We start from the raw sequence: 56,655 nt of genomic DNA, 5'->3' as shown, positions 1-56,655 counted from the left end.
ACGTACGGATCACGCGCCGGTACGCGGCGGCGAGGGAACGGGCGTCCGGGCAGTCCCGCTCCAGCGTGCGCCCGCCCCCGCCGCCGAACGAGACGACGGGCTCACCGCCCGCGTCGCGCACGGCCCGCACAGCACGCTCGTCCCCGCCCCCGGTCAGCGGCCTGGTGCCGTCCCAGCGCGGCTCGCAGCGCCCCGCGCTGAGCACGAAGGCGAACGAGAAGCCGTCCACGCCCGTCGCCCTCATCAGCCCGGTCGGCTCCGGCGGATCGCCCCAGCCGAGCGAGAGGTACGGCACGACCTCAGGCCCGTGCCCCGGCGGGCCCTCCGAGGGCTGGGCCTGCGCGGCCCCCAGCGTTCCCACGGCCAGCAACAGCACCCCCACGCCCCGCGCACTCAGTGATCTCATGCGGCCATTCCCTCCCCCGCGGGCCCCGCGCCCGGTCTCAACACCCGGCACGCGCACGAGCGTTCACGCGTACCAGTGAGCGCATACGGCCCACACAGGCGAGCGCGTACGGCCAGACAAAAGCCGGACGGCCCCGGTGCTCCGGGACCGTCCGGCGTCGCTCCAAGTAAGCCGCCGTCAGCGGTTGTTCATCCCGCCCTTGGCCAGCACGGGCAGAACGCCCTTCAGTTTGTCCACGAGTGCGGAGGAGGGCAGCTTCGGCTGCCCGCCCTTCGGCCCGGTCTCGGCGTAGGCGGGCCCGGCCACCAGAACGAGTCCGACGAGCACAGCGGCGACGGCAAGGCTTCGGCGCATGGGGGTCTCCTAGAAGAATGCGACTACTCAGCCCCGGTAACGATGCCGGGCCCCCCGAAGGCACGCCGCACGGCGAAGGGCCCCCGAACGGTCTTCGGGGGCCCTTCGCGTCGCAGCTCACAAGCCTGGCGAGTGGTGGGCACAACTGGGATCGAACCAGTGACATCTTCCTTGTAAGGGAAGCGCTCTACCGCTGAGCTATGCGCCCGGGAAGTGGTGCGACGACAGATTACCTTGCCGGGCACGTGGCGGTGCAAACCCGGTCGTGAACGGGACAGGGTGCGAACTAACTAGCTCGTGTGTTCGTTGCTACCAAGTGGGAGAATGACCACGGGTCGGGGTCGATGTTGCGCACTACGGGAGAGGGTTTCGTGACGGCGATGAACGGCGGCGGTACCCGCCGCTGGGGCTGGGGCAGTGGCCGCGCGGAGACCCTGCGGGCTGACGCGCAGACCGCGAAGGACGCCGCCGCAGCAGCCTTCTACGAGCTGGACACGGCCCAGCGCGACCTGCGGATCTCCATAGAGACCATCAGCGCCGTCGACAACTCCCCGTCCGCGCGCAAGGCCGTCACCGATTTCGCCGACTTCGGGGCGCGCATCGACCACGCCAGCCACGACTACATCACCGCCGTCGACTCGCACGACCTCGACCGCGACGACCTTGACCCGGGCACGGCCGCACAGGCGCGCGCCGAGCTGGACAAGGCCCGGCAGGACCTGGAGCGCGTCAAGTCCGACCTCGACCGCTTCGGGCAGAGCCTGGGGCCGCTGCTGACGCAGGCGGAGAACCAGCTCGCGCGGCTGGCGCCCGCCGTGGAGCGGGCCAGACAGAGCCTGCTCGCGGCGAGCAACGCGCTGGACCAGGTACGCGGCTCCGGGCTCAAGGCCGACGATCTCGCCGCTCGCCTCGCGGCGCTCTCCCCCGAGCTGACCCGCCTCAACGAGGGCGCGGGCACGCACGGCGTGCAGGAGACCGTGCAGCGTGCCGACAAAGTCGTACGCGAGGCGGAGGCGATCCGCGGGGAGGCGGAGCGGCTCCCCGAGAAGGCCGCCGACATCGACAAGCGCCTCTCCTCGCTGCGGACACGTACGCAGGCGCTGCACACACGCGCAGGGCAGGTCGAGCCGGTGCTGAGCGAGCTGCGGCGCCGCTTCAGCGTGGCCTGCTGGCAGGACCTCCAGCAGGTGCCGCAGCAGGCGGAGCGCTCGGTACGGCAGGCGGAGGAGAAGCTGCGTGAGGGGCGTAAGGCGCGCGAGGAGCAGCGCTGGGCCGACGCGACCGCGCTGCTGTCGACCGTACGGGCGCTGCTGAACACCACCGACGAGGCCGTGAAGGCCGCCGGCGAGCGGCTGCAACGGCTCAACGAGGTGTCGTTCGACCACAGCAAGGAGGTCGAGCGCACCCGGTTCGCCATCCGTGACGCACAGCGTCTGGCGATGGCGGGGCGCAGCACCCCCGACCCCCGGCACGCGCGTCCTCTGGACAACGCCGTGGAACGGGTGGACCGCGCGGTGGCGTCCCTGACCGGGCGCCATCCCGACTACTGGCACCTGCTGACGGAGCTGGACGCCGTGAAGGAGACCGTCCAGCAGACGGTGGAGCAGATCCGGCAGGAGCGCGCGGGCGGGCACTGAGGGCCCGCCGTACACGGTCAGTGGCCGGTCCTGTGTCCACGGCCCCACAGCCCGTGGCGCTTGGTGCGCACACGGTCCCGGGCCCGTCGTACCGTTTGTGGTCCGGGGAGCGGGAGCGGATCCTGGGGAGAAGCGCTGGACGCCTCCAGACCCGTCCCGTAGACGAGGAGGCCGATCATGGCCGCCACGCGACCGCACCCGGCAGGCCGCCACCGCCGGCCCACCCGCCGCGACATCGTCACGGAACAGCTGCCCGTGGGCCACAAGCTGAGCCGCGTCTACCGCTTCGGCGCCGGGTTGGTGGGGGTCATCCTGGTGGTCTTCGGAATCCTGGGCCTGATCGACAGGATCGGGTTCTTCGACACCGGAGGGTCCCGGGTCGGGGGTTTGAACACGAACGGCGCGCTGAGTGTTCTGTCGATCGTCGTCGGCGGCCTGCTGTTCTACGGGATGGTGCGCGGCGGGAACTTCGCTTCGACGCTGAACATCCTCCTGGGCGGCCTCTTCGTTCTCAGTGGATTCGTCAACCTCGCACTACTGGAGACCCGTTACAACTTCCTGGCCTTCGAGATCCAGAACGTGGTGTTCAGTTTCGTGGTCGGGGTGCTGTTGCTGCTGTTCGGGATGTACGGGCGGGTGAGCGGAGGGCTGCCGCACGACAACCCCTACTGGCAGCACAGGCACCCCGAGCAGGACGAGAGGGAGCAGCGCGAGCTGGCGGCCCGGCGGGGCGACGAACTACGCCGCCGGGCCTCGCTGTTCGGCGGGCGGAAGTGAGGGCGCGGGTGGAGAGGACGCCTCTGTGAGGGGGCACCTGTGGAAGGAGCGCCCGTCAGGAGCCGCCCGTTCCGGGGTCAGCGCAGAGAGGAGAGCAGCTCGCGCAGGATGCTCTCACCCGCCACGACGCCCTGTTCCGGGACGGCCCGTACGTGCGGCGGGTTCCAGCCGCTCTCGGCCAGTTCGCCGTGCCCGGGGCGCCAGCCCCGGTCGGCGGCGTGCAACAGGTCGGCGTCGAGGAGCGAGTCGCCCGCTGCGTACGTATGGGCGGCGTCCGTGCGGCGTGCGACCTCGGCGACGGCCGCGCTCTTGGTGAGCGGACGCGGTACGGCGTAGATCTTGCGTCCCTGTAGTGAGACGTTCCAGCCGCGCGGGCCCGCCCAGTCGGCGAACTCCTTGACCCAGGTGTCGGGCAGCAGCTCCCGTAGCACGACGAGATAGGCGAACAGCCCGTCGGCGACGCGCTCCTTGAGGAGCCAGTCCGGGTGCGCCTGACGCACCATGTAGTCGCGAATCTCGGCCAGCGGCGCGCACTCGGTCAGCCGTTCGCTCACGGCGGCACGCCACTCGGGGTCGCTCTCGCCGTCGACGAGCAGGTGGCCGCCGTTGGCGCACACCGCGAAGCGCGGCGGCGGTCCTGGCAGGCTGACGCGCCGGTACTGCTCGGGGGTGCGGGTGGTGGCAGGCACGAAGTGCGTACGGGAGGCGAGGTCGGCCAGTAGACGGGCGGCCTCCTCCGTCATGAAGGAGAGCGGTTCGTGCGCGTACACCTCGACGCACAGCAGGCGTGGTGCCTCGGCGTCGGGCATGGTCAGGCCCAGCGCCGCGGTGGAGTAGATCAGCGTCCTGTCCAGGTCACTGGCGACGAGCGGGAGCCGGGGCCGCTGGGGCGGCTGGGGCTGGGGCTGTGGCTGGGACTTCAGCGGGTGCTTCAACGGGCCGCCTTTCCGTCGGCGCCCGTGGCGCCTCTCGTGTAGCGGGGATGGATCAGTCCGACACAGGTGTAGGGCAGGTCGTCCGTCTCCTCCACCGGGACGCCGCGCTGCTCGGCGAGCAGACGTACGTGATCGAGGTCGGCTCCGGCGCCGCGCCGGGCGAGGATGCGCCAGGGCACGCGGCGCAGCAGGACGCGGGTGGTCTCGCCGACGCCCGGTTTGACGAGGTTGACGTTCCCGATGCCGTATTCCTCGCTGATGCGTTCCACCGCGTGCCAGCCCTCCCAGGTGGGCGCGCGGTCGGCGCCCGCCAGTACGGCGGCGTCCCGGGTGACCGCGTCCCGTACTGCGTCGAACTGGGCCTCGACCGCCTCCAGGAAGAGGCCCGAGACGTCGTCACCCGCCAGCTCGCGGTAGAACTTCGCACCGTGGAAGTCGTCAGGGCCTACGAGGTCGGCGCGGAGCACCGTACGGGATATGAGTCCCGACACGGTCGAGTTGAGGCACGCGGAGGGGATCAGGAAGTCCTCCCTGGTGCCGTACGTGCGCACGCAGGAGCCGGGGTCGGCGAGCACCGCCAGCTCCGGTTCGAAGCCGGGGCTGCCCGCGAGGGCGTCGGCCAGTTCGCGGGTGATCGCGCCCTTGCCTGTCCAGCCGTCGACGAAGACGACGTCGGCGGGGTCGTGGTGTGCCGCGAGATAGCGCAGCGCTGTCGTGTCGATGCCCCGTCCGCGGACGATGGAGACGGCGTAGTGAGGCAGGTCCAGGCCGTGCGCGTAACGGGCCCAGCGGCGCATCAGGACGCCGACAGGGGTGCCGGCGCGCGCGAGCGAGGCGAGTACGGGGCGCGGGCCGCGCTCGGCGAGGACCGTCTCGGTGACGGTGCCCACGGCGCGCGCGATGCGGGCCGCCGAACCCTGGAGCGCGGTGTGGAAGAGCCGCTGGTACTCCGCGCTGGGCTGGAACTCGACGGGCAGCGACTCGGCGTAGTGGGCGCCTCCCGCCTGGATGGCCTCCTCACGCTCTTCGGTAGGCGCCTCCAGTTCGACGTCGGACAGGTCCTGGAGCAGCCAGGCGACGTCTTCGGCAGCGTACGAGGAGAAGGCGGGCCCGCCGAGCGGCCGGGGCAGCCCGGTGGCGGTGCGTGCGGGCGCGTCAGCGGGCACGTAGGAGGCCGGAACGTCGGCGGACACGCAGGCGGGCACGTAGGCCGGAACGACCGCTAGGAGCACGCGGGGCGCGCACCTCGACAGCTGGTCCAACAGGCCGCCGGGCGCGTGCAGTTCACCGGTGTCACCCTCGCTGTCCACGACGGCGACGACCGCGTCGAAGCCCTGCCCCGCGACGTTGTACGCGTACCGCTCGGCCGTACCGGCCCCCTCCCGCGGGGCGGGGCAGGGGACGTACGGCGCGTCGTGCGCGGGGAAGCGCAGGGCGCTGCGTATCGCGTAACCGGGGTCGTCCACCGCCAGGACGGGCGAACGTGTGGTGGTCGAGAAGCGGATCTCGGCCGCTCCCCTCGTGTGGCGCTCCAGCTCGTCCGCGAGGCGCAGGGGCGCGTACATCAGCTCTTCGCTGCCCAGAACGAGCACACGCGCGGCGGGCGTTGCGCCGCCGCCCGGGCCAGTGGCCGGTACTCGGTCCGGGGCCGGCGCCCCGCCCGGGGCCGACGCCTGACCCAGGCCCGTTGCCGAATCCTGGCCGGGGCCATAGTCATAGCCACGGCCCTGACTCGCGTCTCCGTCTCCGTCCGCGTCCAAGTCCAGCCCGGCCAGGACCCGTTCGGCCATGCCGGGGAGCGCCGCGTCCAGCCGTTCCTTGTCGCGGGGGCCGAAGCCGTGCCGGCCGCCGTCGGGCAGCCCTCCGGGCCAGCCGAGGTCCACGCGCCGTACAGGCGCCCGGTCGCCCGTCCCCCGCGCGGTGCCGGTGTCGCCGCCGTGTGCGGCGACCAGTTCGCGACCGCGTTCCAGCACGTCATCGGGGAGCCGCACCCCGCCCGATGCGAGGGCGAGCACGTCCACGCGCGCGCCGAGTTCGGCGGCGCACTTCTCCAGCGCCGCGGTGTCCTCCGGCGAGCGCATGTCCACGAGCCCGGCGATCACGTAGCGGTCGCGGGGCCGTATCGCGTGCAGGGCCGCGATGGTGTTGCGGGCCGTCCTGCCGGTGGAGAACTCGTCGTCGACGAGCACCAGCGGCCCGTCGCCGCGCAGCAGTTCGGGATCCTCGGGCAGCAGCAGATGGGAGGTGGCGTGGCTGTGCTCCTCCTCGAAGCCGCCGACGGGCGCGACCCCGGGCACGCGGCGCCTGGTGGAGTGGAGGTAGGGGACGGCGCCGATGCCGTCGGCGACGCTGTGGCCGAGCCCGGTCGCGGTCTCGGCGAAGCCGAGGACGACGGCGCGGTCGGCGTCCACGTCACCGAGCAGCGCGCGCACCCGGCGCCCGAGCCCGGTTCCCGCGCCGTACACGGCCGAGGGGAGCTGCGGTACGTGCTTGCCGAGCACCGTGGAGACCAGCAGATGTGCCCGCTTGGGGTTGCGCCGCAGCGCCAGTCCGAGCAGGTCACGCAGTCCTTCGCCACGCAGCGTGACCCCGAGCCGTTCGGTCACCCACTGTCCGGGCCAGACCTGGGCCCCGCTCCCCTCCCGCTCGACGCCTCCGTCCGGTACACCGTTCTGGTCCGGTCCTTCGCTCTGGTCCCGCCCGACGCCCTCGGCCGGTGCGCTGCCTGCCCTCACTTGACTCCCGCCGCCAGCAGTTCCACGAAGCTCACGCCCTCCCGTGCCACACCGAAGACCTCGCCGCGCAGCAACGTGCGTTCGGCCCAGGCCCGGTGAGGCTTCACCTCGTTCATCTTGTTCGTATAGGCGGAACGCACCACTCCGCCGCCACCGCGCTCAGGGCGCAGCACATCGGTCGCGTCGCAGAACTCCTCGTGGCTGACGACCGACAGCGCGTGCACGGGCGCGACGTGCGAGGGGTGGATGCAGGTCTTGCCCAACAGGCCGTTCGCGCGGTCGAGTTCGATCTCGCGCAGCAGGCCGTCCATGTCGTGTTCGATCAGGGCCGTTCTTACGTACTCGGCCCGCCCGCTGAGGAACGGGCTGCGTCGCAGCTGCGGCTTGAACATCCGTTCCTGCGGCCGGAAGTACTCCCACACGGGCCCGGTCACGGTGAACCCCGTCCCGTCGGCCCTTCCCAGCGCGTTCACCACATCGCCGATCACGGAGGCGACGATCTGTACGTCGTAGGCCGTCATCTCCGGGGTACGGCGCAGCCCGTAGGCGGAGCAGAAATCCGTCACGCCGAGGCGCAGCGCGAGCACCCGGTCGCGGTACTTGTCGACGGTCCTGATGACGCCGGCCAGGGTCGCGGCACGGGTCTCCTGGTGCAGCAGGCCGGGAGACTCCAGCACGGGCATCGCGAAGAGCCTGTGCCCGCAGTCGGCCTCCGTGGCCTCCAGCGCCTCCAGGAAGGGCACACCGCTGTCCTCGGTGAACTTCGGCAGCACGAAGCCGGAGAGCAACCGCGCCGCGGGCCCGAGCCTGCGCACCAGCTGCGGAATCTGCCGGGGCGCGCGCACCCGTACGAACAGCAGGGGCAGCTCGTCGTGGCGCTGCAGCGCCTCCAGCCGCCCGAGCTGCGCGACGAGGTTCTCCTCGGCCTCCGGGACCTCGGCGTCGGATATGGAGTCCTCCAGGCAGAGCACCATGGACACCACGCCGCTCGCGGCCTGCTTGAGTACGTCGTCCGCGAGTGCGGGGCGGGTCGCGGGGCTGTAGAGCGTGGCACCGAGTGCGGTGGCGAGCGTTCTCGCGGGAGATCCTGCGCCAAACTCGGCAGGCTCACGGTGAAAGAGCGCGCTTCGGCGCTCAGGCGTCAGATGCCTGAAATGCCGCATGAATGGATCCCCGTCTCGCACGTCAGCGTGTCGCTGTTCCCGCCGCGTCCCACGGCGCGGCCCCGCCGCAGGTTGCGGCCCGGCCGCTCATCGTACGTATGGGACTAGGTCAAGAGTTCCCCAAATGGACAGGACACACATCACCCCCGCTGTACGGACACCGCTCCGTGTCCGCCACCCTGTCCGTCCCCGCGCGCGTTCCACCTCCGTCCCCGCGTTGTCGCAGTCCGCAAACGGAGGGCAGGATGAGTACATGACGCACGCGATGACGAAGGGATCGAACATCCAGCTGGAGGCGACGGCCGTGCGTGCCGTACTCAGCTGGACGCCTGGTGCGGGTGTGCCGGATGTCGATGCCTCGGCTCTGCTGCTCGGCCACGACGGCCAGGTCAGGTCCGATGACGACTTCATCTTCTACAACCAGCCCAGGCATCCGTCGGGGCTGGTACGGCACCTCGCCAAGAAGCGCGAGCCCGAGGGCCTGCGTGACACGGTCGAGGCGGACCTGGCCACGCTGGACCCGTCGGTCGACCGCGTGCTGCTGGCTGCCTCTGCGGACGGCGGTACGTTCGCCGACGTACGGGAACTGCGCCTGCTGCTGCACGACGCGAGCGCGGACGCCCCGGACGGCGTAGCCGACGGCACCGGAAACGGAAGCCCGCTGGTGTGCTTCGACATCGAACCGGAGACCGGCTCCGAGACGGCGATGGTCTGCGGCGAGCTGTACCGCCGGGGCGACGGCTGGAAGTTCCGCGCGCTGGGCCAGGGCTACGACACCGGACTGATCGGCCTCGCGACGGAGTTCGGCATCTCGGTCGACGAGGGCGGGCCCAGCCAGGAGACCCCGCCGCACGGCTCCGACCCGGGAGCCGACCCGGACGCGACGCTCGTGCACGTGCCCGGTCCCGACACGGTCGGCGCGGACGACTACCGCCTGCGGCCCCCCGGGGCCACCGTTCCTCCCACGCCCCCGGAGCCCGGCATTCCGGACCCGGACCCCGTGCCGGAACCGCACCCCGAACCCCAGCCGAAGCCCGAGCCGCACCCGCACCCCGAACCGGTTCCGCCGGGACCTCCGGGGCCGACGCCAGGGCCGGGTCCCGGCCCTGATCCGGTGCCTCCCACGCCGGGGCCCGCACCGCGTCCCGACCCCATGCCGCCGCCCACACCGCCGGCGCCCGAGCCCCCGGCACCGAAGCCGGATCCGGCGGGAGTCGCCGCGGCGGCCCCCGGGCCGTTCGGCGGCACCGCGATGCCCCCACCGTTCGCTGCCCCTGACCAGCGGACGACCCACGCACACCCGCCGCACCAACCGGGCTACGGCTATCCCCAGCCACCGCTGCAGCCGCCCCAGCAGCCACCCGCCACCCAGCCCGCTTACGGCTACCCGCAGCCCGCCTACGGGTACCCGCAGCCTGACCCGTCGTTCGTGCTCCCGCCCCAGGGACCGCAGTTCCTCAGCCGCTGAGCACACGCACGCGAAAGGGCCCCCGGCGACAAACCGGGAGCCCTTCCACGCGCGGCCGGACCAGGCGCCTCGGACGCGGCGCGGCCCGGATCTGATCCGCCTCAGCCCGAGCTGGTCCGGTCCGGGAGCCGGTCCGGTCCGGGAGCTGTCCCGGTCCGCCTCAGACCTTGTTCGTCTTGTAGCCGCGGCCCCACTGGAGCCCCCAGCCGTACAGCCTGTCCAGCTCCGCCTGGAAACCGTAGACATAGCGCACCTCACGGCGCACCATCAGCTCCCCCTTGATGTTCTCCATCAGCAGCACCGCGCACGAACGCGCCTGCGGCGCACGCTCGTCGAGGCCGACCTCGACCCGGGGCCCGTTGCTGGGGAAGAGCGAGAGGATGGCGTGCGTACGGTCGAAGGCGGGGGTGCCGTCGTAGATGTAGACGAAGAACAGCAGGCGCTTGATCTCGTCCTTGTGGTCGAGGTTCACATAGATCGTCTCGCCGGACGGCGAACCGAATCTGTCGTCACCGCTGAGCTTCACGAACGGGGGCCCGTTCATGTCCCCCATGAAGTTGCCCAGCGGCTGCACGACGCCCTTGCTGCCGTCGACCAGCTCGTACATGCACGCGAGGTCCAGGTCGACGTTGACGACGCCCTGGGTGTGCGCCTGGACGACATCGGGCTTGAGCATCCTCAGCGGATGCCGCAGCGAACCGGTGCGCCGCGGCCTCCCGGTGAGGTCCGAACTGCGCATGCGCCATGACAGGTTGACGCGCATGCTGCCGCTGTCGGCGCTCTGCTTGGTCAGCGACAGTTCCGCGTTCCGTTTGGTCAGCTCCACCGCATACGTCGAAGGACCGCCGACCGTATCGAACTTGGGCCCGCGGCGTGCCATCCCCGCGCCGCGCCGCCAGTTCTCCCACAGGGAGACCATCACGCACCCCCACTAGTGCTCTCTGTGCTCTCCGTGCCGCTCCGCCTACCGCTGCGGGGCGGCTCCGGAACGGGCTGGAGCCTGGGCCCCGCCGTTTCCGGAACCGCCCCGCATGGAGCGTTCCTCATTCAGGAGACGGTCACACTCCGGATGTGACCTCTGATTTCTTGCCGCCGCCGTCGGCGCCTCCCCCGTCCTCACCTCCGTTGGCCTCGATGGCGCGGTTGCGGCGCACCGAGGACCAGAAGGAGGAGGCGATCAGCAGCACACCGACAAGGCCGGTGACGACCTCATTGATCTCGTACTTGATCGTGATGAGCAGGATCGCGGCAAGCGCACCGATCGCGTAGTGGGCGCCGTGCTCCAGGTAGACGTAGTCGTCCAGCGTCCCCTGGCGTACCAGGTAGACGGTGAGCGAACGGACGTACATCGCGCCGATGCCGAGACCGAGCGCCATCCAGAAGATGTGGTTGGTGATGGCGAAGGCACCGATGACACCGTCGAACGAGAAGGAGGCGTCGAGCACTTCGAGGTAGAGGAACATGAAGAAGGCGGCCTTGCCCGCCAATCCGACCGCGCTGGGATCCTTGCCCGCGCGCTTTGCGGCTTCCTCCGCTTCGTGTTCTCGTTCGTCTTCCTCTTCCAGCTTGTTCTCGAAGTGACTTGACAGGCCACCGACGATGAGATAAGTGATCAGTCCCGCGATGCCGGAGAGCATCACCGTGCCGGACTTGTCGGCGTGCATACCGCCGTGCTGGTGTGCGGCCGTGGCGATGGTCATCGCCGAGACGAGCAGCACGATGAGCGCGATGCAGACGGAGAGCCCGTCCACCCTGCCGAGCCGGGAGAGCGGACGCTCCAGCCAGGCGAGCCACTTGTGCTCACGCTCGTCGAAAATGAAGTCCAGGAAGATCATCAACAGGAACATGCCGCCATAGGCGGCGATGGCCGGATGCGCGTCCGTGACCAGTTGCTCATACCTGTCGGGGTTGTCCATCGCAAGCTGGACAGCATCGATCGGCCCCACCTTGGCAGTGATGGCGACGATGACGACCGGAAAGACCAGTCGCATACCGAATACCGCGATCAGAATGCCGATGGTGAGGAAGATCTTCTGCCAGAAGGCGTTCATCTTCTTCAGTACGCCGGCGTTGACGACCGCGTTGTCGAAGGACAACGAGATCTCCAGGATGGACAGGATCGCCACGAGGGCGAACGCCTCCCACCCCCAGAAGAACGCCGCTGCGGCCAGCCCTACGGCGGTGACGCCAAAGGACCAGCCAAAGGTTTTCAGGAGCACTGGCTTCCCAATCCGGTATCCGGTCTACGAATGTGGTCGAAAACGATGAGCGTGACACCTGCGACCCCGGAGGCGCCTAGGTGACATTGACGCCGAAGTCTAGGGCGATCCCCCGCAGTCCCGACGCGTACCCCTGGCCAACGGCACGGAACTTCCACTCTCCGCCGTAGCGGTAAAGCTCTCCGAAGATCATCGCAGTCTCGGAGGAAGCGTCCTCGGTCAGGTCGTAACGGGCCAGCTCCACGCCGTCCGCCTGGTTGATCACACGGATGTACGCGTCGGTGACCTGCCCGAAGGTCTGCTGACGCGTCTCGGCGTCATAGATCGAGACGGGGAAGACGATCTTGTCAACCTGCGCGGGGACCAGCGAGAGGTCCACCAGAACCGTCTCGTCGTCGCCTCCGGAGCCGCCTACCAGCTCATCGCCGGTGTGCTCGACGGAGCCCTCGGGGCTCTTGAGGTTGTTGTAGAAGATGAAGTACTCGTCACCGACGACGCGGCCATTGGTGCACAGCAGCGCGCTCGCGTCCAGATCGAAGTCGGCGCCGGTGGTGGATCGGGCCTTCCAGCCCAGGCCGACCTGGACCTGTGTGAGGTTGGGTGCGGCCTTCGAGAGGGAGACGTTGCCCCCCTTGGCGAGCGTCACGCTCATGTTCCTGATTCCTCTCCCCGGTTTGTGATGCCTCCAGTGTGTCGGCACCACCAGGCGCCGCACACCTCCTGGTTACGGAAGTCTGCGGCGCCCGTGACTGCCGGTCTCTGGAGCTGTCTGTCAGACGTTGACGCCGAAGTCCTGCGCGATGCCGCGCAGCCCCGAGGCGTAGCCCTGGCCGATGGCGCGGAACTTCCACTCCGCGCCGTGGCGGTACAGCTCGCCGAAGACCATCGCGGTCTCCGTCGACGCGTCTTCGCTGAGGTCGTAGCGCGCCAGCTCGTTGTTGTCCGCCTGGTTGACGACGCGGATGTAGGCGTTCCGCACCTGGCCGAAGCTCTGCTGGCGGCTCTCCGCCTCATAGATCGAGACGGGGAAGACGATCTTGTCCACGTCGGCGGGCACCCCGGCGAGGTTCACCTTGATGACCTCGTCGTCGCCCTCGCCCTCACCGGTGAGGTTGTCACCGGTGTGCTCGACGGAACCGTCGGGGCTCTTGAGGTTGTTGAAGAACACGAAGTTCTGGTCGTTGCCGACCTTGCCCTCCGCGTTGGTCAGCAGGGCGCTCGCGTCGAGGTCGAAATCGCTGCCTGTTGTGGTGCGCGCGTCCCAGCCAAGACCGACGATCACGGCGGTGAGGTTCGGCGCCTCCTTGGTCAGCGAGACATTGCCGCCCTTGTTGAGGCTGACTCCCACGAGTCCTCCCTGAAAAATTGTTCGTAAGGAGCACTGCGTGCCCCCCGTAAATGGATGCCGTCAGATCAACGAGTCGATCCTAGTGAGCGGTTCCCGCCCATACATCCCTCTTACAGGACGGGGTTCCACCTTTTGGTTAAGGGAGTGCGCTGTGCCCGGACCGTGTTCGAGTCCGGAGCGGAACCACGACGCGGAACATGGAGCGGAATCGCGATCGCGGAGCGGAATCACAGCGCCGCGAGCGCCTTGGTGTACTCGTTGAGATCACGGGCATCCGGAAGCCCGTTGACGACCGTCCAGCGCACGACGCCCTCCTTGTCGATGATGAAGGTGCCGCGCACGGCGCAGCCCTTCTCCTCGTCGAAGACCCCGTAGGCGCGCGACGCCTCGCCGTGCGGCCAGAAGTCCGAGAGCAGCGGGTACTCCAGGCCCTCCTGCTCGGCGAATACGCGCAGCGCGAACGGCGAGTCGTTGGAGACGGCCAGAAGCTGCACGTCGTCGTTGACGAACGCCGGCAGCTCGTCGCGCAGGGCGCACAGCTCACCCGTGCACACGCCGGTGAAGGCGAAGGGGTAGAAGAGCAGCACGACGTTCTTCCGGCCCTTGAAGTCCGACAGCCGCACGGTCTGGCCGTGCTGGTCCTTCAGCTCGATGTCCGGTGCCTGGGTGCCTGCCTCGATCGCCATGGCGATGGTCCCTTCGGTGGCTTAACAGAGTCGTTCCCACCCTATGCACCGAGCCCCCGACGGCTGTGGGCCGGTCGGGGGCTCGGAGGGAGTGCCGGAAACATGACCGGAAGCAACCGGGGATCAGCCGGGAACAAACCGGAAAGGCCGGGGAAGGGAGGGACTCAGCGCTTGCTGGAGGGTGCGCCCTTCGGTGTGACCAGGCGGCTGCCGGTCCAGTCCTTGGCCGCGTTGAAGCTCTTGGTCTGAGACAGGCCGGCGGTCTTCGCGGCCTCACCGATCTCACTGGGTTCGACGTAGCCGTCACGTCCGGTCTTCGGCGTCAGGAGCCAGACGGGTGCGCCCTCGTCGATCATCGTGGTCGCGTCCACCAGCGCGTCCGTCAGGTCGCCGTCCTCGTCGCGGAACCACAGCATCACGGCGTCGGCCACATCGCCGTAATCCTCGTCAGCAAGCTCCTGGCCGGTGATTTCCTCAATGGACTCGCGGAGCTCCTGGTCGACGTCGTCGTCGTAACCGATCTCCTGGACCACCTGCCCGGGCTGGAAACCCAGCCTTGCGGCGGGGTTGGTCCGCTCCTCCGCGTGGTCCGCGGTCGCGCTCACGGATTGCCTCCTGTCATGTTTCTCGAATATGGCTTGCGCCCCGCGCGTACGCGAGGCATGGGCCGTAGTCCACACGGGCGGGGCGGATCACGCAAGTACCCGGCCACCGATCCCGCCCAAACGTTGACGTGTCATCCCACAATGCCTGATCCACAGTGATTCGCACCACATTGAGTCCGTCGTGATCTTCCAGGTTTGCCCCGGCTGCGCCAGGGGAGCCGTACGGGTACATCGGGGCTCCGAACGGACGTTTGCGCACAGACGACGGACTCCGCCCCTCCTGAGCGTAAGGTTGCCGTTTGACCGCTTTCGCATGGATCGACTCGCTCTCAGGAAGCCCGCCCGGGGGCGCCTTGAGCACGCCTCGGGACGGCCTGGGTTACCTCTCGGTAGAGATGACGTAATCGCGGCAGCGGTACACGATGGAGGCGGCGCGGAACCCTGGGTAGCACGACCCACGGCGTGCGCTGCCCCCAGCAGCAGGGCACCCACAATCGACCGATACAGCGAAGGAACAGCGTGGCTTCCGGATCCGATCGCAACCCGATCATCATTGGCGGCCTTCCCAGCCAGGTCCCGGACTTCGATCCTGAAGAGACCCAGGAATGGCTCGACTCGCTCGACGCCGCCGTCGACGAGCGCGGACGGGAACGCGCCCGGTATCTCATGCTCCGGCTCATCGAGCGCGCCCGTGAGAAGCGCGTCGCGGTCCCGGAGATGCGCAGCACGGACTACGTGAACACCATCGCGACCAAGGACGAGCCGTTCTTCCCCGGCAACGAGGAGATCGAGCGCAAGGTCCTCAACGCGACCCGGTGGAACGCCGCGGTCATGGTGTCCCGCGCGCAGCGCCCCGGGATCGGTGTCGGCGGCCACATCGCGACCTTCGCCTCCTCCGCCTCGCTCTACGACGTGGGCTTCAACCACTTCTTCCGCGGCAAGGACGAGGGCCACGGCGGCGACCAGATCTTCTTCCAGGGCCACGCCTCCCCCGGCATCTATGCCCGCGCCTTCCTTCTGGACCGGCTCAGCGAGGCGCAGCTCGACGGCTTCCGCCAGGAGAAGAGCAAGGCGCCGCACGGCCTCTCCAGCTATCCGCACCCGCGGCTGATGCCCGACTTCTGGGAGTTCCCCACCGTCTCCATGGGCCTCGGCCCGATCGGCGCCATCCACCAGGCGAGGATGAACCGCTACATGGAGGCACGCGGTATCGCCGACACCTCCAAGTCGCGCGTGTGGGCCTTCCTGGGCGACGGCGAGATGGACGAGCCCGAGTCCCTCGGTCAGCTCTCCCTGGCGGCCCGCGAGGGGCTGGACAACCTCACCTTCGTCATCAACTGCAACCTTCAGCGCCTGGACGGGCCCGTACGGGGCAACGGCAAGGTCATCCAGGAGCTGGAGTCCTACTTCCGGGGCGCCGGCTGGAACGTGATCAAGCTGGTCTGGGACCGCTCCTGGGACCCGCTGCTCGCCCAGGACCGGGACGGCGTACTGGTCAACAAGCTGAATACGACGCCCGACGGGCAGTTCCAGACCTACGCGACCGAGTCCGGGGACTACATCCGCGAGCACTTCTTCGGCGGTGACCAGCGGCTGCGCAAGATGGTCGAGAGCATGACCGACGACCAGCTCCTCCACCTGGGCCGCGGCGGCCACGACCACCGCAAGGTCTATGCCGCGTACAAGGCAGCCGCCGAGCACGAGGGGCAGCCGACCGTCATCCTGGCGCAGACCATCAAGGGCTGGACGCTGGGCCCCAACTTCGAGGGCCGCAACGCCACCCACCAGATGAAGAAGCTCACGGTCGACGACCTCAAGGGCTTCCGCGACCGGCTGCACCTGCCGATCCCCGACAGCGAGCTGGAGTCGGGCCTGCCGCCCTACTACCACCCGGGCCGGGACTCGGAGGAGATCCAGTACATGCACGACCGGCGGCGCGAGTGCGGCGGCTACGTGCCCACACGCATCAACCGGTCCAAGCCGCTGAACCTCCCCGACGACAAGGCATACGCGGCGGTCAAGAAGGGCTCCGGGCAGCAGCAGATCGCCACCACGATGGCGTTCGTGCGGTTGCTGAAGGACCTCATGCGGGACAAGGAGATCGGTAAGCGCTTCGTGCCGATCGCGCCCGACGAGTACCGCACCTTCGGAATGGACTCCTTCTTCCCCTCGGCCAAGATCTACAACCCGCTCGGGCAGCTCTACGAATCCGTCGACCGCGAACTGCTCCTCGCCTACAAGGAGTCGCCCACCGGCCAGATGCTGCACGACGGCATCTCGGAGGCGGGCTGCACCGCCGCGGCGATCGCGGCGGGCTCGGCCTACGCAACGCACGGCGAACCGCTGATCCCGATCTATGTCTTCTACTCGATGTTCGGCTTCCAGCGCACCGGCGACCAGTTCTGGCAGATGGCCGACCAGATGTCGCGTGGCTTCATGCTCGGCGCGACAGCGGGCCGCACCACGCTCACCGGCGAGGGGCTCCAGCACGCCGACGGGCACTCGCACTTGCTCGCCTCGACCAACCCGGCGGCCGTCGCCTACGACCCGGCCTTCGGCTTCGAGATCGCGCACATCGTGCAGGACGGTCTGCGCAGGATGTACGGCTCCAGCCCCGAACACCCCCAGGGCGAGGACGTCTTCTACTACCTCACCGTCTACAACGAGCCCATCCAGCAGCCCGCCGAGCCCGAGAACGTCGACGTGGACGGCATCCTCAAGGGGCTCTACCGCTACCAGCCGGGCCAACAGGGCACCCACAGGGCGCAGATCCTCGCCTCCGGTGTGGCGCTGGCCTGGGCGGTGGAGGCACAGCGGATCCTGGCCGACGAGTGGGACGTCAGGGCCGATGTGTGGTCGGCGACCTCGTGGAACGAACTGCGCCGCGAGGCCGTGGGCGTGGAGGAGCACAATCTGCTCCACCCCGAGGAGGAGCAGCGCGTCCCCTATGTCACGCGCAAGCTCCAGAACGCCGAGGGCCCCAAGGTCGCCGTCTCCGACTGGATGCGCTCCGTGCCCGACCAGATCTCGCGCTGGGTGCCCGGCACCTACCAGTCGCTGGGCGCCGACGGCTTCGGCTTCGCGGACACCCGTGGCGCCGCGCGCCGTTACTTCCACATCGACGCGCAGTCCATCGTCCTGGGCGTGCTCACCGAGCTGGCCAGGGAAGGCAAGGTCGACCGCTCCGCGCTGAAGCAGGCCGTCGACCGTTACCAGCTCCTCGACGCCTCGGCTGCCCATCCGGGCGCCGCCGGCGGCGACGCGTAGAGCTTCTCCGGAGGCCCGGCCGATCACGGTGGTGACACCGGTCGCCGGGCCTCCTGGCGTTTTCACCGCTCCCACACCTTGAACGCCCGTGCCTTGTACGGGACTTCAGGTGTCCAGGAGCCGGAGGGGAAGGTGTCGAACTCTCCCGTCTCCGCGCACTCCTCGCTCTGATAGAGCGTGACAGGGCGGCCCGTGCGGTTGGCCATCGAGACCGCCGTACCGCCCCGGGGCAGTGGCTCGCAGCTTTCGATGTCGACGCCGCTCAGCTCGTACGCGCGCGAAGCGCCGCGGAAGTCGCCCCGCGGCCACAGGCACAGCTCGCCCGTCCCGCACTCCCCCAGCCGGGGCCGCGCCCCGCCGGACGCGCTCTGCTCCGCTCCCGCGGGCTGGGCCGTGGCCGCCAGCGCCGCGACCGCCAGGATTCCCGCAGCCATCCTCGGACCCCGTCCGGACATGCCTGTCATGGCCGATCACTTCCCCCCGATTGGACCGGGCTCGTTCGCCCGGCGTGTGATCAGCATGTCGGTGCCCGAGTCCGCCCGCCAAGAGCGAACGGCCCGGTTCACCAGGACAGGTGGCGGAGTTGTTCACAACTCGCTGGTAATCCACAGTCCTGGTGAACCGGGCCGTTCGGAGAGGACCCAGCCAGGCCGTACACGCGGTGCGCGTGGAACGCGCGCTGCGGTGCGGCCCCGCGTCAGATGTGCACGGACGGTCCCGCGTCGCTGCTGCCGCGGCTGGTGAAGGCCGCGGCGCCGGCCGCGATGACCGCGACGATGCCGGCGCAGACGAACGCCAGCCCCATGCCGGAGATGAAGGAGTCGTGCACGACGTGCGTGGTCGCCTGGATCACCTGGTCAGGGGTGCCCTTGGGCGCGGGCGGCGACATGCCGACCTCGGCCGCCTTCGCGAGTCCCGCCTCCTGCTTCGCGGGCAGCGGGGGCAGCTTGGCCTCGGCCCACTTGACCGGCAGTTCGCTGCCGACCCTGGAGGCCATGACGGCGCCCAGCACGGCCGTACCGAGGCTGCCGCCCACCTGCATGGCGGCCTGCTGGAGACCTCCCGCCACGCCCGCGTGCTGCAACGGGGCGTTGCCGACGATCACTTCGGTGGCGCCGACCATGACGGGGCCCAGACCGAGGCCGAGCAGCGCGAACCACAGCGAGGTGATTCCGGCGCCGCTGTCGGCCTGCAGCGAGGAGAGGCCGAACAGCGCGATGGCCGTCAGCACCATCGCGCTGACGAGCGGGATGCGCGGGCCGATCTTCGTGATGACCGTGCCGGCCAGTGGCGAGGCGACGATCATCATCGCTGTGAGCGGCAGCAGCCTGAGTCCGCTCTCGACGGGCGAGAGGCCGCCGACGTTCTGGAGGTAGAACGTGACGAAGAAGAGCCCGCCCATGAAGCCGAAGGCCATGAGCACCATCAGGATGGTGCCCGCGGTGAGCGGGATGGAGCGGAACATGCTCAGGGGCAGCAGCGGTTCCTTGACCTTCGTCTCCCACCAGCCGAAGGCGGCGAAAGCGAGCACGGCGACGAGGAGGAAGCCCAGCGTCTTGGGATCGCCCCACTGCCACTCGGGAGCCTTGATGATCGCCCACACGAGGCAGAACATCGCGACCGAGAGCAGCACAATGCCCAGGATGTCGAAGGAACGCGGCGCGTTCTCGGGCTTGCGGTTGAGCAGGATCACGAGCCCCGCGACGAGCGCGAGCGCGCCGACGGGGATGTTGATGAAGAAGACCGACTCCCAGCTCACGTGCTCGACGAGCAGTCCGCCGACGATCGGTCCCGCTGCGGTCGAGGCGCCGATGACGGCGCCCCAGATGCCGATGGCCGCGTTCAGCCGCTCGGCGGGGAAGGAGGCACGGAGCAGGCCCAGTGCGGCGGGCATCAGCAACGCGCCGCATATGCCTTGCAGTACACGGAAGGTGATGACGAGGGCGACGCTGCCGGAGAGCCCGATGGCGCCGGAAGCGGCTGCGAAGCCGACGACGCCCACAAGGAAGGTCTGCCGGTGGCCGAAGCGGTCACCGAGTTTGCCCGCGGTGATCAGGGAGACGGCGAGCGCGAGCAGATAGCCATTGGTGATCCACTGCACATCGGCGAGCGAGGCGCCGAGGTCCTTCTGGATCGCCGGGTTGGCGATGGCGACGATCGTGCCGTCCAGGGCAACCATCGCGACACCGAAGGCGACGGTCACGAGCGTCAGCCACGGGTGTCCTCGGACCCCCGCTCGGGGTCCCGTCCCCCCGGTGCCCTGGGGGCTTGCTGGGTCCGGCGCGTCAGGCGCGACGGTGTTGGTCTGGGAACTCATGGCGCGAGAGTAATGTCAGCGACTGACAATTGACAAACCGAATTATTCGCCGGTAAATGTCACTCAACGCCTGAGTGACGTGCTACGGCGAAGGAGTGGAGAGGTAGCCCAAATTGACGGGTCTGCGTGAGCGGAAGAAGCAGCGGACAAGGGACGCTCTTATCCGCGCAGCACACGAGCTCTTCATCACGCAGGGCTACGAGGCCACCACGGTCGACCAGATCGCCGAGGCCGTCGAGGTCTCACAGCGCACCTTTTTCCGGTACTTCACGAACAAGGAAGAAGTCGCGCTTTTCGTACAGGGAATGGTCACCGGCAGATTCCAGGAAGCCTTCCGCACGCGGCCGATCGACGAGCACCCCATGGAGTCCCTGCGGCACACCCTGGACGCCACCTGGGACGGCCTGAGCCTGGCCATCGGGGAGATCGTTCCGCTCGAACTGCACATGAAGATGTGGCAGGTCATCGAGATGACCCCAGCGCTCGTCACGGCGAATCTGCGGCTCTCCCTGGTGATGGAGGAGAAGCTCGCCATGGAGATCGCACGGCGCACCGGCGTGGACATCGACCGGGACCCTCGTCCGCGCGTCCTGGTTGCCGCCTTCGCCGGGGTGATGAGCGCCGCGGGACGGCAGGTCGGGCTGTGCGGCGACGCCTCCCTGGAGACCGCGCGGCGCGTCACCAACGCGTACGTCGACCACCTGGGTCCCGCGCTGAGCGCGGACTGGAGTCGGGATCACGGGAGTTGCACAGTGTGAGCAGCGCACACGCGTGCATCCTTTTTGACCCGAGTATCCGTGTCGAAACGTGAGATGACTCACGCGAATCCTGTGAATGCGAGGATGCCGGTCGCCATCTCCTAGGGTGGCGCCCCAGTGACTTACTTCTCCGCCCTTGGCAACCCCCTGTCCGGGTCCGGCTTCCCCTCGACGGGAGTCCCCGGCACCACCGCCTGGCGCGCACTGCTCGCCCTCGCGGTGGTCTTCGTCCTGCTGGCGACCACCGGCTGGACGGCGCTCCGCAAGCACGACATGGCGGCGGGGCCGCTCGCCGCGGCACAGGCGGCCTGGGAGAAGGGCTCCTTCGGGGGACATTCGCTGCCGGACGTCGACGCTCCGCCGAGGACCATCGCGCGCTTCTTCAGCGCGCTCGACTCCGCGCAACGGCGCACGCTCGCACAGCGACATCCGCTCGTTGTGGGCAACCTCGGCGGAGCGCCCGTAAAGCTGCGCTACAAGGCCAACCACAAGGCGCTGCTCCAGTCCCGCGACACCGAACGTCACCGCATGACCGACGACCGGCTGACCGACGAGGGCCGGCAGGAGGCGGGCCGCAGGATGCACCGCTTCGAGTCGATGCTGCAGCCAGGGCGGCAGATCCTCGCCTTCGATCCGACCGGGCGCGGCCGGGCAGCCGAGGTCTTCGGCGACCTGGACCAGGCCCAGCGCGTGTCCGTCGTCGTGCCCGGCGTCGACACGGACCTGCTCACCTTCGAGCGCAGCTCGCGCCCCTACTCGGCCCCCGTCGGGATGGCGCGCTCGCTCCAGAGGCAGCAGCACGCCACGGCGCCCTACGTACGGACGGCGACCGTCGCGTGGGCCGACTACACGGCGCCCGTCGGGCTCGGTGTGGACGCCGCCTCGGGCGGTCCCGCGCGCGACGGCGCCGACCGGCTGGACTCGTTCGTGCGGTCGCTGCCCGCCACCTCGCGCGGGTCTGCGCCCAAGGTGTCGCTCTTCTGCCACAGCTACGGGTCGGTCGTCTGCGGCGTGGGGGCCGGCCGGATGCCGCGTGCCGTCTCCGACATCGCCGTCGCGGGCAGCCCCGGTATGCGGGTGGACAACGCTCAGCAACTCGGTACGAACGCCCATGTGTGGGCGATGCGGGACCGCGACGACTGGATCGCCGACGTGCCCCACATGAACGTCGGCGGTCTTGGCCACGGCGCCGACCCGGTCGCCGGGGGATTCGGCTCGCGCCACCTCTCCGCTGCCGGGGCCAACGGACACACCGGCTACTTCGTGCCCCACACACAGAGCCTCGCCAACTTCGCCGCCATCGGAACGGGCTCCTACGGGGATGTCGGCTGTGTCACCTCCGACCCGGAGTGCTCCTCCGTCACCTGAGCCCTCTCCAAGCGGACCGCCACCACCGAATTACGCGCGTAGCGCGGCAGAGGGGGGACGTGCGGGCAAGCGCCGCATACGATGGCCCACATGGGTGACGTACTGGCTGGAATTCACTCCACCTGGGAGTTCGAATCGGACTCCGTGCTCATCCGCTTCGAACGGGGGATCCGCACGCCGAAGCTCTTCCATGTGCTCGGGGAGCGGCGTGTTCCGTACGAGGCGCTGAGCGCTGTCGAACTCTCCCCAGGAGGCAAACGCGGCACGGTCGTGCTCCGCGCGGTACCGCGTGACGGCGCCGATCCGCTGCTGGACGCGGCGGCCGGGCAGCTCAAGGAGGGCAGCGACCCGTACCGGCTCGTGGTACCCGCCGAGCGCGAGACGCTGGCCGACTACTACGCGACCGAGCTGCGCGCGCTGCTCGACGAGCAGGCGCACAGACCCGCGACGCACTACATGGTCGCGGCTCCGGCGGCCCCGCAGAGCTTCAAGGCGTACGACGGCAAGGCGTCCTTCGACGGCAAGGTCGTCGCCTTCCGCTGGTTCTGGACCGGCGCGTCGACGGCCAAGTGGAAAGCGGGCGACCAGTTCTTCTCCGTAGGGGAGCTGGAGAACGTCGAGTGGCGCTCTCCCGAGGGCCTCAGCGGCCACCTGCGGCTGCGCCCGCGGGGTGCGGAGACACTGGCGGAGGCCGACCAGGACCCGGCCTCCGTGGTGTTCGGACTCGGCTACGGGCCCGTCTACGAATCGCTGCCCTTCGCCGCCTCGGTCCTGGAGGCGGTGCGCGCTGCCGAACCCGTACCGGCGATGGAGAGTCCCGCGGCGCGTCCCTCGCACCCGACTCAGCAACAACAGCAACAACAGCAGTCGCAACAGCGCTCGGATCCTGCGGACGTCGCCGAGCGCATCCGGCACCTGGGCGACCTGCATGACGCGGGGCTGCTCACCGATGACGAGTTCACGACGAAGAAGGCCGAACTGCTGGCGGAGCTGTGAGTCGTACCGCGTAGGGGGTGGGCCCTACCACCGTAGGACGCGGCGACCTGTGCTTCTCCGTACGCTGAGCGCGCGATGACATCGACCAGACCTCCCTCGCCGGGCCCGGACCCGGACTCCGACTCGGGCTCCGATCCAGGGGCCGGCCGCCGTATGTGGCGCCAACGTACGCGGTTCGCGCGGCCCGCGCTGCGGGCACTGCGTGAGCCCACGCTGAGCGCCCGGGGCGGCCTGCGCTCGCTCGGCTCCGCGCTCAGCACGCCTGCTGCCTCCCATGAACCGCTCCTCAAGCGCGCGCCGGCGCGGTGGATCCAGCTGCTGCCCTACGTCCTGGCCTTCGGCTTCACCGCGACGCTGATCCCCGTCACCTCGCAGGTGCTCACCAACGACTACGGGCTGAACGGCGCGCTGTCCGGAGCGCTCGGCGTCGCGCAGTCGGCGCCGTTGCTGCTGGCCGTGACCCGGCCACTGGCCGCCTGGTGGATCATCTTCCCCGCCGACATCGTCGGAGCCCTGCTGCTGCTCGGCACCGAAGGGACCACACACCGCCCCTGGCCGTGGCCCGCGATGGTGATCGTCGGCTACTTGGTGCTGTGTCTGGCTCTCGCGCTAAGGGAGAGCCGCCGCACGCTCATGGCCGTATGGCTCGTCACGGTTGTCACCTCGCTCGCCCTCGGGTTCGTCTCCCAGGAGCGCAGCGAGGGCACCAATGTGCTGCTGATCGTGCTCAGCGGCGCGATGCTGCTTCTGGGGGCCACGCTGCGTGAGCGGGCCGAGGCGCAGCGGCGGCTGGCGGAGCAGGAGACCATCAGCGAGGCGGAACGCGCACAGCGCACCCTTCTGGAGGAGCGTGCCCGGATCGCACGGGAGCTGCACGACGTCGTCGCGCACCACATGTCGGTCATCACCGTCCAGGCCGACAGCGCGCCCTACAGGATCACCGGTATGCCCGATGCCGCACGGGAGGAGTTCGGCTCCATCGCCTCGGCCGCGCGCGAGTCCCTGGCCGAGATGCGGCGCCTCCTGGGCGTGCTGCGCAGCGAGGAGGCCAGGGGTGAGCGCGCACCGCAGCCGGGGCTGGAGCGGCTGGAGCAGCTCGCCGAGGCGACCGTGCGCGCGGGTGTGCCCGTCGAACTCTCCGTCGAGGTTCCGGTTACCGGGGGCGGGCCGGACGGGGCGGCCGGGGCGGCCGGGGAGGGGGACGGCACGGGCGAGGCACGCGAGGTGCCGCAGACCGTGACGCTCTCGGCCTACCGCATCGTGCAGGAGGCCCTCGTCAACGTCGTACGGCACGCTCCCGGTGCTCCCACGCGGGTGTCGGTCGCCGCCGGTGAGGAGGGGCTGACCGTCCTTGTCGTCAACGGTCCCTCGCCCGAACCGGGCGGCGCTCCACTGGAGACCACGGGCACGGGGCACGGGCTGGTCGGCATGCGGGAGCGGGTGCGGCTCGTCGGCGGCACGCTCGACACCGGGCCCCTGCCCGACGGAGGCTTCCGCGTCGCCGCGCGGATGCCGCTTCCCGCTACCGGCGGCGCCTCCGCACCCTCCGGCGGCTCCGCCGACGCCTCGGACCGTCCGTCCGGCGTGCCCTCCGACGCCGGGACCGGGACCGGAACCGATGGCGACGCGGGCGCCGGGACCGGAACCGATGGCGACGCGGGCGCCGGAGCCGGCAACGGGGCCACTACCGGCACTCACTCCCGCTCCCCCGGCCACCACGACCACTACGGCCACCACGACGACGAAAAGGAACCACCACCGGCATGAGCGGCACTGGCGCACCCGGCGCTTCCTCACAGGTGACCCGCGTGGTCATCGTCGACGACCAGGCCATGGTGCGCGCCGGTTTCGCCGCGCTCCTCGCGGCGCAGAGCGACATCGACGTCGTCGGGGAGGCAGCCGACGGCCTGCGGGGCGTCGAGACGTGCCGCAACACCCGCCCGGATGTTGTCCTCATGGACGTCAGGATGCCGGAGATGAACGGCCTGGAGGCCGCGCAGCAGCTGCTCGAACCGCCGCCCGGTGTCCTGCACCGGCCCAAGGTGCTGATGCTGACCACCTTCGACGTGGACGACTACGTGTACGAGGCGCTACGGGTGGGCGCGAGCGGCTTCCTCCTCAAGGACGCACCGCCGGCCGACCTGATCGCGGCCGTCCGCGTGGTCGCGGCGGGCGAGGCACTACTGGCGCCCTCGGTGACGCGGCGGCTGATCGCGGAGTTCGCCAAGCAGCAGCGTCCTCATGGGCGCAAGTCGCGCTCTTCCGCTCCCTCTTCACGGCTGAAGGGCCTCACCGACCGGGAGACCGAGGTGCTCGGACTCGTGGCGCGCGGCCTGTCGAACAGCGAGATCGCCGAATCCCTCTTCCTCGCGGAGCAGACGGTGAAGACCCATGTGAGCCGGATCTTCACCAAGCTGGACCTGAGGGACCGCGCGCAAGCCGTGATCTTCGCGTACGAGTCCGGGCTGATCGCACCCGGTGACCAGTAGTCGGCGGTCCGGCGGCAGTCCGCCGGCGTAGCGGCCGTCCTCCGACGCGGCAGCGGTCCGGCAGTTCGGTGACCAGTAGTCGGCAGTCGGGCAGTTCGGCGACCAGTAGTCGGCAGTCCGGCAGTTCAGCGACCAGTGGTCCGCCAGTCCGGCCCTGGCAGCTCAGCGTTCCGGTGGCCCGGTGGCCCGGTGGCCTGGCAAACCGGCGTCCAGTAGTCACGCGTACCAACCACGCGTCATTGAGCGGCAAGTAGCCGGCAGCGAGTAGTACACCCCCTACCCCGGTAGCACTCCCTGGTTGGCTCCGGGGAGTGACGCCGTGGCCGCAGTCGGCGCCGCAGTCTTCCTCCGTCGCACCGCCCGGACCTCCCGGGCGGTGCGGCAGAAGGAGGGAGACCGTCATGAAGCGCCGCCTCAAGCGCGCACTGCTCGCCGCCTCACTGGCCGCAGCCACCGTCGCGGGGACGACCGGCGTGACCGTGGCATCCGAGCAGACCCCGGTCACGGGGCCACCGCCCGGGGCAGCGGCATGGCGCGCCGACACCTCGCTGGGCCGCCCGCTGCCCGACCCCGCGACGGCCACACCCCGGCGGGTCGCCCGCTTCTTCCACGGCCTGAGCCCGGCCCAGCGGCGCTCCCTCGCACACCGTCACCCGCTGACCGTCGGCAACCTCGACGGGGCCCCTCCCGCGCTCCGCTACGAGGCCAACCGCCTCGGCCTGAAGGTCAGGCGCAGTGCCGAACTCGCCCGCGCCGCCGACCCGTCGCTCACGGCGCAGGACCACGAGCAGGCGCGCGCCAGGGCCGAGAGGTACTCCACGCTGCTGGCGCCCGGCCGTCACATCCTCGCCTTCGATCCGCGCGGACGCGGTCAGGTGGCCGAGGTCTACGGGGACCTGGCGCGTGCCGACCGCACGGCCGTGATCGTGCCCGGGTCCGACATCGACCTCGCCACCTACGACCGCCCGGGCAAGAACCGTTACGGCAGGCCGGGCGGCATGGCGAAGTCGCTGCGCCACCGGATGGAGGCGCGAAAGCCCGGTGCCCGTGCGGCGGTTGTCGCCTGGGTCGGGTACACCACGCCGGTCGGCGTCGGGCCGGACGCGGCCACGGGGCGGCTCGCCGAGGCGGGTGCGCCCCGGCTGGAGCGGTTCCTCGACGGCCTGGCGCGTACCGGGGCTGCCTCGCCCGCCGTCCTGTGCCACAGCTACGGATCGGTCGTGTGCGGCGCGGCGGCACCGCACCTGGACCGCCGCGACGCCTTCGACCTGGTGGTGTTCGGCTCCCCCGGGATGCGCGCCGGTTCCGTCTCCGGGCTGCGCACCCCGGTGCCCGTCTGGGCCGCCGCCCGCGCGTCAGGTGACTGGATCGGCAACGTGCCCCACGTCCAGGTGCTCGGCCTCGGCCACGGCGCGGATCCCGCGGAGCCGGGCTTCGGCGCCCGTGTGGTGACCGCCGACGACGCCGAAGGGCACGGGGGCTATCTGAGTCCCGGCACCGACTCGCTCACCAACTTCGCCGACATCGCGCTGCGTTCGTACGGCTCCGTCCACTGCTCCGCCGCCTCGAAGGAGTGCGCCGATGTCCGCTGAGACCCTCACCCCCGCCGACCAGGACCGCGAGCAGATTCGCGGCAGCAACAGCAACGACAACAGCCACCGCGACCGCGACCCGGTCCGCCGTACGTCTTGGCGTGACAGGGCGGGGCGTGCGGTGACCTCCATCGAGGCACGCACTCCCGCGCACCGTGACCGCGCCATCGACGGGCTGCGCGCCGTCGCACTACTGGCAGTCCCGCTGGGGCACTGGATGGTGGGCGGGTTCACCCGGGACGGCGGCGGGGCCCTGCACAACGCCAGTCCGCTCGCCACGCTCGACTACTTCGCGCCGCTCAGCTGGGTGCTCCAACTACTGGGAATCTTCTTCCTGGTGGGCGGCTACTCCTCGGTGCTCTCCTACCGGCGGGCCACGGCGCGGGGCGAGTCGTCCGGCGCATGGCTGCGCGGTCGCCTGGTGCGCCTGGGCCGTCCCGTACTCGGCGTCACCGCCGTATGGGCGGCGCTCCTGCCGCTGCTCTCCTTCGCCGGCGTACCGGGTACGACGCTGCGTACGGCGGCCGTGCTGGTGGTGCAGCCCCTGTGGTTCGTCGGTATCTACGCGGGCGTCACCGCGCTGACCCCGTACTGCGTGAAGGCCGCGGCGCGGCTGGGGGCATGGGCGGCGGCTCCGCTGTTCGCTGCGGTCGCCGTGGTCGACGTCCTGCGGTACGGGCCGTGGGCCGAGGCCATGCCGTCCTGGCTCGGCCTGGTCAACCTGTTGCCGGGCTGGCTGTTCGCCTACCAGTTGGGCGTCAGCTGGGGCGAGGGCCGGCTGGGCAGGCGGGGCGGCGCGCTGCTGCTGACCGGTGGTGGCGCGCTGTTCGCACTCCTGCTGCTCGTCTTCCACTACCCGGCGTCCATGGTGGGCGTCCCCGGCGAGACCCGTACGAACTCGCATCCGCCCTCGCTGCTCGTACTCGCCCTCGCTTCCCTCCAGTGCGGCGCAGCCGTGCTGCTGCGGGACCGTATCGCCAGGGCACTGCGGCGGCCCGCGCTGTGGGCGCCGGTCGTGGCCGTCAACCTCTCGGCGATGACGATCTTCTGCTGGCACCAGTCGGCGATGCTGCTCGCGGCCGTGCCGAGTGCGTTCCTGGGCACGGTGGGCGGGCTGACCACGGCTCCGGACTCGCTCGGCTGGATACTCGCGCGGCTCGCCTGGCTGCCCGTCTTCGCGCTGGCGCTGATCGCCATCGGCAGCGTCACCCGCCGCTTCGACGCCCCATGGAAGGGCGCCTCACGCGCCGGCAGGGCGGCTGCGGGGGCCCTGGCCGCGGTCTTCGCGCTCTACGCGTTCGCGGTGGTGTGAGCGGCGTGCCAGGGCGGGGAGGCGTCCCGCGTGGCGCCCTCCGTGTAGACGTCGATCTTGTAGTCGAGGACGGAGAGAGTGTCCCGCAGCTCCGCGATCCGCCGCAGCACGTCCTCCCTCGTGGTCTCCAGCAGCGCCTTTCTCTCCGGGAAGGTCCGCTCGCCCTCCCGTACCAGCTCGGCGTAGCGCACCATGCCGGCCACCGGCATACCGGTCAGCCGCAGCTTGGCGACCAGCGCGAGCCAGTCGAGGTCGCGGTTGGTGAAGCGGCGCTGTCCCGTGTGGGACCTGTCCACATGGGGCATCAGCCCGATCCGCTCGTACCACCGCAGCGTGTGCGCGCTCAGGCCGCTGAGCGTGGCCACCTCACTGATCGTGTAGCCGTCCTGTCCGTCGGGGCGCGGGTGCGGGGCCTCTGCCGAGGCGCACGCCTCCCGCGCGCTGTGCACGCCCGGTGTCTCCGTTTCCATCACACTCATAAGTGAACGCTACGGAGTTCGAGCGCACTCCAAGCAAGGGCAAAATCGGGGCCAATTCCCGGCCACAGGGCTCGAAGGCCCGGACGTTAGGCTCGTCGGCATGGACAGCCTCCGGATGATCGAGACCTGGCCGGTACCCACAGCGGCGGTGGCCGTCGTACGGGACGACGGCACCCTGGAGGGCACGCACGGACCCGCGGGGCACCGTTTCGCACTCGCCTCCGTCACCAAGCTCCTCTCCGCCTACGCCGCGCTGGTCGCCCTGGAGGAGGGCGCGGTCGACCTGGACGAGCCCGCGGGGCCCGAGGGCGCGACCGTACGGCACCTGCTGGCGCACACCTCCGGTCTCGCTTTCGACGAGCAGCGGGCCATGGCGGCCCCCGGCACGCGGCGCATCTACTCCAACGCGGGCTTCGAGACGCTCGCCGACCATCTGTCCAAGGCGACCGAGATCCCCTTCCCCGAGTACCTGCGCGAGGCCGTGCTCGAACCGCTCGGCATGACGGCGACCGAACTGCCGGGATCCGCCGCCAAGGACGCCGTCTCCTCCCTGGAGGACATGGCCTGCTTCGCCGCCGAGCTCCAGGAGCCCAGGCTGCTGGACCGTACGACGGTGGAGGAGGCGACCTCCGTGGTCTTTCCCGGTCTGAACGGGGTACTGCCCGGCTACGGGCAGCAGCGGCCGAACGACTGGGGGCTCGGCTTCGAGATCCGCGGCTCCAAGTCCCCGCACTGGACCGGCGAGACGTCCTCCCCGCGCACCTACGGGCACTTCGGGCAGTCGGGCACCTTCCTGTGGGTCGACCCGGAAGCCCGCGCGGCGTGCGTGGCGCTGACGGACCGCGCTTTCGGGCCGTGGGCCACGGAGGTGTGGACACCGTTCACCGACGCGGTACTGGCGGAGCTGCGCGGCGAGCGCGTGCCCTCGCAGCCGTAGTTCTCCCCTGTAGCGCTCCATGTGTGGCGTGCTCACCTGTAGCGCTCACATGTGGGTGCTCACCCGTAGCGCTCACAAGTTGGTGCTGACCCGTAGCGCTCAGCCGTAGCTCGGTTCCGCGTGCATCTCCCAGAGCAGCAGTTCGGCCCCGCCCCTGCCGCGCGCCTCCAGATCCCGCGCATCGGTGATCCGTGCGGCGTCGCCCGCACGGAGGGTCTCCCCGTCCAGCAGCGCCTCGCCGCGCACCGCGTGCACATAGACGAAGGCCGCGTCCGGCACGGCGGTGCGCTCGCCGTCACCGAGGCGGCGTACGTGCATCACCGCCTCGGTACGGGGCAGCGCGAAGGGCGTGCCGTCGGCGATGCCGCGCACGATCTCGTACTCGGGCTCGGTTCCGAAGGCGCCGGGAACCAGCCACATCTGCACGAAGCGCAACGGCACGTCGCCCGCGTTGCGTTCGGTGTGCCGTACGCCGCTGCCCGCGCTGAGCCTCTGCACGTCGCCGGGGCCCACGAGTGAGCTGTGTCCCGCCGAGTCGCGGTGCTCCAGCTCGCCCTCGGCCACCCACGTCACGATCTCGACGTCCCTGTGGGGGTGAAGCGCGAACCCCGCGCCGGGGGCGAGCAGTTCCTCGTTGCAGGCGACCAGTAGTCCGAAGTTCACGTTGTCGGGGTCGTAGAAGCCGGAGAAGGAGAAGGCGTGCCGGGTCTCGATACCGGCCCCGGCCTCGCCACCCCTGTACCGGTCCTCTCCCCGCCACACCCGCGTCATACGTCCACCGTAGTCCGGGTCCGGCCGGGGCCCTTCCGCCCCCGCGCCCGGGCACGCCATCCGATAAGGCAGGCTTGTCCCGTGCCCGAACCCACAGATCCGTCCCAGCACCCGCACCTGGCCACCCTCCGCAGACTTGAGCAGTCGTCCGGGAAGCTCGCAGCCGCGGCCATCGCGCGCATGGACGAGCAACTCCCCTGGTACCGCGCCATGCCTCCGGAGAACCGTTCCTGGATCGGCCTGGTCGCACAGGCGGGCATCGCGGCCTTCACGGAGTGGTTCAGGCACCCGGAGACCCCGCAGGCCATCAGCACCGATGTGTTCGGCACGGCACCGCGTGAACTGACCCGGGCGATCACGCTGCGGCAGACCGTGGAGATGGTCAGGACGACCATCGAGGTGGTCGAGACGGCGATCGACGAAGTGGCAGCGCCGGGGGACGAATCGGTACTCCGGGAAGCGCTGCTCGTGTACGCGCGGGAGATCGCCTTCGCGACCGCACAGGTCTACGCGCAGGCCGCCGAGGCACGCGGCGCCTGGGACGCACGCCTGGAGTCGCTCGTCGTCAACGCGGTGCTCTCCGGCGAGGCCGACGAGGGCACCGTCTCGCGCGCAGCCGCGCTGGGCTGGGGCTCGCCCGAGCATGTGGCCGTCGTACTCGGCACGGCACCCGACGGGGACAGCGAGCTGACCGTCGAGGCGATCCGGCGCGCGTCCCGGCACGCCAAGCTCCAGGTCCTCACGGGAGTGCTGGGCAGCAGGCTGGTGGTGATCGCGGGGGGTTCCGACAACCCGCTGAAGGCGGCGAAGTCGCTGATCGGCCCGTTCGCAGCGGGGCCCGTTGTCGCGGGGCCCGTGGTGGGCGACCTGCTCGCGGCCTCCCGCTCAGCGCAGGCCGCGATGGCGGGCCTGAAGGCGTGCGCGGCCTGGCCGGACGCCCCGCGCCCCGTACTGGCGGACGATCTGCTTCCGGAACGCGCGATGGCGGGCGACCCTGCCGCGCGGGATCTGTTGGTGGAGGAGATCTACAGACCGCTGGAGGAGGCTGGATCGGCGCTACTGGAGACTTTGAGCGTCTATCTGGAACAAGCGAGTAGCCTTGAGGGCGCGGCGCGGATGCTTTTTGTGCACCCCAACACCGTGCGCTACCGGCTCCGACGTGTGACGGACGTCACCGGCTGGTCGCCCTCGGATGTGCGTTCAGCGTTCACGTTGCGCATCGCGCTGATCCTGGGACGTCTCGCGGACTTCGGGAGCCAGCCGTAGGCTGACGCGCGTCCTTTGTAGGGGGTCTACAACTCCCCTCACAGTTATTCGTCTCGGTCCCCACCCGCCGGGACCGTGGCCCACACGAGAGAGTGAGAGCGTGCTCGTACTCGTCGCTCCCGGCCAAGGCGCCCAGAAGCCTGGCCTTCTGTCCCCCTGGCTCGAACTCCCCGGCGTCGCCGACCGGCTCGCTGAGTGGTCGGCCGCCCTCGACCTCGACCTGGTGCACTACGGCACCGAGGCCGACGCCGACGCGATCCGTGACACGGCGGTGGCGCAGCCGCTGCTCGTCGCCGCGAGCCTGCTCTCGGCCCACGAGCTGCTGGACAGCGCTTCCGGCCAGGAGACGCAGGGGAAGCGCGGCGCCGTAGCGGCCTTCGCCGGCCACAGCGTGGGCGAGCTGGCAGCCGCCGCGCTCGCCGGTGTGCTGACGCCGCTGGACGCCATGAAGGTCGTACGGGCCCGCGGCACGGCCATGGCCGAGGCAGCGGAAGCGGTGGAGACGGGTATGTCTGCCGTCCTGGGGGGCGACCAGGAGGCCGTGACGGCGCACCTGGAGAAGCTGGGGCTGACGCCCGCCAACATGAACGGCGCGGGACAGATCGTCGCGGCGGGCACCACCGAGCAGCTGGCCGCGCTGTCGGAGGACCGCCCCGAGAAGGCGCGGGTCATCCCGCTGAAGGTCGCCGGCGCCTTCCACACCGAGCACATGGCTCCGGCGCTGACCGCGATGCGGGAGGCCGTCGAGGGCATCGAGCCCGGCGACCCGGCCACGCCCTACGTCTCCAACCTCGACGGACAGATCGTGGACTCGGGACAGGAGATCGTCCGGCGACTCGTCGGGCAGATCTCGGCGCCCGTGCGCTGGGACCTGTGCATGGACACCTTCAAGCAACTGGGTGTCACCACCCTGATCGAGCTGTGCCCCGGCGGCACGCTCACCGGGCTGGCCAAGCGCGGCCTGCCCGGGGTGCGGACCCTGGCGCTGAAGTCGCCCGACGACCTCGACCCCGCTCGTGAACTCGTCGCCGAGCACTTGTCCTGACCCAAGGAGCCCCGAGAAGCATGACCGCGAAGATCAAGCCCGCGCAGGGCTCCCCGTACGCGCGCATTCTCGGTGTCGGCGGCTACCGCCCGACCCGCGTCGTGCCGAACGAGGAGATCCTCAAGCACATCGACTCCTCGGACGAATGGATCCGCTCCCGCTCCGGCATCGCGACCCGGCACTGGGCAGGTCCCGAGGAGACCGTCGCGGAGATGACGCTGGAGGCGGCCGGGAAGGCCGTGGCGAACGCGGGCATTTCGCCCGACCAGGTCGGAGCGGTCATCGTCTCGACCGTCTCGCACTTCAAGCAGACCCCGGCCGTCGCCACCGAGATCGTGGACCGCATGGGTGCCGGCAAGGCCGCGGCCTTCGACATCAACGCGGGCTGCGCCGGCTTCGGTTACGGCCTGACGCTCGCCAAGGGCCTGGTCGTCGAGGGCAGTGCCGACCACGTCCTGGTGGTCGGCGCCGAGCGGCTCTCGGACCTCACCGACCTGACCGACCGTTCCACCGCTTTCCTCTTCGGTGACGGCGCGGGCGCCGTCGTCGTCGGCCCGTCCGACGAGCCCGCCATCGGTCCCTCCATCTGGGGCTCGGAGGGCGACAAGAGGGACGTCATCTCGCAGACCATCCCCTGGGGCGACTACCGGGTCGGCGACGTCTCGCAGCTGCCGCTCGACGAGGACGGCTCGGTGCGCTTTCCCGCACTGCGCCAGGAGGGCCAGACGGTCTTCCGGTGGGCCGTCTTCGAGATGGCCAAGGTGGCACAGCAGGCCCTGGATGCCGCCGGGATAGCGGCGGACGAACTGGACGTCTTCATTCCGCACCAGGCCAACATGCGGATCATCGACTCGATGGTGAAGACTCTCAAGCTGCCGGAGCACGTCACGGTCGCCCGTGACGTGGAGACCACGGGCAACACCTCGGCGGCCTCCATCCCTCTGGCGATGGAGCGACTACTGGCGACCGGCCGGGCGAAGAGCGGCGACACAGCGCTCCTCATCGGGTTCGGGGCGGGTCTCGTCTACGCCGCCACGGTCGTTACCCTCCCTTAGTCAAGATCCAAGCAGCCCCGTACGAAGAGGTCGGGCGCTGCGGACTCACCGCACACACCGAAGGAGCGCCGCAATGGCCGCCACGCAGGAAGAGATCGTCAAGGGCCTCGCCGAGATCGTCAACGAGATCGCCGGGATCCCCACCGAGGACGTGCAGCTGGAAAAGTCGTTCACCGACGACCTGGATGTCGACTCGCTGTCCATGGTCGAGGTGGTCGTCGCCGCCGAGGAGAAGTTCGGCGTGAAGATCCCGGACGACGACGTCAAGAACCTCAAGACCGTCGGCGACGCGACCAGCTACATCCTCAACCACCAGAGCTGAGAAAACCGTTGACGCGTTTGTCGCCACCCGGGCACCGGGTGGCCCAAACCGACTATCCCCTACCAGTGGAGACAGAATTCCAGTGAACGCGACCAATCACACCGTGGTCGTCACCGGTATCGGCGCAACCACACCGCTGGGTGGCGACAGCGCATCGACCTGGGACGGCCTTGTCGCCGGCCGCTCAGGCGTCCGCCTCCTCGACGAGGAGTGGGCCGCCGAGCTGCCGGTCAGGATCGCGGCGCGCGTCGCGGTCGAACCGACAGAGATCCTTCCCCGTGCCCAGGCCAGGAAGCTGGACCGCTCGGCGCAGTTCGCGCTGGTCGCGGCCCGCGAAGCCTGGGCAGACGCGGGCTTCACCGGCCGGGCGGGCGAGGACTCCTCGGTCAACCCGGACCGGCTGGGCACCGTCGTCGCCTCCGGCATCGGCGGCGTCACGACGCTGCTCGGGCAGTACGACGTGCTGCGCGAGAAGGGCGCACGCCGCGTCTCGCCGCACACCGTGCCCATGCTGATGCCCAACAGCCCGTCCGCCAATGTCGGCCTGGCGGTCAACGCCAGGGCCGGGGTGCACACCCCGGTCAGCGCCTGCGCCTCGGGCTCCGAGGCCGTGGGTTACGCGGTCGAGATGATCCGTACGGGCCGCGCGGACGTGGTGGTCGCGGGTGGCACCGAGGCGGCCATCCACCCGCTTCCCATCGCGGCTTTCGCCAACATGATGGCGATGTCCAAGAACAACGACGACCCGCAGGGCGCATCGCGCCCCTACGACGTGGACCGCACCGGGTTCGTGCTCGGTGAGGGCGCGGGTGTGATCGTGCTGGAGTCGGAAGAGCACGCGCGGCAGCGCGGCGCGCGGATCTACGTCGAGGCCGTCGGCCAGGGCATCTCGGCCGACAGCCACGACATCGTGCAGCCGGAGCCCTCGGGCAACGGCATCGCGCACGCCCTGGAGAACCTCACCTCCGGTACCGGCCTGGACCCGGCCGAGGTCGTCCACATCAACGCGCACGCCACCTCGACGCCCCAGGGCGACCTGGCGGAGCTGAAGGCGCTGCGCAAGGTCTTCGGCGACGACGTGGACCACATGGCGATCTCCGCGACCAAGTCCATGACGGGACACCTGCTCGGTGGCGCGGGCGGTGTGGAGACCGTGGCGACGCTGCTGGCCCTGCGCCACCGCGTGGCCCCGCCCTCGATCAACATCGAGAACCTCGACCCGGAAGCGGACGCCGATGTCGTACGCGACAAGGCACGCGCACTCCCGGCCGAGGGGCGGATCGCCGCGCTCAACAACTCGTTCGGATTCGGCGGCCACAACGTCGTGCTGGCCTTCCGCACCGTCTGAGCGGTCCGACGGTCCGCACGCCCGGGACGGTCCGCACATCTGAACGGTCCGTGCCGATGCGGCGGAAAACGGCGCACCTGTAGTCGTCACAGCGCATGAGTAAGGGGCGGTCTCCCTGGGAGACCGCCCCTTACTCATGCGGCCCGGGAGCGCGCTTACGGCCCGGGAGCACGCGTGCGGCCGGGGGCCCGCAGCGTGGCGGCGGTCTTCTCAGTCGAAGCTGGCGAAGTAGCTGGCCACCGCGTCCTCCGCGCCGTGCCCCTGCGCCTCGGCACGCCGCATCCGTTCGACGGCAGCGGGGGTGAGGTCCAGCCGCACTCCCGCCCGGCCGGCTGCCGCGCTGATCAGTTCGGCGTCCTTGCGTGCCCCTGAGAGCGCGAAGCTCGCCCCGTAGTCGTCGGTCAGGATCTGTTCCGCCTTGGCCCGCAGGTACGGCAGATCCAGCGGGCCACCGTCGACGGCGCTGAGGAAGTCCCGCGGGTCGACACCGAGTCCCCTGGCGAGCGCGAGGGTCTCCGCCGTGCCGTTGATGACGGTGAGCACCCAGTTGTTGAACACCAGCTTGGAGCGGCTGGCCCCGCCCGGCTCGGCACCGGCCGGGAGGATCCTGGACCCGATCGCCCCGAAGACCGGGGCCGCGCTCTCCTGTGCGTCCTCGGGGCCCGAGACCAGCACCGTGAGCTTGCCCGCCTCGGCCGGGGCCTTGGTGCCGAGTACGGGTGAGTCGAGGAACCGCAGCCCGTGCTCGCGCGCGAACTCCTCCAGCGGGGGCAGCCCTTCGGGTCCGACGGTGCTGGCCTGTGCCCACACCGTTCCGGCGCCGAGCCCGGGTGCGGCGGCGCGCATGGCCTCCAGCACGGAGGGGCCGTCGTAGAGGACGGTGAGCACGACGTCCGCTCCGCGTACGGCGTCGGCCGCTTCCTGTGTGACATCGACACCGTCGGCCGTGAGCGGCTCGGCCTTGGCGCGGGTGCGGTTCCAGGCCCGGACGCGCAGTCCGGCGTGCGCGAGGTTGCGTGCCATGGCGGCGCCCATGGTCCCGGTGCCCAGGACGGCTACTGAGGTGGGGTCAGACATGCGCGCACACTAGGACCTGGAGTGCGCTCCAGGACAGGATCCGGGCCGTGTCACCACGCTCGCCGGCGCCGGGTCACACCACTTGGTGCAGCCAGCGGACCGGGGCGCCCTCTCCGGCGTAGCGGAAGGGTTCGAGTTCGTCGTCCCAGGGCTTCCCGAGCAGCTTGGACAGCTCTTCCTGGAGGTCGCTCTCGCCGCGTGCCGAGCGTGCGAGCGCGGCGCGCAGCCGGTCCTCGGGGATGAGGATGTCGCCGTGCATCCCGGTCACCGCGTGGAAGATGCCGAGCTCGGGGGTGGAGCTGTAGCGCTCGCCCTCCGCGGTGGGGCAGGGCTCGGCGGTCACCTCGAAGCGCAGCAGGTGCCAGCCGCGCAGCGCCGAGGCGAGTTTGGACGCGGTCCCGGGATCGCCCTGCCAGGAGAACTCGGCACGCCAGGTGCCGGGCGAGGCGGGCTGTCTGATCCAGTCGAGACCGACGCGGGCCCCCAGCACCCCCGCGACGGCCCATTCGACGTGCGGGCACAGGGCGCGGGGCGCCGAGTGGACGTACAGAACTCCACGTGTCGTCACCGGGACCTCCAGTGCGGTCCGAGGGCCGCGGCGTGAGCGACCTCGATCACCTACCGGTCACGCGCCGGTTCAGCGCCTGACATTTTTCACCACCGGTCACTTCCCTACCAGCTCCCGAGGTTACGAATAGTAAACACCACTGCACGCAATTCTCCCCGAAAGGGACAGGAAGTGACGCGAGGTAATATTTACCAGTCGCCGTGCGCCCCCCGTCATCTGCCATGCACAAGCTATCGCGAGGGGGCACAAGGTGAGTGACGTACCGTCGGACGGGGACCAGCGAAACAGGGGGTCGCATGACGGACAGCCACCACACCGGAAGTGACCGCTCAGAGCGTCCCCACAACTCCGGCGGCGTACGCGCGCGCACGGTCACGATCTGCGCGTTCGCCGTGATGCTCGTCACCGGTCTGGTGCTCGCCGTGGCCTGCGGCGACCCCTCGGGCGGCGGCAGCGGCAGCGGCGCACAGCACGGTGAGTCCTCCACGAAGCCGCGTGCGAAGTCCGAGCCGAAGCGGATCTGGGACCGCAGTCCCGACTCGCTGGCCGCGGTCGGTGACTCCATCACCCGCGGTTTCGACGCCTGTTCGGTGTTCGCCGACTGCACCGAGGTGTCCTGGGCCACCGGCTCGGAGGCCGGGGTCGACAGCCTCGCGCGGCGCCTGCTGGACGATCCCAAGTCCAAGAGCTGGAACTACGCGGTCAGCGGCGCCGTCATCGCCGACCTTCCCCAGCAGATGCGCAAGGCCGCGGCCGTCGATCCCGACATGGTCACCGTCATGAGTGGCGCGAACGACGCCTGCCGCCCCACCGTGGGACAGATGACGCCCGTCGAGGAGTTCCGCAGCAGCTTCCGCGAGGCCCTGCGCGTGCTGCGTACGGAACAGCCGGGGACGCAGGTGTACGTCTCCAGCGTGCCCGACCTCAAACGGCTCTGGCAGCAGGGCAAGAAGAGCGCCATAGGACAGCGGGTGTGGAGCCTGGGCATCTGCCAGTCGATGCTCAAGGACCCCGGCGCGAAGGACCCGGCGTCCCAGGAGCGGCGGCAGAGCGTCTACGACCGGGTGGTCGCGTACAACAGCGTGCTGAAGCAGGAGTGCGCCAAGGATCTGCGCTGCCGGTACGACAACGGCGCGGTCTTCCAGTACCGCTTCACCGGCAAGGAACTGAGCAACTGGGACTGGTTCCACCCCAGCAGGGCCGGTCAGCGCAGCCTCGCCGAGCTGGCGCACCGGCAGATCGTCGCGCGGCGGCCCGCGGGGTAGCCCGAGCAGCCCGCAGGCCCGCAAGGTGGACGGGCGGGGCGCACGGAGGGAGAACCAGCAAGTGACCAGGATCTCGCATCCGTCCGGCACACCGCACACGGGAGCCGGTCCACCACACACGGGGGCGGGAGAGCCGCACGGGGGAGGCAACGTCCGGGCCGTCGTCGTCGACCGGCCGGGGCACCACAGGATCATCAGCGGGCCCCGGCCCGCACCCGGTCCCGGCGAGGCGCGGATCGCCGTGCACGCGGCGGGGATCTGCGCGAGCGACCGCGAGCTGTACGAGGGCACACGGCAGCGCGATTACGTCCGCTATCCGGTCACGCCAGGACATGAGTGGTCCGGAACGGTCGATGCGGTCGGCGAGGGTGTGGACCCGGCGCTGACCGGGCGCAAGACCGTCGGCGAGGGGTTCCGCTCCTGCCTGCGCTGCGAACGCTGCCGGGAGGGCGCCACCAGCCTGTGCCTCAGCGGCTACGAGGAGACGGGCTTCACCCAGCCCGGCGCTTTCGCCGACTCGCTTGTGCTGCCCGCGCGGCTGCTCCACCCGCTGCCCGACGGCGCCGATCTGCACGCCGCCGCGTTGCTGGAGCCCGCTGCCGTCGCGGCGGCGGCCGTACTGGCGGGCCGCGCCAGGCCGGGCGACCGGGTCGCCGTTGTGGGTGCCGGCACGCTCGGGCTGCTCGCCGTGCAGTTGCTGGCCGCGTCGACACCGGGCGCGCTGCTCGCCGTCGACCCGCGTACGCACCATGCGGAGAAGGCGCTCGGGATGGGCGCGAGCGCGGCGTGTTCCCCGGACGAGGCCGTCGGTGAACGGGGCGGCTATGACGTCGTCCTGGAGACGGCGGGGGCGCCCAGTACCGCCAACGACGCCTGTCTGCTGGCCCGCCGGGGCGGGCGGGTCGTCCTCGTGGGCGACTTCGGGTCCGGCGCCGACGGCGTCGATCCCGCACATCTGGTGTGCGCCCAGCTGACCGTGCGGGCGGTCTTCGGTGCGCCGCCCGCCGCGTGGTCGTACGCCGTACGCGCCTTCACCGGCGGGCTGTTCGACCCCGGGGCGCTGATCACGCACGAGTTCCCCCTCGACCACTTCGGGGAGGCACTGGCCACGGTGCGGGACCAACAGGGCGCGGGCAAGGTGCTGTTGCTCCCGTGACGGCCGTACGACGGGGCCGAGTCGGCCCGGTCCGCGCGGGGTTGGCTCGTACGGCTGTGCAAAAATGCTGCACGCCGCAACGGTCGAGGGGAACGGGGGCGCACGGTGCTGGGCAGTCTGCGGGAGACATCACCTCGGCAGGTCGGCCCCTACGAGACGCTCGCCAGGCTCGGCGCCGGAGGCATGGGAGAGGTCTTTCTCGCCCGTACGCCGGGGGACACGGCACTGGACGGGCTCGTCGCCGTCAAGACCGTACGCCGTGACCTGGCGCGCAGCGACGAGTTCCGGGCGCGCTTCCGGCGCGAGATCTCCCTGGCACGCTCCGTCGAAGGCCCTCATCTCGCGCGGCTCACGGGCGGCGAAGCGGACGGTACGCCTCCCTGGCTGGCGACCGAGTACATCGCGGGGCCCACGCTGACCCAGGCCGTACGGCGCAGCGGGCCGGGCCCGGCGGAGCCGGAGACGGCGGCGGGGGCGAGGACGGCGGGGTGCGGGGTGGTCACGGTGCCGTGGTGTCGGCCACCGGCACTCCCCCGGGTACGGGAAACTTCGGCAAGCAGGCCACCGCCGTGGACGCACGGCCCGAGGGCTGGTCACCGTGGCGTGCCAGGATCCCCCGCGGGACGGGCGACTGCGCCCTGCGCACCCCGCTGCTGATCTGCGGACGCGTCAACGGTCAGACCGTGGCGCTGCGTGCCGCCAGTGGCAAGAAGGCGTGGAGTCTGCCCCGGGTGGACTCCCCGGTGAACGGCATCCCCACCACACCGGTGATCGCCGGTGACACGACCTATGTGCCCGCTGCCTCGTCGGTGCGGGCGGTCGGCACCGACTCAGGCGACCCGCTGTGGGACGTGAAGGCGCCGAAGGGGACGGTGGCCCTCACCGCGCAGGCCGGGGACGAGGTGCTGGTCAGCGCCTTCCAGGGCATGCAGCCTGGCGAGGCGACCGTACTGTGCGCCGTCAGCACGCGCGGGGCACACAAGAAGCTGTGGGAGATGCGGGTGAAGGCCCAGTCGCTCCAACTCCTGCTGCGGCGGGGCGTGTTGTACGTGCACACCGACGAACGCGTCCTGGCCCTCGACGCGCGTACACGCGAACGCACCAGCTCCCTGGGCTCCACCTGCCGCCCTCTGGCCTTCCAGGGCGACGCGGCGTACTGCGCCTCCGACCGGGAGGGAGCCTCCGGCGTCGCGGTCCTGGACGCGCGTACGCTCGCGCACCGCAAGACGCTCGGAGAAGAGATCGACCAGCCGGGAACTCCGGCGGTCGGCAACGGTCACATGGTCGTGCGCGGCACCGACCCGACGGCCGGATACGACGTCCGCAGCGGCAGGCGGCTGTGGTCGGCCGGTACGGGCGAGGAGGAGGACGGGAGCGCTGCACCGCTGCCCTCCGGGGCGCCGCCCACGCTGCGGCGCCCCGGAGGTACGGGGTCAGGCGACCTGCAGCGTGACCTCGATGTTCCCGCGTGTGGCGTTCGAGTACGGGCAGACCTGGTGGGCCTTCTCCAGAAGGTCCTTGGCCGTGGCCGCGTCGACGTTCGGGATCTGCGCCTTCAGCGCGACGGTGAGCCCGAAGCCGCCCTCGGGAGTGCTGCCGATACCGACCTCGGCGGTGACCGTCGAGCCGGAGATGTCGGCGCCTTCCTTACGGGCGACGACACCGAGCGCTCCCTGGAAGCAGGCGCTGTAGCCCGCCGCGAAGAGCTGCTCGGGGTTGGTGCCCGCGCCGCTGCCGCCCATTGCCTTGGGCGGGTTGACGACCACATCGAGCTGACCGTCGTCGCTGGCGACACGGCCGTCCCGGCCGTTCTCCGCTGTGGCGACGGCGGTGTACTTGACGTCGATGGGCTGGATTGCCATGTGTCCTCCTGTTGGTGGCGCGACCGGCGGGACTCGCGCCCAGGCCCCTCCGGTCCGGAGTCCAGCGTATGCGGTGCCCGGCGGCAGGCCGACGCCTGATCAACCCCGCACCGGACAAACCATGCGAGGGGCGCCGAATTCCCCACCGTCGGCGGGAACTTACGACGGGAACTTACGGGGCGGACAGGGCCTACCGGGCCTACTGGGCTTGCTCAGGCTCGCGGCGCTCACGCGGTCGGCCTTCTCCGGCCGCCGCCGCTCCGCTTCACTCTCCGAGGCTGACGATCATCTTGCCGGTGTTCTCTCCCTTGAGCATGCCGAGGAAAGCGTCCACCGCGTTCTCGATGCCCTCGACGACCGTCTCGTCGTACTTCAGCTCGCCGGAGCGCACCCAGGCGGAGACCTCCTCGACGAACTGCGGCTGGAGCGCCTTGTGGTCGGCCACGAGCATGCCCTGGAGCCGCAGGCGCTTGCCGATGAGCAGCGCGAGGTTGCGCGGTGCCGGGGTCGGCTCGGTGACGTTGTACTGCGAGATCATGCCGCAGATGGTGGCCCTGCCGTGGAGGTTGAACGAGTTGATCGCGGCTTCCAGGTGCTCGCCGCCGACGTTGTCGAAGTACACGTCGATCCCGTCCGGCGCCGCCTCCTTGAGCTGCTCGGCGACGGGTCCGTCCTTGTAGTTGAACGCCGCGTCGAAGCCGTACTCCTCCTTCAGCACGCGGATCTTCTCGGGGGAACCCGCGCTGCCGATGACGCGGGAGGCGCCCTTGAGCTTGGCGAGCTGGCCGACCTGGCTGCCGACGGCGCCCGCGGCGCCGGAGACGAAGACGGCGTCGCCCTCCTTGAAGGAGGCCACCTCGAACAGCCCGGCGTAGGCGGTCAGTCCGGTCATGCCGAGCACGCTGAGGTAGGCGGAGAGCGGGGCGGCGTCGGGCGAGACCTTGGTGGCCTGCCGCGCGTCGAGCGTGGCGATCTCCCGCCAGCCGAGGCCGTGCAGTACGTGGTCACCGGGCGCGAAGCCGTCGGCCTCGGAAGCGAGCACCACGCCCACGGCGCCGCCGTCCATCGGCTCGTTCAGCTTGAAGGGCGGCGTGTACGACTTCACGTCGTTCATCCTGCCGCGCATGTACGGGTCGACGGACAGGTGGATGTTCCGGACCGTGATCTGCCCCTCGGCGGGTGCGGCGACCGGCTCCTCACGCAAGGCGAAATCGTCGGGCGTCGGCCATCCCTGCGGCCGTGCGGTCAGGTGCCACGAACGGCCCGTCGCCGGGAGCTGGGACGCGTCGGATTCAGGGGATACGGGTGGGGTCACAGCGCTGCCTCCAGAAGTGTTTCAGGTTCTTAAACAACTGTGCACTTCGATATTTCATGTTGTCAAGCATTGGAGTACCCTGGTTCGCATGGCAGCAGAGTCCCGCACCACCCACGCGCTCACACCCGATCCGCTCACACGCGAGGTCGTCGACCTGTTCGGCACGGTCGTCGCACGCTTCCACGAGGAGTACGAACTGGCCGCCTCCGAGCACCAGTTGACCGGTGCGCAAGCCCGCGTCCTGGCCCTGCTCGCCCGGGAGCCCACCCCCATGCGTCAAGTGGCACGCCAGCTCAAGTGCGAGCCGTCCAACGTCACGGGCATAGTCGACCGGCTGGAGTCGCGCGGGCTCGTGGAGCGCCGCGCCGACCCCGCCGACCGCCGGGTGAAGGTGGCCGCCGCCACCGAGCAGGGCCGCACGACGGCGGCCCAGTTGCGCGGTGGTCTCGACTTCGCCGGGGCACCGCTCGCCGAACTGACCCCCGCCGAGCGGACCCTGCTGCGCGACCTGCTCCGCCGGATGCTGGGCGACGACGCCGTGACGGAGACGCCCTGACCCTTGCGCGTCCCGCACCGACGCGGGCCCGCCGACACCGCGAGAGTTCAAGATCGCGGACCCGCCAACACCGCGAGAACGCGAAACCGCGCGCCCGCCAACACCGCGAGAGCGCAAGATCGCGCACCCGCCAACACCGCGAAACCGCGCGCTCACCACACCGCGAGAGCGCAAGAAGGGGAGACCGAGAGACCGGGAAACCGCGAAGCCGCAAGAGCACAAGACCGCAACAGCGCGAAACCGCCACCCCCGAGCCCCGCGGAACAGCGTGACCCACGCGCGCCCCTCGGCCCGCCTGCCGTCAGCCCTCCCGGCCGCCCCCGGGCCTGGCGTCCGCCGCGAGCCCGGCGATCAGCAGGTCGAGTCCGGCGCGGAACTCCCCCGTCCTGTCGCCCTCGACCGAGGCCGTGGCGATCTCGACCACGCGGGGAAAGCGCTCGGGGTCGAGGGTGCGGGCGCGTGCGATCACAGCGGAGGCGGACTCGCCTCCTGGCGAGATCAGCGCGCGCCCGGCGGCGCCCTGGGTGAAGCCGACGATGAAGCCGGACACCAGCCGGAAGGCGACCAATAGTTCGCGCCCCGACCTGCCGCTGCGCGCGAGCGCCTCCAGCATGCGTTCGCCGAAGTCGAGGATCGGCTCGTCGACGGTGCGCCGCTCCGCGATCAGCGGGATGACGTGCGGGTGGGAGCGGATCGTGCGCCAGAAGACCTCGGCGAGCTTCCGCACGTCGTCCCGCCAGTCCCCGGAACCCGTCTCGGGCCAGTCCGCGCCCTCCAACACCGCCTCGACCACGAGGAGTTCGAGCCCCTCCCGCCCGTCGACGTAGTTGTAGAGCGTCATCGGGCCCGTGCCCAGCTCCGCGGCGAGGGTGCGCATGGAGAGCGCCTCCAGGCCGCGCGTGTCGGTGAGCCGCAGGGCCGCCGCGGCGACCTGCTCCCTGCTGAACTTCTTCGGTGCTGCCACCGCGCGCCTTCCCCTCGCTCCGCCGCCGCTCTCCGACTCCCGCAGCCTCCCGCCGGCACCGGTACGGCTCTCTTCCGCCACCGGGAGAGCCTTGACCACGTACGGCGTACGTGTTGCACTGACTTCCAGTTCACGTACACCGTACTTGATGGGAGCCGGCCATGACCGCCGTAGACATGTACACCTCGATGTTCCGGCTGGGCGAGGACGGCGCCGTCCTCGCCCAGGAGCGCCGGACGACGCCTGACCTGGAGGGTTGGACGATGATGACCCTGCACGTCGAACGGGACGAGGACGCGCACCCCGAGGTGTGGGAGCAGCACACCCAGGGCGATGAGGTCACCTGCGTGCTGAGCGGAGGCGTGCGGGTCTATCTCCGCGACGAGGCCGACCCGCGGGACCCCGAAGGAGAGCTGGTCGCCCACCTCGGGCCCGGGTCCGCCTATGTCGTTCCGCGCGGGCGCTGGCACCGCCTGGAGCTGGACGGTCCCAGCGACATCATGGCCTTCACCCGCGTCAGCGGCACCCAGCTGGAGCGGCGTACCGGCTGGTGACCTCGCACACCGACGGCGAACCCGCGCGGACCCGCGGAGTCGCACGGAGCCGCGTGGACCGGCGCGTGACGGCCGCCCGGAGCCGCCGGAGCCGACAGGGGGCGGCCAACGGGGCGGGTTCCTAGCCCAGTTCGCCGCGCAGCCGCATCGAGCGGAGGACCAGTTCCAGTTCGAAGCGGCTGTCCGCGTCGTCGATGTCGTCGCCCCACAGCTCGCGGATCTGCCGCAGCCGGTAGCGCACCGTCTGCGGGTGCACGCCCAGGCGTCCCGCGACCTCGGGGGCTCCGCCCCTGGTCTCCAGCCAGGCCAGCAGCGTCTCGGCGAGGCGGCGGCTGTGGGTGGGGCCGCACGCCTCCAGGGGTGCGAGCCTGCGCCGGGTCAGGCCGGCGATCAGCTCCTCGGGCGGCAGCAGCACGAGTGCCTCGGTGTGCTCGGTGCAGTAGAGCAGTTCGCCGCCCGGCAGCAGGCCGCGTTCCATGAGGCCGACGGCCGCCTGTGCCCAGCGCAGCGACTTGATCGCCTCGGCCAGCGGCACGGGCGGTCCCACGGCGCCCGACCAGCCGGCCGTCGACCGCCTCAACAGTTCGATACGGCCCGGTGATTCGGGTTCGGGAACGACCAGCCTGGGCTGCTCGCAGTCCATGTCGAGCAGCACCTCGTCACCGACGGCCGGAGGTACGGCCGAGCGCGCGGGCCGCACCAGCACGGCGACGGAGACGGTACGCGGCACCCGCCAGCCGATCCGGGCCGCGCGGTCGGCGAGCAGGTCGGAGGGGTCGCCGGGGCCGCGGTGATGGTGGTGCTCGGAGAGCATCAGGTCGAGCAGCCTGCGCTGGAGGCGCAGCCGTTCCCCCGCCTGCCGGGCCGCGGCCTCCGCGTAGCCGCGCACGGACTCGGCGACGAGCCCGTCGAGGTACTGGAAACCGGACTCGGCCAGCTCGTACATCGCGGGCGGCGGGATCTCCATGGCCGTGCCGATCTCGGCGAGCCTGCGCCAGGCGAGGCGGATCCCGAGCCGGTAGATGGCCTGGAGCGAGTCGAGGCTGCGGCCCTGGAGCACCTCTCCGCGGCCGAACTCCTGGAAGACCTGCGGGGGTACGTGCGGGGCCTCCAGGCCCGTGGCGAGGTGTTCGACGAAGTGTTCCAGCGCGCGCCGGATGCCGATGAGGGCCATGGGCTCGCCCGAGTCGTCGTGCACCAGCGGCAGCGCGGGGTACTCGCGCCGTATGGCCCCGAGGATGTCCTGTGCGAGCACCGGCACCTCGGCCAGTGCCCGCTCGGCGAACTGCCGTACGCGCAGGGGAGGTACGTCCTGCCAGGCGGAGCGGGCAGGTGCTGCCTTCACGGGTCAGTCTCCCGGTGCTGCGGAGGCCGAGGGCTCTCCGCTCTGCTCCGAGCCCGGCGAGTTGCCGGACGAAGCCCCTGGTGAGGCGGCATCCGAGCCGCCCGGTTCGGCCTCGTCCGCGCTGCTTCGCGAGGCATCGGGAGAGGGCTTCTCCGAGCCGCCGGGCGAGGCGGAGGGCGACGGGCTGGTCCCGTCGAGGCCCGGGACCTCGTCGGGCGACGAATGGAAGTGCACGAGTGGCACGTTGGGCTGTTCCGGGGTCGCGTTGAGTACCGCGACCAGGCCGATACCCGCTCCGACGGCAAGGCCGGCGGCGACCACGCAGGTGAGCGCTGCGGCGAGGAGTCTGTGCATGCGGAGGCGAACCTCTCTTCTTCGGTGCCATGATGGCCGAGAGAGCCGTGATCGCACGCGACGGCTCGGCGCGAAGGCCCCGCCCCAGGAGCCAACCCCTCTGCGTTGCTGAGTGTCGGTAAGCATTGACGCCGTGTCAAGGGACGGCCTACGGTTTCCGGCCCATACGGACCCTCCAGACGAACTGCCGTTCTCTCACGGCCCTTTATGGGCCTTCACCGCACGTGCACTTCCCCGTCGCAGCGCCGTACCTGTCCCCGGGAAACCACCTCCTGACGCAGGTCAAGACCACCCTCGGAGTGCCCCGCCATGCGCCGTACCGCCTCGCCCCTCGCCCTGATCCTGCTGGGCCTGGGTGTCTTCCTGATCGTGCTCGCGCCGATGCTCGTCTGGTACGTCGAACCACAGGCAAAGCGCACGCCCATCGACGTGAACATCACCTCGGTCTTCAAGGGCAAGGGCAAGTACTTCGACCAGCAGGAGCTGAAGACCAAGAGCGATCAGAAGCTCACGGTCACGCGCCGGGTCCTCGGCGACGTAGCGGCCAGCGAGAAGACCGGGCACGCCGTCTGGGACGTGTCGCAGACCATCGACAACCCCAAGACGAGCAAGCTCGACGATCCGCGCAAGTCCTTCCAGTGGACGACGGAGCGCCTGGTCACCGACCGCGAGACCAACAAGCCCGTCGACTGCTGCAAGTTGCGGCCCAAGGACATCAGCGGTGAGGCGTACCTGAAGTGGCCGTTCGACGTCGAGAAGCGCGACTACATCTGGTGGGACAGCACGCTGGGCGGCACCGTTCCGCTCAGGTACAAGGGCGAGGTGAAGGTCAAGGGCCATGAGGGGCTGCGCTTCAGCGGCACCGTCGGGCCCACACGCGCGGGTACCCGGCAGGTGCCCGGCGTCCTGGTGGACAGGCCCAGGAGCGGCCAGGTCAACGCCGAGGAGTGGTACTCGAATTCGGGCCTGGACTTCGTCGTGGACGAGGCGACGGGCCGCATCCTGTACGCGGCGACGGGCCCGAAGATGGTGCTCAGGGCGCCCGGCGGCAAGACCGACAAGGTGACGCTGCTGCAGAGCGACAAGCTCGCGTTCACGTCCAGGACACAGCAGGAGGCCGTGGACCTCGCCAAGGACGACAACGGCATGCTCACGCTGGTCGGAACGGCGCCCGTCGCGACCCTGAGCGCCGGAGCCCTGTGCGCGATCGCCGGGGCGGTCCTCGTCATCAGGGGCCGCCGCCCCACTCCGCCGCCCGCGGCGCCGGGGCAGCCGGCCGCGGTCTGAGGCGCCGTCGCGGTGGCCTACGGACGCGGGGCGGCGGGTGCGCGCGGATGAGCCGGCGGGGCTTGACCCGGGCAACTGCGCATGCCATCGCACGTGCCTTCCATGGCCAACAGGCCCCTGGGCGCCCATGAACACCTCACGGAGCGCGAAGTGATGAAGCATCAGTTCAATTACGGGCCAAAATTGTCACTCCGGTGAGTAGCCACCTGTGAACCCTGCGGCGAACACTGAGCCATCCAACGCGCACCACCCCGGCACCGCCCCCGCACAGCCTCTGCGCACCTCCCTCGCACCGCCTCCGCACCACAGCGCACCGGTCCATCGCTACCGCACCCTGAGACGAGTTGGAGCACGTATGCCCCAGCACGTACGACCCTCCCTGGTCCCCCCACACGGCACACACACCGCTTTCGCACCTGCCTCCCCCACCGGGCAGGACGTACCGCGCAGGCAGCGTGCGGCCGTTCCAGGATCCCCACGCCGCATCGTGTTCCTCGCGCGGCGTGATCTCGGCAACCCGGCCGCCGGAGGCTCCGAGCTTCTGGTCGACCGGATCGCCGAGGGGCTCACCGCACACGGACACCAGGTCACACTGCTCTGCGGCGGCCCGGCCGCCTACCGCGACTACCGCGTCGTATCGGCAGGCGGTGACGCGGGGCACTTCCTGCGTGCCCGCCGTACCTTCGCCCGTCAGATCGGAGACTGCGACCTGCTCGTCGAGGTCTGCAACGGCATGCCCTATCTCGCGCCCCTGTGGCACCGGGGGCCCACACTCTGCTTCGTCAACCATGTGCACACCGACCTGTGGGCCATGCGCTACCCGGCGCCGGCGGCGCGTCTGGGGCGCCGGCTCGAACACTGGGCGCTGGCACACAACCACCGCGGCAACCTCAAGGTCGCCGTCTCCGGGTCCACGGCGCAGGCCCTCACGGGGCTCGGCGTGCCGGCCGACGACATCCGCATCGTGCACAACGGCGTGGAGGACCCGGGACCGCTGCTGGCCAAGTCCCGCCAGCCGCTGTTCCTCGCCATGGGAAGGCTGGTCGAGTACAAGCGCGTCGACCTGCTGCTGCGCCTGTGGGAGCGGGTCAGGCCGGTCACGGGCGGGCGCCTGGTCATCGTCGGTGAAGGCCCAGAGAGGGCCGCGCTGGAGGCGATGGCGGGGCCTGACGTCACCTTCACAGGGCACATCAGCGAGGGCGAGAAGCACCAACTGCTCTGCCGCTCCTGGCTGTTGCTGCACCCCTCCCTCGTCGAGGGCTGGGGCCTGGTGGTGACGGAGGCCGCCGCGCGCGGCACCCCCGCGATCGGCTTCGACATACCCGGGCTGCGCGACTCCGTCGAGGACGGCGTCACCGGGCTGCTGGCCGGCGGCGAAAGCTCGTTCGCCGCGCACTGGTGCGCGCTCGCGCTGTCGGCCGGGCGCCGCGCGACGCTGGGCCGCGCGGCCGAACACAGGGCCGCCGCCTACCGCTGGGCGAACACGGTGAAGAGCTTCCGCGCGGTCGCCGCCGAGGCGTACGCTCGGGCTGCCTCCACGGCGGCATCCCCCCATGCGTCCCCCCAACCGATCCCTGTCGGGCGGTGATAGGAACCGTGCGGGACCCTTCCCTCCGAAGATCCGTCGCCCTCTTCCGCGCCTTCATGCGCGAGCAGACCGATCCGGAACACTGCTACAGCCTGCTCGCGCGCGACGCGGCCCAGCAGGTCGAGAAGTACGTCCCCCTCAGGGGCAGCACCGTCGTCGATGTCGGCGGCGGCAGCGGGCACTTCACCGAGGAGTTCCGCCGCAGGGGGGCGCAGTCCTACCTGTTCGAGCCCGACCCGGCCGAGCTGCACGCGGGTGAGCGCCGGCCCGAGGGCGCCGTCGTCGCCGACGGCTATCTGCTGCCGCTCGCCGACGGCACGGCCGACGTGTGCTTCTCCTCCAACGTCCTTGAGCATGTGGCCGATCCGCAGACCTTCGTCTCGGAGATGGTCAGGGTCACCCGTCCCGGCGGGCTGATCTACCTGTCGTTCACCAACTGGTACTCCCCCTGGGGCGGTCATGAGACGGCCCCCTGGCACTACTTCGGCGCCGAGCGCGCCCGTGCCCGCTACCAGCGGCGCACGGGCCGTCCGGCCAAGCACACCCTGGGCGAGAACCTCTTCGCCGTCCATATAGGACCCACCCTGCGCCAGGTACGCGCCCGGGACGACGTGCAGCTCGTCACGGCACGCTCCCGCTACTGGCCCTTTCTCGCGGGGGCCATCACCCGCGTGCCCGGACTGCGCGAGTTCGCCACCTGGAACCTCCTCCTCATTCTCCGGCGGTGTCCCACATGACCACGACCGTCCAGGCGCCACCCCAGGCCCCGGCTCCTTCCCCCGGGCCCGTTCCGCCACCGGAACGGCCACGGAGCCGACGCTGGCTGTTCGGTTTCTGGGCGGTCGTCCTCGTCGCCTTCCTCGCCAAGTCACCGGGGAAGATGACCTTCGAGACCAAGCTCGGCGTCGCCACCGACCCCTGGCAGTTCCTGGGCGACCTCGGGCAGCTGTGGCACGACAGGGGCGGGTTCGGCGGCATCGCCGACCAGTACATCGGCTATCTCTTCCCCGCACTGCCCTACTACGGGCTCACCGATCTGCTCCAGATACCGACCTGGCTGGCCGAGCGCCTGTGGATGTCGCTCATCATCGCCGCCGCCTTCTGGGGAGCACTCCGGCTCGCCGAACGGCTCGGCATCGGCGTTCCTTCCACCCGGCTGTTCGGCGCCGTCGTCTACGCGCTGTGGCCGACGTACACCATCGTGGTCGGCTCCACCTCGGCCGCCGCGCTGCCCGGCGCCGTGCTGCCCTGGGTGCTGCTGCCGCTGACCTCGGCCGCCCTGGCGCCGCGCGTGGCCGCCGCGCGCTCCGCGCTGGTGATCCCCTTCATGGGCGGCGTCAACGCGGCCTCCACCCTCGCGGCGCTGCTGCCGGCACTCCTCTACGTGGCAACGCGCACAGGACGCAAGCGCAGCACGCTGCTGGCGTGGTGGCTGCCCGGCGTGGTGCTGGCGACCGTGTGGTGGTGGGGGCCGCTGCTGCTGCTCGGCGCCTACGGCGAGGACTTCATGCCGTACGTCGAGAACGCCGGGACCACCACCGGCACCATGTCGGCGACCGAGATGCTGCGCGGCGGCGGGAACTGGACGGCGTACCTCAACTTCGGTGACCCGTGGCTGCCTGCCGGCTGGACCGTGGCGGCGAGCTGGCTGGCCATCCTGGGCGGCGCCTTCGCCGCCGCCATCGGCCTCGCGGGACTCGCACGGCGCGACCTGCCCGAGCGGCGCTGGCTGCTGCTGACCGCCGTCACCGTCACGGGCATCATGCTCGCCGGATACGGCGGCGCGCTGGGCGCACCGTTCTCCGAGCAGATCCAGGGCTGGCTGGACGGCTGGCTGCGGCCCTTCCGCAACATCTACAAGTTCCAGCCCGGACTCGCCCTGGCGCTCGTACTCGGACTCGCGCACCTGACCGGCATCGCCGTCAACACCCGTGGCGCCCGGCGGATACGGGCCCGCCCGCTGCTGCTGTGGGTCGCCGTACTGGCCGTGCTGCCCGGGCTGTGCCTGCCCTATGTGAACGGCGACATCCTCCAGTCCGGCGCGTTCAAGAAGCTGCCCCGGCACTGGGAGCAGACGGCCGACTGGCTGGAGAAGCACTCGCCCCACACCCGCGCCTACGTCACACCCGCCACGGCGCACGGCGTCTACACCTGGGGCTCCCCCATCGACCAGCCGCTGGACGTGCTCGCCAAGTCGCCCTGGGCACAGCGCGACTACGTGCCGTTCGGCACACCGGGCAACAGACGCGCGACCGACGCGGTCGAACAGGCGCTGATGAGCGGCGGCGAGGTTCCCGGGCTGGCCGACTTCATGGCGCGGGCCGGGCTCTACGACGTCGTCGTACGCAACGACCTCGACCCCGACCAGCTCGGCTACGTACCCCCGCAGACCGTCAAGCAGACCCTTGAGGCGTCCGGCTACAAGAAGGTGAAGAGCTTCGGGCCCGAGCTGACCGGCGGCCGTATACCCACCGGCACACCGCTACAGGTCGCCGGCTTCTACCCGCGTCAGAAGGCCGTCGAGATCTACGAGCCGACGGGCACCGAGCGGCCCAAGGACGTGGCGCTCAAGCCGGTCTCGGGAACGGCGAAGGTCAGCGGCGGCCCCGAGTCGCTGCTGCCGGTCGCGGGCGACGAACGGGTCAAGGGAAGGCCGACGGTGCTGGCGGGCGACAACCACCCGGGCATCGGCACCCCGCCGCTCCAGATCTCCGGTGACGGGCTGCGCAGGGCCGACACCCGCTTCGGGCTGGTGAACACCAACACCTCGTACACGTACACGGCCAACGAGCGGAACCACCCCGACAGCCTTCAGGAGCCGGGCGAGAAGCCCAAGCAGATCCTGCCGACCGAGGGCAGCGGCCACCAGACCACCTCGGTGCTGCGCGGTGCGAAGTCCGTCACGGCCTCCAGCAGCGGCAACTGGCTCTTCCATCTGCCCCAGTTCGAGCCCGTCGGTGCCTTCGACGGCAACCCGGACACCGCCTGGGCCGAGGGCTCGGCCGACGACCCCGAGGGGCAGTGGATCAAGGCCGACTTCAAGGGGACGGTCGACATCCCGTCCACGATCGAGCTGACGCCGCTGCCGGGCGACGCCACCCGTGCGGCTCCCACCCGCGTGAAGATCGAGACCAACCACGGCAGCAGGTCCAGCTTCCTCCGGCCCACCGGCGAGAAGCAGCGTGTCAAGGCGCCCCAGGGCGCCGCGCGTTGGCTGAAGCTGACCATCACGGACGCCCAGCAGCCGCGCGCGGGGCTGTCCGGCGCCGGGTTCTCCGAGATCGGCATCCCCGACACCCAGGTGACCAGGCTGCTGAAGCTTCCCCAGGACTCCGAACGCCCGGGAACGGGCAGCGAGTTGATCACTCTCCACCGGGGCAGCGACCCCGGCGGCCTCTCGCCCGTCTCTGCCGAGGTGGGCCTGCACCGCCAGTTCGGTACGTCCGAGAGCGGCGACTACGACGTGCGCGCGCGGGCACTGCCCGTGCCGGGCGGCGAACTGGACCAGCTGCTCGACGAGGTCGCGCCCGGCAGCCGGGACCGGATCACCGCCTCGGCCGACTCCACGGCCAGGACGGGCACCTCGCTCAGCGCCCGCAACCTGGTGGACGGCAGCCTCACCACGGCCTGGATCGCCGGGGACAAGCCCACCATCCGGCTCAAGTGGCCCGAGAAGAAGGAGATCGGCGAGATCGTCCTCGCCCCGGCCGGCGGCATCTCGGCGGCGGCCGAGGAGGTACGGATCAGCTCTCCCGACGGCGCGGCGACCACCAGTGTCGACAAGAACGGCCAGGCCCGCTTCGAGCCGATCGAGACGGACCAGATCACGATCACGGTCACCAAGACCAAGCAGCTGACCATCCACAACCCGCTGGCCGACCGGAAGCTGCAGCTCCCCGTGGGGCTCAGCGAGGTCTATCTGCCCGCGCTGGACGAGTTCCGCGTGCCGGCTCCCGGCCCGGACGAGACGTTCGAACTGCCCTGCGGCAAGGGCCCGACGCTCTCCGTGGACGGTGTCTTCCACACCACCAAGGTGTCGGGCAAGGTGCGCGACCTGACCGAGCGGCGCCCCCTCGACGTCGAACTGTGCGCGGGCGAGGCCGAGGACGGCAGCCTCGAACTGAACGCGGGCAGTCACACCGTCGAGGCCGGCGACACCGGGCCGCTGGCCCTGACCGATGTCACGCTCGGCAAGGGCGACGCCGGAACGGCGGCCAAGCCGACCGGAACGGACGCCTCCGCCGACGAGGGCTCCGGCTCCGATTCCGGCTCGGGCTCCGATTCCGGCTCGAACTCGGGCTCGGATTCCGGCTCGGATTCCGACTCCGGCTCAGCCGCCGGTTCCGAGGCAGGAACCGGAACCGCTGCCGCCGCCGCGCGGGTTCCGCGCGACCGCGAGAGCGTCACGCACGACTGGAGGGGCGACGAGCGCACGGTCGAGGTCGGCTCAGGGCCCGCCTCGTACCTCCAGACCCACGAGAACGCCAACGACGGCTGGAAGGCCACCCTCAACGGCAAGGAACTGACCCCGCTGCGGCTCGACGGCTGGCAGCAGGGCTTCCTCGTCCCCGCGGGGCAGGAGGGCACGGTCAAGCTGGAGTACGAGCCCGCCACCTGGTACAAGGCGGGGCTGCTCGCGGGCGCCGTCGGCATCGCACTGCTGCTCGGGCTCGCCTTCGTCCGCACCCGCCGGGGCACACCGCTCGGCGACGAGGACGAAGTGCCGCCTCCCGGCTGGATACTGGGCACCGTCGTACTGACCCTGGTGGCCGCGCTGGTCGCGGGCCCCTATGCGCTGATCGTGCCCGCGCTGGCCGTGCTGGCGAGGTTCAGGTCCGGCCTGCTGGTGCCGGTGGCCATGGTCGCCATGGCGGGAGCAGGCATCGTCGCGGCGATCGGCGCGGGCGCCGCCGTCGCCGAGGGAAGCGGCGCGTTCGGGCACGCGGCACAGGCACTCGCACTGCTCGCGCTGGCCGCGGCCCTCGTGACGTTCCCGGCACGCGAGCCCGAGACGGAACCCGTGAGCGCACCGGCGAGCCCGGTCTACGGCCCCCCGCCCTCGGAGTCCGGGCCGCCCGAGCCCCAGCAGCCCCCGCACGCACCGCCCCCGTACGGCCGTACTCCGCGGCCCTCCGACCCCCCGGGCGAGCACCCGGCGCCCGGTGGCCCCGATGAGCCGGGCGGCCCCGGCGGGTCCGGCCGGCCAAGTGGGCCCGGCGGAGCGGGTGAGGGCGAGGGCACGGGCGGAGCCGCGACACCGCCCCTCGGAACGGAGCGCGCACGCCCGGCCGACCTGTCCAAGCCAGACCCGCGCCCCCGCCCTGACCAGGGGGAGGAACCCACCCCATGACCGCACCGCACAAGGGCGAAGCACCCTCAGGCACCGGACACACACACGGTCCGGCGCCGGAGGTGCGGGTTCCGGAGGGTCCGGTACCGGAGGGTCCGGTACCGGAGAGCCTCGCGCACGAGGGCCCGGCGCAAGGCCCGGCCGGGAACGGGACGCCACCGGGGGACACCGGAAGCTCCGGCCCCGGCTCCGGCTCGGGTCCAGACTCGGCCTCGGGTCCGGGCCCGGATTCAGATCCGGCCTCGGCCTCGGGTCCGGAATCGGCCTCGGCCTCGGTTCCGGGCTCCGGCTCGGCCTCGGGTTCCGGTAACCCGCCGGCGCCGCCCGCCGGCCCCCGCTCCAGGGGCCCGGAACGGCGCATACCGTTCCCCACCGTCGACGAGATCACGCGCCACTGTCTGTCCGACGACGAGCCCGAGACCGTACACGTAGAGATCCACCTGCCCGCGCGGCCGGAACCCGACAGGCTGCGCCGCGCGTTCGCCGAGGCGATGCGCAGCCATCCGCGCATCCTCATGCGGCAGGCACCGTCCCGGTGGTGGCGGCTGCGGTACGAGTGGGTACTGACGTCCGAGCCCGACAGGGACCCCGTCTCCTACCCGGGCGGCACGCTGGAAGAGGCCAGACGGCGGGCGCTCACGGACTGCCCGCCCCTGGAGAGTTCGCCGCCCTTCCGCGCCGAAGTGATCGAACACGAGGGCGCCTGGGTCCTGCTGGTCACCATCAACCACACCGCTCTGGACGGCCCCGCCTGCCTGCGGGTCGTCGCCACCGCGGCGCAGCTGTACGGAGGGGCCGACAACTCGCCAGCCCCACCGCCCGTTCGCACACCGGTGAAACCCCGAGGCGTCGGCGCCGACAGGGAGCAGCAACCGGAGTCGACCTCGCACTGGACCCGTCCCGCCCGGGTCGCGGCCGACACGCTCCACCCGGGAGCGCCGGGCAACGGCATGCTCATCAGCGATCTTCCGCTTCCCTCGCGTCCGCCGCGCGCACCGGGTGAACCGAGCCAGTACACCGTCAACGACCAGTTGCTCGTCGCCACGTGGATCATGGTCGCCCGGTGGAACCAGCTGCACGAGGAGCCCATGCGGCCGGTCCGTATCACCATGCCGGTCGACGACCGTCCGCGCACCGCCGACATGGCCATCGGCAACGGCACCCGCCTGGTGGAGGTCACCTTCGGCCCTGAGGAGCGCGAGCTGTACGGGACGCTCACCGCGTCCGGGGCGCCCGACAGGGAGGCCATCGCGCGGCTGCTGCGCGCCACGGCGGCCAGGACGCGCGCGCTCAAGGCCGCCGACCGGCCCCAACTGGGCTTCAGCGGCGACCTGTTGACCAAGCCCGTACTGCCCGTAGGACTGCGCGCCGCGGGCATCCGCGCGCTGCGCGACGCGGCAGGACCGTGGGCGTCCAGCACGCTGCTGTCCAACATCGGCCGTATCCCCTACCCCCTGGACTTCGGCGACGCGGGCCGCGCCCAGGCCGTGTGGTTCTCGGCGCCGGGCAAGATGCCTCGCGGCCTGTCCGTGACGACCGTCTCCACGGGCGGCCGGCTCCAGCTCGCCCTGCGCTGGTCGCACGCCAGGCTGGACGATGCGGCGGGCCAGCGCCTCGGCGCGCTCTTCGCCCGCGCGCTCGCCTCCACGTCCCACACCCCGCAGGAAGCCGGCCCCGGCACGGCACCGGAGGGAACGGGGGGCCAGGGGAACCGGGAGCAGCCGCACGCGCCGAAGGAGGAGCCCTCATGAGCGAAACG

At 70.8% G+C, this 56,655-nt stretch carries 50 protein-coding genes, 1 tRNA gene and 1 pseudogene (2 of these 52 cut by a window edge); 29 read left to right on the top strand and 23 right to left on the bottom strand.

The window, feature by feature from the left end:
* From NMN56_RS01525 to NMN56_RS01515, 3 genes are all read right to left on the bottom strand, one after another.
* On the bottom strand, positions 1 to 406 hold the 5' portion of the coding sequence (locus NMN56_RS01525; protein ID WP_274039683.1) for a chitinase. Its footprint begins 593 nt before the window's first position; the window shows 406 of its 999 coding nt (coding positions 1–406); it begins with the start codon at positions 404 to 406; its stop codon lies off the left edge, out of view.
* Positions 407 to 583: 177 nt separating this feature from the next.
* Complete coding sequence (locus NMN56_RS01520; RefSeq protein WP_274039684.1) at positions 584 to 760, bottom strand: hypothetical protein; 177 nt, start codon at positions 758 to 760, stop codon at positions 584 to 586.
* A 133-nt stretch (positions 761 to 893) separates the two neighbouring features.
* Positions 894 to 968 (bottom strand) — tRNA-Val (locus NMN56_RS01515).
* 172 nt (positions 969 to 1,140) lie between these two features.
* On the opposite strand from NMN56_RS01515, the gene NMN56_RS01510 reads away from it, so the two are divergent.
* Positions 1,141 to 2,397 carry a coiled-coil domain-containing protein gene (locus tag NMN56_RS01510; RefSeq protein ID WP_274039984.1) on the top strand — a complete coding sequence of 419 codons (1,257 nt, stop codon included), beginning with the start codon at positions 1,141 to 1,143 and terminating at the stop codon, positions 2,395 to 2,397.
* 177 nt (positions 2,398 to 2,574) lie between these two features.
* Positions 2,575 to 3,174: a DUF4383 domain-containing protein gene (locus tag NMN56_RS01505; RefSeq protein WP_274039685.1), complete on the top strand. Its 600-nt coding sequence runs from the start codon at positions 2,575 to 2,577 to the stop codon at positions 3,172 to 3,174.
* Between the two features lie 77 nt (positions 3,175 to 3,251).
* Here the strand turns inward: NMN56_RS01505 and NMN56_RS01500 are convergent, their stop codons facing one another.
* The 3 genes from NMN56_RS01500 to NMN56_RS01490 form a co-directional block, all read right to left on the bottom strand.
* Positions 3,252 to 3,983 (bottom strand): HAD family hydrolase, encoded by a 732-nt coding sequence (locus tag NMN56_RS01500; protein WP_274039985.1) that lies wholly within the window; start codon positions 3,981 to 3,983, stop codon positions 3,252 to 3,254.
* A gap of 122 nt (positions 3,984 to 4,105) precedes the next feature.
* Positions 4,106 to 6,715 carry a phosphoribosyltransferase gene (locus NMN56_RS01495; RefSeq protein ID WP_274039986.1) on the bottom strand — a complete coding sequence of 870 codons (2,610 nt, stop codon included), beginning with the start codon at positions 6,713 to 6,715 and terminating at the stop codon, positions 4,106 to 4,108.
* Between the two features lie 125 nt (positions 6,716 to 6,840).
* A complete protein-coding gene (locus tag NMN56_RS01490) occupies positions 6,841 to 8,007 on the bottom strand; it encodes an HpcH/HpaI aldolase/citrate lyase family protein (protein WP_274039686.1) in 1,167 nt (388 codons plus the stop codon).
* A gap of 253 nt (positions 8,008 to 8,260) precedes the next feature.
* Here NMN56_RS01490 and NMN56_RS01485 point away from each other — a divergent pair, with 253 nt between their 5' ends.
* Positions 8,261 to 9,475 (top strand): TerD family protein, encoded by a 1,215-nt coding sequence (locus NMN56_RS01485; protein WP_274039687.1) that lies wholly within the window; start codon positions 8,261 to 8,263, stop codon positions 9,473 to 9,475.
* Between the two features lie 160 nt (positions 9,476 to 9,635).
* Here NMN56_RS01485 and NMN56_RS01480 read toward each other — a convergent pair whose 3' ends face one another.
* The 6 genes from NMN56_RS01480 to NMN56_RS01455 all read right to left on the bottom strand — a co-directional run bounded on the left by NMN56_RS01480 (position 9,636) and on the right by NMN56_RS01455 (position 14,333).
* Positions 9,636 to 10,394, bottom strand: a complete 759-nt coding sequence (locus NMN56_RS01480; protein WP_274039688.1) for a TerD family protein — start codon at positions 10,392 to 10,394, stop codon at positions 9,636 to 9,638.
* 139 nt (positions 10,395 to 10,533) lie between these two features.
* A complete protein-coding gene (locus tag NMN56_RS01475) occupies positions 10,534 to 11,694 on the bottom strand; it encodes a DUF475 domain-containing protein (protein ID WP_274039689.1) in 1,161 nt (386 codons plus the stop codon).
* Between the two features lie 76 nt (positions 11,695 to 11,770).
* On the bottom strand, positions 11,771 to 12,346 hold the full coding sequence (locus NMN56_RS01470; RefSeq protein ID WP_274039690.1) for a TerD family protein: 576 nt from the start codon (positions 12,344 to 12,346) through the stop codon (positions 11,771 to 11,773).
* Positions 12,347 to 12,466: 120 nt separating this feature from the next.
* A complete protein-coding gene (locus NMN56_RS01465) occupies positions 12,467 to 13,042 on the bottom strand; it encodes a TerD family protein (RefSeq protein ID WP_274039691.1) in 576 nt (191 codons plus the stop codon).
* A gap of 227 nt (positions 13,043 to 13,269) precedes the next feature.
* Positions 13,270 to 13,728, bottom strand: coding sequence for a peroxiredoxin (locus NMN56_RS01460; protein ID WP_274039692.1), 459 nt, complete (start codon positions 13,726 to 13,728; stop codon positions 13,270 to 13,272).
* Between the two features lie 164 nt (positions 13,729 to 13,892).
* Complete coding sequence (locus NMN56_RS01455) at positions 13,893 to 14,333, bottom strand: DUF3052 domain-containing protein (protein WP_274039693.1); 441 nt, start codon at positions 14,331 to 14,333, stop codon at positions 13,893 to 13,895.
* Positions 14,334 to 14,852: 519 nt separating this feature from the next.
* Between NMN56_RS01455 and aceE the strand changes: the two genes are divergently transcribed.
* Positions 14,853 to 17,600 carry a pyruvate dehydrogenase (acetyl-transferring), homodimeric type gene (aceE, locus tag NMN56_RS01450; protein ID WP_274039694.1) on the top strand — a complete coding sequence of 916 codons (2,748 nt, stop codon included), beginning with the start codon at positions 14,853 to 14,855 and terminating at the stop codon, positions 17,598 to 17,600.
* Between the two features lie 62 nt (positions 17,601 to 17,662).
* On the opposite strand, the gene NMN56_RS01445 is transcribed toward aceE, so the two are convergent.
* Together NMN56_RS01445 and NMN56_RS01440 are read right to left on the bottom strand one after the other, a co-directional pair.
* Positions 17,663 to 18,034: a peptidase inhibitor family I36 protein gene (locus NMN56_RS01445; protein WP_274039695.1), complete on the bottom strand. Its 372-nt coding sequence runs from the start codon at positions 18,032 to 18,034 to the stop codon at positions 17,663 to 17,665.
* A 263-nt stretch (positions 18,035 to 18,297) separates the two neighbouring features.
* Complete coding sequence (locus tag NMN56_RS01440) at positions 18,298 to 19,917, bottom strand: MFS transporter (protein WP_274039696.1); 1,620 nt, start codon at positions 19,915 to 19,917, stop codon at positions 18,298 to 18,300.
* 113 nt (positions 19,918 to 20,030) lie between these two features.
* Between NMN56_RS01440 and NMN56_RS01435 the strand changes: the two genes are divergently transcribed.
* The 7 genes from NMN56_RS01435 to NMN56_RS01405 all read left to right on the top strand — a co-directional run bounded on the left by NMN56_RS01435 (position 20,031) and on the right by NMN56_RS01405 (position 28,432).
* Positions 20,031 to 20,675 (top strand): TetR/AcrR family transcriptional regulator, encoded by a 645-nt coding sequence (locus NMN56_RS01435; protein ID WP_274039697.1) that lies wholly within the window; start codon positions 20,031 to 20,033, stop codon positions 20,673 to 20,675.
* Positions 20,676 to 20,792: 117 nt separating this feature from the next.
* Positions 20,793 to 22,043, top strand: coding sequence for an alpha/beta hydrolase (locus tag NMN56_RS01430; protein WP_347178557.1), 1,251 nt, complete (start codon positions 20,793 to 20,795; stop codon positions 22,041 to 22,043).
* Between the two features lie 90 nt (positions 22,044 to 22,133).
* Positions 22,134 to 23,039, top strand: coding sequence for a DUF4429 domain-containing protein (locus NMN56_RS01425; RefSeq protein ID WP_274039698.1), 906 nt, complete (start codon positions 22,134 to 22,136; stop codon positions 23,037 to 23,039).
* Positions 23,040 to 23,114: 75 nt separating this feature from the next.
* Positions 23,115 to 24,806: a sensor histidine kinase gene (locus tag NMN56_RS01420; protein ID WP_274039699.1), complete on the top strand. Its 1,692-nt coding sequence runs from the start codon at positions 23,115 to 23,117 to the stop codon at positions 24,804 to 24,806.
* Positions 24,803 to 25,528 carry a response regulator gene (locus NMN56_RS01415; RefSeq protein WP_274039700.1) on the top strand — a complete coding sequence of 242 codons (726 nt, stop codon included), beginning with the start codon at positions 24,803 to 24,805 and terminating at the stop codon, positions 25,526 to 25,528. The genes NMN56_RS01420 and NMN56_RS01415 overlap by 4 nt, the downstream gene beginning before the upstream one ends.
* A 401-nt stretch (positions 25,529 to 25,929) precedes the next feature.
* Entirely contained in the window at positions 25,930 to 27,120 is a 1,191-nt protein-coding gene (locus NMN56_RS01410; protein WP_274039701.1) for an alpha/beta hydrolase, read from the top strand.
* Complete coding sequence (locus NMN56_RS01405; protein ID WP_274039702.1) at positions 27,110 to 28,432, top strand: acyltransferase family protein; 1,323 nt, start codon at positions 27,110 to 27,112, stop codon at positions 28,430 to 28,432. Before NMN56_RS01410 ends, NMN56_RS01405 begins: the two co-directional genes overlap by 11 nt.
* Here NMN56_RS01405 and NMN56_RS01400 read toward each other — a convergent pair.
* Positions 28,411 to 28,911, bottom strand: a complete 501-nt coding sequence (locus NMN56_RS01400) for a MerR family transcriptional regulator (RefSeq protein ID WP_274039703.1) — start codon at positions 28,909 to 28,911, stop codon at positions 28,411 to 28,413. The genes NMN56_RS01405 and NMN56_RS01400 overlap by 22 nt on opposite strands.
* Positions 28,912 to 29,011: 100 nt before the next feature.
* On the opposite strand from NMN56_RS01400, the gene NMN56_RS01395 reads away from it, so the two are divergent.
* The gene (locus NMN56_RS01395) at positions 29,012 to 29,848 is read left to right on the top strand and encodes a serine hydrolase domain-containing protein (protein WP_274039704.1); all 837 of its coding nucleotides are present in this window, start codon (positions 29,012 to 29,014) and stop codon (positions 29,846 to 29,848) included.
* Between the two features lie 99 nt (positions 29,849 to 29,947).
* Here NMN56_RS01395 and NMN56_RS01390 read toward each other — a convergent pair whose 3' ends face one another.
* Positions 29,948 to 30,619, bottom strand: coding sequence for a pirin family protein (locus NMN56_RS01390; RefSeq protein ID WP_274039705.1), 672 nt, complete (start codon positions 30,617 to 30,619; stop codon positions 29,948 to 29,950).
* 81 nt (positions 30,620 to 30,700) lie between these two features.
* On the opposite strand from NMN56_RS01390, the gene NMN56_RS01385 reads away from it, so the two are divergent.
* The 5 genes from NMN56_RS01385 (at position 30,701) to NMN56_RS01365 (ending at position 35,655) form a co-directional block, all read left to right on the top strand.
* The gene (locus NMN56_RS01385) at positions 30,701 to 31,885 is read left to right on the top strand and encodes a PucR family transcriptional regulator (protein WP_274039706.1); all 1,185 of its coding nucleotides are present in this window, start codon (positions 30,701 to 30,703) and stop codon (positions 31,883 to 31,885) included.
* Positions 31,886 to 31,985: 100 nt separating this feature from the next.
* Positions 31,986 to 32,930 (top strand): ACP S-malonyltransferase, encoded by a 945-nt coding sequence (locus tag NMN56_RS01380; protein WP_274039707.1) that lies wholly within the window; start codon positions 31,986 to 31,988, stop codon positions 32,928 to 32,930.
* Positions 32,931 to 32,950: 20 nt separating this feature from the next.
* Positions 32,951 to 33,985 (top strand): ketoacyl-ACP synthase III, encoded by a 1,035-nt coding sequence (locus NMN56_RS01375; protein ID WP_274039708.1) that lies wholly within the window; start codon positions 32,951 to 32,953, stop codon positions 33,983 to 33,985.
* A 73-nt stretch (positions 33,986 to 34,058) separates the two neighbouring features.
* Entirely contained in the window at positions 34,059 to 34,307 is a 249-nt protein-coding gene (locus tag NMN56_RS01370; RefSeq protein ID WP_274039709.1) for an acyl carrier protein, read from the top strand.
* Positions 34,308 to 34,389: 82 nt separating this feature from the next.
* Positions 34,390 to 35,655, top strand: a complete 1,266-nt coding sequence (locus tag NMN56_RS01365) for a beta-ketoacyl-[acyl-carrier-protein] synthase family protein (RefSeq protein ID WP_274039710.1) — start codon at positions 34,390 to 34,392, stop codon at positions 35,653 to 35,655.
* A gap of 210 nt (positions 35,656 to 35,865) precedes the next feature.
* On the opposite strand, the gene NMN56_RS01360 is transcribed toward NMN56_RS01365, so the two are convergent.
* Together NMN56_RS01360 and NMN56_RS01355 are read right to left on the bottom strand one after the other, a co-directional pair.
* On the bottom strand, positions 35,866 to 36,732 hold the full coding sequence (locus tag NMN56_RS01360) for an NAD(P)-dependent oxidoreductase (protein ID WP_274039711.1): 867 nt from the start codon (positions 36,730 to 36,732) through the stop codon (positions 35,866 to 35,868).
* Positions 36,733 to 36,805: 73 nt separating this feature from the next.
* Positions 36,806 to 37,300 (bottom strand): DUF3145 domain-containing protein, encoded by a 495-nt coding sequence (locus NMN56_RS01355; protein WP_274039712.1) that lies wholly within the window; start codon positions 37,298 to 37,300, stop codon positions 36,806 to 36,808.
* A 296-nt stretch (positions 37,301 to 37,596) separates the two neighbouring features.
* On the opposite strand from NMN56_RS01355, the gene NMN56_RS01350 reads away from it, so the two are divergent.
* From NMN56_RS01350 to NMN56_RS01335, 4 genes and pseudogenes are all read left to right on the top strand, one after another.
* Positions 37,597 to 38,565 carry an SGNH/GDSL hydrolase family protein gene (locus NMN56_RS01350; RefSeq protein ID WP_274039713.1) on the top strand — a complete coding sequence of 323 codons (969 nt, stop codon included), beginning with the start codon at positions 37,597 to 37,599 and terminating at the stop codon, positions 38,563 to 38,565.
* Between the two features lie 190 nt (positions 38,566 to 38,755).
* A complete protein-coding gene (locus tag NMN56_RS01345; RefSeq protein WP_274039988.1) occupies positions 38,756 to 39,721 on the top strand; it encodes a zinc-dependent alcohol dehydrogenase in 966 nt (321 codons plus the stop codon).
* 183 nt (positions 39,722 to 39,904) lie between these two features.
* Complete coding sequence (locus NMN56_RS01340) at positions 39,905 to 40,378, top strand: protein kinase family protein (RefSeq protein WP_280842633.1); 474 nt, start codon at positions 39,905 to 39,907, stop codon at positions 40,376 to 40,378.
* Positions 40,291 to 40,806 (top strand): annotated as a pseudogene (locus NMN56_RS01335) (outer membrane protein assembly factor BamB family protein); the annotation flags it as partial. The gene NMN56_RS01340 and the pseudogene NMN56_RS01335, both read left to right, overlap by 88 nt.
* Positions 40,807 to 41,154: 348 nt before the next feature.
* Here NMN56_RS01335 and NMN56_RS01330 read toward each other — a convergent pair.
* Both NMN56_RS01330 and NMN56_RS01325 read right to left on the bottom strand, forming a co-directional pair.
* Positions 41,155 to 41,583, bottom strand: coding sequence for an organic hydroperoxide resistance protein (locus tag NMN56_RS01330; protein ID WP_274039989.1), 429 nt, complete (start codon positions 41,581 to 41,583; stop codon positions 41,155 to 41,157).
* Positions 41,584 to 41,848: 265 nt separating this feature from the next.
* Entirely contained in the window at positions 41,849 to 42,898 is a 1,050-nt protein-coding gene (locus NMN56_RS01325) for an NADP-dependent oxidoreductase (RefSeq protein WP_274039715.1), read from the bottom strand.
* A gap of 88 nt (positions 42,899 to 42,986) precedes the next feature.
* On the opposite strand from NMN56_RS01325, the gene NMN56_RS01320 reads away from it, so the two are divergent.
* A complete protein-coding gene (locus NMN56_RS01320; RefSeq protein ID WP_274039716.1) occupies positions 42,987 to 43,454 on the top strand; it encodes a MarR family winged helix-turn-helix transcriptional regulator in 468 nt (155 codons plus the stop codon).
* Positions 43,455 to 43,755: 301 nt separating this feature from the next.
* Here NMN56_RS01320 and NMN56_RS01315 read toward each other — a convergent pair whose 3' ends face one another.
* On the bottom strand, positions 43,756 to 44,418 hold the full coding sequence (locus NMN56_RS01315) for a TetR/AcrR family transcriptional regulator (RefSeq protein ID WP_280842614.1): 663 nt from the start codon (positions 44,416 to 44,418) through the stop codon (positions 43,756 to 43,758).
* Positions 44,419 to 44,579: 161 nt separating this feature from the next.
* Here NMN56_RS01315 and NMN56_RS01310 point away from each other — a divergent pair, with 161 nt between their 5' ends.
* The gene (locus NMN56_RS01310; RefSeq protein WP_274039718.1) at positions 44,580 to 44,972 is read left to right on the top strand and encodes a cupin domain-containing protein; all 393 of its coding nucleotides are present in this window, start codon (positions 44,580 to 44,582) and stop codon (positions 44,970 to 44,972) included.
* A 121-nt stretch (positions 44,973 to 45,093) separates the two neighbouring features.
* On the opposite strand, the gene NMN56_RS01305 is transcribed toward NMN56_RS01310, so the two are convergent.
* Together NMN56_RS01305 and NMN56_RS01300 are read right to left on the bottom strand one after the other, a co-directional pair.
* A complete protein-coding gene (locus tag NMN56_RS01305; RefSeq protein ID WP_274039719.1) occupies positions 45,094 to 46,317 on the bottom strand; it encodes a PucR-like N-terminal domain-containing protein in 1,224 nt (407 codons plus the stop codon).
* Positions 46,318 to 46,320: 3 nt separating this feature from the next.
* Positions 46,321 to 46,671, bottom strand: a complete 351-nt coding sequence (locus NMN56_RS01300; RefSeq protein ID WP_274040015.1) for a hypothetical protein — start codon at positions 46,669 to 46,671, stop codon at positions 46,321 to 46,323.
* 309 nt (positions 46,672 to 46,980) lie between these two features.
* On the opposite strand from NMN56_RS01300, the gene pgfA reads away from it, so the two are divergent.
* From pgfA to NMN56_RS01270, 6 genes are all read left to right on the top strand, one after another.
* Positions 46,981 to 47,958 carry a cell envelope lipid trafficking protein PgfA gene (gene pgfA / locus NMN56_RS01295; RefSeq protein ID WP_274039720.1) on the top strand — a complete coding sequence of 326 codons (978 nt, stop codon included), beginning with the start codon at positions 46,981 to 46,983 and terminating at the stop codon, positions 47,956 to 47,958.
* 355 nt (positions 47,959 to 48,313) lie between these two features.
* Positions 48,314 to 49,546: a glycosyltransferase family 4 protein gene (locus tag NMN56_RS01290; RefSeq protein WP_274039721.1), complete on the top strand. Its 1,233-nt coding sequence runs from the start codon at positions 48,314 to 48,316 to the stop codon at positions 49,544 to 49,546.
* A gap of 8 nt (positions 49,547 to 49,554) precedes the next feature.
* Positions 49,555 to 50,283: a class I SAM-dependent methyltransferase gene (locus NMN56_RS01285; RefSeq protein WP_274039722.1), complete on the top strand. Its 729-nt coding sequence runs from the start codon at positions 49,555 to 49,557 to the stop codon at positions 50,281 to 50,283.
* Positions 50,280 to 54,896 (top strand): alpha-(1->3)-arabinofuranosyltransferase domain-containing protein, encoded by a 4,617-nt coding sequence (locus NMN56_RS01280; protein ID WP_283742473.1) that lies wholly within the window; start codon positions 50,280 to 50,282, stop codon positions 54,894 to 54,896. Before NMN56_RS01285 ends, NMN56_RS01280 begins: the two co-directional genes overlap by 4 nt.
* Positions 54,893 to 56,647, top strand: coding sequence for a condensation protein (locus NMN56_RS01275; protein ID WP_347178556.1), 1,755 nt, complete (start codon positions 54,893 to 54,895; stop codon positions 56,645 to 56,647). The genes NMN56_RS01280 and NMN56_RS01275 overlap by 4 nt, the downstream gene beginning before the upstream one ends.
* On the top strand, positions 56,644 to 56,655 hold the 5' portion of the coding sequence (locus NMN56_RS01270; protein WP_274039724.1) for a class I SAM-dependent methyltransferase. The gene runs 837 nt beyond the window's last position; 12 of the gene's 849 nt are visible here — the first part of the coding sequence; it begins with the start codon at positions 56,644 to 56,646; its stop codon lies beyond the right edge, outside the window. The genes NMN56_RS01275 and NMN56_RS01270 overlap by 4 nt, the downstream gene beginning before the upstream one ends.

Source organism: Streptomyces iconiensis, assembly GCF_028657195.3.
GTDB classification, from domain to species: domain Bacteria; phylum Actinomycetota; class Actinomycetes; order Streptomycetales; family Streptomycetaceae; genus Streptomyces; species Streptomyces iconiensis.
Note: the sequence above shows the minus strand (reverse complement) of the source record. Positions and strands in the feature narration are given on the sequence as shown.

What these genes read in the sequence shown, in the direction of transcription:
- NMN56_RS01520 (WP_274039684.1), bottom strand. Translation starts at nt 760, where the DNA reads ATGCGCCGAAGCCTTGCCGTCGCCGCTGTGCTCGTCGGACTCGTTCTG.
- NMN56_RS01510 (WP_274039984.1), top strand. Translation starts at nt 1,141, where the DNA reads ATGAACGGCGGCGGTACCCGCCGCTGGGGCTGGGGCAGTGGCCGCGCG.
- NMN56_RS01505 (WP_274039685.1), top strand. Translation starts at nt 2,575, where the DNA reads ATGGCCGCCACGCGACCGCACCCGGCAGGCCGCCACCGCCGGCCCACC.
- NMN56_RS01500 (WP_274039985.1), bottom strand. Translation starts at nt 3,983, where the DNA reads ATGCCCGACGCCGAGGCACCACGCCTGCTGTGCGTCGAGGTGTACGCG.
- NMN56_RS01490 (WP_274039686.1), bottom strand. Translation starts at nt 8,007, where the DNA reads ATGCGGCATTTCAGGCATCTGACGCCTGAGCGCCGAAGCGCGCTCTTT.
- NMN56_RS01485 (WP_274039687.1), top strand. Translation starts at nt 8,261, where the DNA reads ATGACGCACGCGATGACGAAGGGATCGAACATCCAGCTGGAGGCGACG.
- NMN56_RS01480 (WP_274039688.1), bottom strand. Translation starts at nt 10,394, where the DNA reads ATGGTCTCCCTGTGGGAGAACTGGCGGCGCGGCGCGGGGATGGCACGC.
- NMN56_RS01470 (WP_274039690.1), bottom strand. Translation starts at nt 12,346, where the DNA reads ATGAGCGTGACGCTCGCCAAGGGGGGCAACGTCTCCCTCTCGAAGGCC.
- NMN56_RS01460 (WP_274039692.1), bottom strand. Translation starts at nt 13,728, where the DNA reads ATGGCGATCGAGGCAGGCACCCAGGCACCGGACATCGAGCTGAAGGAC.
- NMN56_RS01445 (WP_274039695.1), bottom strand. Translation starts at nt 18,034, where the DNA reads ATGGCTGCGGGAATCCTGGCGGTCGCGGCGCTGGCGGCCACGGCCCAG.
- NMN56_RS01440 (WP_274039696.1), bottom strand. Translation starts at nt 19,917, where the DNA reads ATGAGTTCCCAGACCAACACCGTCGCGCCTGACGCGCCGGACCCAGCA.
- NMN56_RS01425 (WP_274039698.1), top strand. Translation starts at nt 22,134, where the DNA reads ATGGGTGACGTACTGGCTGGAATTCACTCCACCTGGGAGTTCGAATCG.
- NMN56_RS01420 (WP_274039699.1), top strand. Translation starts at nt 23,115, where the DNA reads ATGACATCGACCAGACCTCCCTCGCCGGGCCCGGACCCGGACTCCGAC.
- NMN56_RS01415 (WP_274039700.1), top strand. Translation starts at nt 24,803, where the DNA reads ATGAGCGGCACTGGCGCACCCGGCGCTTCCTCACAGGTGACCCGCGTG.
- NMN56_RS01410 (WP_274039701.1), top strand. Translation starts at nt 25,930, where the DNA reads ATGAAGCGCCGCCTCAAGCGCGCACTGCTCGCCGCCTCACTGGCCGCA.
- NMN56_RS01405 (WP_274039702.1), top strand. Translation starts at nt 27,110, where the DNA reads ATGTCCGCTGAGACCCTCACCCCCGCCGACCAGGACCGCGAGCAGATT.
- NMN56_RS01400 (WP_274039703.1), bottom strand. Translation starts at nt 28,911, where the DNA reads ATGAGTGTGATGGAAACGGAGACACCGGGCGTGCACAGCGCGCGGGAG.
- NMN56_RS01395 (WP_274039704.1), top strand. Translation starts at nt 29,012, where the DNA reads ATGGACAGCCTCCGGATGATCGAGACCTGGCCGGTACCCACAGCGGCG.
- NMN56_RS01390 (WP_274039705.1), bottom strand. Translation starts at nt 30,619, where the DNA reads ATGACGCGGGTGTGGCGGGGAGAGGACCGGTACAGGGGTGGCGAGGCC.
- NMN56_RS01375 (WP_274039708.1), top strand. Translation starts at nt 32,951, where the DNA reads ATGACCGCGAAGATCAAGCCCGCGCAGGGCTCCCCGTACGCGCGCATT.
- NMN56_RS01370 (WP_274039709.1), top strand. Translation starts at nt 34,059, where the DNA reads ATGGCCGCCACGCAGGAAGAGATCGTCAAGGGCCTCGCCGAGATCGTC.
- NMN56_RS01360 (WP_274039711.1), bottom strand. Translation starts at nt 36,732, where the DNA reads ATGTCTGACCCCACCTCAGTAGCCGTCCTGGGCACCGGGACCATGGGC.
- NMN56_RS01350 (WP_274039713.1), top strand. Translation starts at nt 37,597, where the DNA reads ATGACGGACAGCCACCACACCGGAAGTGACCGCTCAGAGCGTCCCCAC.
- NMN56_RS01340 (WP_280842633.1), top strand. Translation starts at nt 39,905, where the DNA reads ATGGGAGAGGTCTTTCTCGCCCGTACGCCGGGGGACACGGCACTGGAC.
- NMN56_RS01330 (WP_274039989.1), bottom strand. Translation starts at nt 41,583, where the DNA reads ATGGCAATCCAGCCCATCGACGTCAAGTACACCGCCGTCGCCACAGCG.
- NMN56_RS01320 (WP_274039716.1), top strand. Translation starts at nt 42,987, where the DNA reads ATGGCAGCAGAGTCCCGCACCACCCACGCGCTCACACCCGATCCGCTC.
- NMN56_RS01310 (WP_274039718.1), top strand. Translation starts at nt 44,580, where the DNA reads ATGACCGCCGTAGACATGTACACCTCGATGTTCCGGCTGGGCGAGGAC.
- NMN56_RS01300 (WP_274040015.1), bottom strand. Translation starts at nt 46,671, where the DNA reads ATGCACAGACTCCTCGCCGCAGCGCTCACCTGCGTGGTCGCCGCCGGC.
- pgfA (WP_274039720.1), top strand. Translation starts at nt 46,981, where the DNA reads ATGCGCCGTACCGCCTCGCCCCTCGCCCTGATCCTGCTGGGCCTGGGT.
- NMN56_RS01290 (WP_274039721.1), top strand. Translation starts at nt 48,314, where the DNA reads ATGCCCCAGCACGTACGACCCTCCCTGGTCCCCCCACACGGCACACAC.
- NMN56_RS01280 (WP_283742473.1), top strand. Translation starts at nt 50,280, where the DNA reads ATGACCACGACCGTCCAGGCGCCACCCCAGGCCCCGGCTCCTTCCCCC.
- NMN56_RS01275 (WP_347178556.1), top strand. Translation starts at nt 54,893, where the DNA reads ATGACCGCACCGCACAAGGGCGAAGCACCCTCAGGCACCGGACACACA.